We start from the raw sequence: 56,790 nt of genomic DNA, 5'->3' as shown, positions 1-56,790 counted from the left end.
AGTACGGGCACCACTTCCACGCCCAGGTCCAGGGCGGTGTAGCAATTGGCCACGGTCTGCGCTTCCACGCCTTGCGAGGCATCGACCACCAGCAGTGCACCTTCGCAAGCCGACAGCGAACGCGAGACTTCATAGCTGAAGTCAACGTGGCCCGGGGTATCGATGAGGTTCAGATTGTAGATCTGGCCATCCTTGGCCTTGTAGGACAGGGCTGCGGTCTGGGCCTTGATGGTGATGCCGCGCTCGCGCTCGATATCCATCGAATCCAGCACCTGCGCTTCCATCTCGCGGTTGGAGAGGCCCCCGCACAACTGGATGATGCGGTCGGCGAGCGTGGACTTGCCGTGATCGATGTGGGCGATGATCGAGAAATTACGGATATTGTTCATTAACAGACTGGAAACGATGAAAAAAGGCGCTCCGAAGCGGGCAGTGCCCAGCCGAGCGCCTTTGCAACAGCTTATTCGACCCGGCATTTTACCGGATTTCAGAGTGACCAGCCCGACTTTCCGGTGTCGGGCCGCGTTTGCGGAGGCGAAAAAACCTCGGAAAAGCGCGCCACGCGGCGCTGCCGAGCATGACTACCAGGCAACTTTTGCTTGCGCGAAAATGTATCCCGGCCCTCCCTCCGTCCTGCGTTACCTGGCCGCGAGAAAATCCTGCAAGCGCAGCGGATCAAGATGGTAATGACACAACTGCAACCACTGTCCATCCGTCGCCCGCCCCATCAGGACCGGCACCAGTTCGTCATAGAGTGCCACCAGCTCCGGATCGGCATCCACGTCGATCATCTCGATCTGCGCCGGCTGCGACCCGAGCGCGGTGCACAAGGCGTCACGCAAGTCATCGCACAGGTGACAATAACTGCGCGAATAGATGATGAACTGCAATTCTGCGGGCTGGGCTGGCTGACCTTCAGTAGCGGATGCAGGGGACGTATGGGACATGTGACGGATGGGCGATCAATCCCGGGCGATGGATGGAAAAAGGCTGCGACTCCCGGGAATCGCAGCCTTGAGGATCAATGCCCGCAGGCATTGCTTAGCGGATGCCGACTTCCTCAGTTGCCGCCGTTCGGGCGCAGCGGCACGAATTGCGAGGAGTCGCCACGGCGTACCAGTACCGCGGCGCGCTTCTTGCCATCCAGCTTGGCCACCAACTGCCCGAATTGCTTGGCGTCCTTGACATCGACTTCGTTCAGGCGCTGGATCACGTCGCCCGGGCGGATGCCGGCGGCTGCGGCGGCACCGCTGACGGCCTCCACCAGCACGCCGTTATCGACCTTCAATTCCTTCTTCTGGGCGTCAGACAGGTCGCTCACCACCAGGCCCAGGGCATTGGGGGTGTTATCCGGCTTGGCTTTCTTTTCCTCGGCCTGCTTGGGCTTGTCGGCTTCCAGTTCGACCACCGTCACCGTCAGATCACGCGCACTGCCCTTGCGCCAGATGTTGACGGTCGCCTTGGCCCCCGGCTTGGTGGCACCCACCATGCGCGGCAGATCGCTGGGGCGTTCGATGGCGGCGCCGTTGTACTTCAGGATGATGTCGCCCGCCTCCAGGCCAGCCTTCTCGGCCGGGCCGCCGGCTTCCACACGCTGCACCAGGGCCCCCTGGGCACGCGCCAGGCCCAGCGACTCGGCCACATCCTTGGTCACTTCGCCGATCTGCACGCCGATGCGGCCACGGGTCACGCGGCCGCTGGCCTTCAACTGGTCGGCCACGCGCAGCGCCTCATCGATGGGCACCGCGAAGGAAATCCCCATGAAGCCGCCAGAACGGCTGTAGATCTGCGAGTTGATGCCGACCACTTCGCCCTTGAGATTGATCAGGGGGCCACCGGAGTTGCCCGGATTGACGGCAACATCGGTCTGGATCAGCGGCAGGTAGTCGCCGGTATCGCGCGCCTTGGCCGAGACGATGCCGGCAGTGACCGTGTTTTCCAGCCCGAACGGCGAGCCGATGGCCAGCACCCACTCGCCGACGCGGATCTTGTCGGAGTCACCCATGTTCAGGCGCGGCAGGTTGCTGCCGTCGATCTTGAGCACAGCCACATCGGTGCGGGTATCGGAGCCGACGATCTTGGCCTTGAATTCACGCTTGTCGGTCAGGGTCACATAGACCTCGCTGGCACCTTCCACCACGTGGGCATTGGTCAGGATGAAGCCGTCGGCGGAGATGATGAAGCCGGAACCAACGCCACGCGGCACCTCCTCCTGCTGCCCCTGCCCACCCTGCTTGCCATTGCCACGAGGCGTTCCGGGCTGCTGCTGGCGCGGGATGGGGATACCGAAGAAGCGCCGGAAGAATTCCTGCATTTCCGGATCATCCATTCCGCCCTGCCCCTGGGCATTCTGGCGTACCCGCTCGGTAGTACGGATATTGACCACACCGGGACCGGTGCGCTCGACGATGTCGGCGAAATCAGGCAGCGCAGCCACGCTCGGCGACGCCACGGGCGGCGCAGCCAGCACGCCCGGAGCGGCGGCCACAACGGAGGCGGCCAGCAAGGCGCTGGCAAAGGTCTTCTTCAACGGAGTCATTGCAACAGTCTCTCTTCTATTTGGATGTCAGTTCAATGGAATCGGCGACTTGCCGGATCGCGGCGGCGGGCACCTCGCCAACCACGGTCAACCAGTAGTCTCCCTGGCGACGACCGAGGATATTCAGGGCCCCTTGCTGGATCGCACCTTCTTCCCCGCCCTGGCTACCGGGCTCGATGAACACCGAGATGGCGGCCAGACCGTCGGAAAACACGATCTGCGACACTTCACGTCCGGCTGGCTGGTTCTGGGCAGGCACCGGTCCGTCCGGCGTCACACCGGGGATCATGCGTCTTACCTGCTGGATCTTGCGAAATCCCGACGGTGGCGTAATCCGCCATGCGGAAAGATCGACCGGGCTCATGGCAGTCTTTTCCACCTGCCAGCCGCGCGTATCCCTGTAGGTGGGGTTGACGCGGCTGCGATCAATCCCGCCGATCTCTATTTGTGTGAAGGCGATCTGCTCGATCACCTCCCCCTTCGCTCCCAGTGTCTGGGCGCGTAACAACAGACCCGTGGCCTTGTCGCCGCAGAACCGGTAACCGTAACGCAGCTTGTCCAGTGGCTCCAGCACCACGGCATCGCACACCCGTCCGGCCACGCGCTCGGGGGCACCAGCCTTGAAGCGATAGTGGACAGCCAGTTCATCTGGGCGGGCATCCAAGATCGCCGGGAACACATCCCGGCTCACACGTTTTTCCATGCGCATGATGCGTACGTCAGGCAGATAGCCGACGACATCATCATTGTTGCGAATGAATTCGCTGGGCTTGCCATCGAGAAGCTCCAGCTTTTCGTGCTCGGTCTTGCCGGCGACCACGTGCGTGACACGCGAACTGCGGATCAAAGAGCCCTGCTGATAGACGAAACTACCCGAATAATTCAATCGCTGCGCGGCAGATTGCATTTTCTGCAACTGCGCCGGCAATGGGGAAGGAGTGGAAGCTTCACTGGCAGGAGATGCTGAAACGCCATCCGCCGCATGAGCGGATGGCGAGAACAACATGGGCAGGAACCAGAGTACGCCGTACAGACGCCCCGTTTGACGCATCTTATTTATCGGCGTCAGAGGAGAAGGCAGCAGAACGGGCGTATTGCGCCGAACTATAGGAAGGCGAGAAACGCTGGTGGGCAGACAGGTACTGGTCAATGCGCGGGTCGCGCTTGACTTCACCCTGCTGGGCCAGCGAACTGAACTGGTTCACATTTTGCGGATTGCCGCTGGTGTCGGCCACCGTGGCAATCGCCGACGGTACCGAAGGGGCAGCCAAGGGAGCCGAAGCCACCTGAGCGACCGGGGCCACCATTCTGGCATCGGCATTGACTACCGCCTGCTGCGGCATGGCCACGAACACTGCGGCCACGGCAGCAGCAGCCGCTGCCGCGCTGGGCATCAACAGACGCACCAGACGGCCGGGACGAGCCGCGCGATGATCACCATTGGCCGCAGTCTTGGCCGCAGCCGGCTGAACCTCAGCAGCGGCAGGCGCTGCAGCGGTCACTGCGGCAGCCTGCGGCGCCACGATGGCCGGCTCGGCGTCCAGCAAGGCCGCCATGCGGGCCGAGAAGCCGGCGCTCAGGGCGACATCCATCTCTTCCGAACGCAGCACCTCGCCGATGCGGTGGTAATCTTCCCACGCGTCCTGGGCGTTCTCGGAAGAACGCAGGGCCGCGAAGGCAAGGGTCATTTCGTCAGAGCTCAACTCGCCATCGGCAAGGGCTGAGATCTGTTCTCTGGTCGTTACTTTGGTATCCATAAGCAGTCACCCGGCAAAAATCTTAGTTCCATACCCGCTTTATTATTTTCTTTCTTACAACAGGCTTGTGGCCTCATTACCAGCGCTTGTCCGCCGCCGTATCCAGCAAGGGACGCAACTTCTCGGCAATTGCTTCCCGGGCGCGGAAAATACGACTGCGCACGGTGCCGATCGGACAATTCATCGCATCTGCAATCTCGTCGTAGCTCAACCCCTCGATCTCGCGCAACGTGATGGCAGTACGTAATTCTTCCGGCAATGCCTCCATCGCCACGTTGACCGTTTGAGCAATTTGCTTGGTGGCCAACATCGACTCTGGAGTGTTGATGTCCCTCAGATGGTCCGCATCGTCAAAAGTTTCAGCTTCTTCTGCATCGGCTTCTGTCGAAGTTGGCGCCCGACGGCCCATGGTGACCAAATAGTTCTTGGCAGTGTTGATACCGATGCGGTACAGCCAGGTATAGAAGGCCGAATCGCCGCGGAATTGCGGCAATGCCCGATAGGCCTTGATGAAGGCTTCCTGTACCACGTCTTCGGCTTCGGCCTGGTCGCGCACAAGGCGCGAGACCAGCCGCATGAGCTTGCGTTGATACTTGACTACCAATAGCTCGAACGCCTTCTTGTCGCCGCGCTGGACGCGCTCAACAAGCTGCTGATCTATTTCGCGTTCTGTCGTCAAACCGGGTTCCTTGTTTTTTATGGCCGTGTTGTTTTATCGTCATTGCCCGTGGCAGATGCTTCCAGCCCGGCAATTTTCAAGTCTGCCGACCTTATTTTTCGAGCATCTTCGCCTTGGCCGTATTGTGACTGATCAGCCAGCGACATGCCACGGAAAGTGAACGGAAGGTATCTTCAGAAACCGAATCCGGAAGAATGGGAATGGTACGGGTCTTGCCGTTTTCCAGGCGCAGGCGCAGAAACAGCATGCCTGGCCAGATGGTGCTGCCGGCCAGCAATTGGGCCAGCCCGGCCTTCATGACCTGCGGCTTGGCGCGCGCCGACTGCACCAGGTGTTCCACCACGCGGATCTGCCCGGTGCCGGAAATATGCAGCCAGATGACCTTGCGATCGCGCAACACCATGGCCAGGGCGACTGCGGCTGCCAGGATGCAGCCTCCGGCGAGGCCCAATCGCGCCGGCAAGGACAGCGTGCCCGGCATCAGCAACGACATCAATATGCCGGCCAGCGCCACGCACAGGCAGGCAAAGCCAGTGACCAGCAGGAGTAGCCGGGACGGTTTGATATCCGCAGAAACTGCTATCGACATGAGATGCCCGGGAGCGATGGCGCCGTTAAAACGACAAACCCGGCTTCCTGGGAAGCCGGGTCTTGCATTTTACATCTTGCCGATGACCAGGGTACCGTTGGTGCCACCGAACCCGAAGGAGTTCTTGACGGCAATATCGATCTTCATGTCCCGCGCCTGGTTGGCGCAGTAATCCAGATCGCACTCCGGATCCTGATTGAAGATGTTCATGGTCGGCGGCGACACCTGATTGTGCACGGCCAGTACGGTCAGCACGGTCTCCAGACCGCCAGCGCCACCCAGCAGGTGACCGGTCATGGATTTGGTCGAATTGACAACCATCTTGTAAGCATGGTCGCCGAATGCGGCCTTGATCGCGTCCGACTCGTTCTTGTCGCCCAAGGGGGTCGACGTACCGTGCGCGTTCAGGTACTGCACCTCATCGCCATTGACGCCTGCATCGCGCAGTGCATTGAGCACGCAGCGACGCGGACCGTCGAGGTTGGGGGCAGTCATGTGGTAAGCGTCGCCGCTCATGCCGAAGCCGAGCAGTTCCGCATAGATCTTGGCGCCACGAGCCTTGGCGTGTTCGTACTCTTCGAGCACCATCACGCCGGCACCCTCGCCCAGCACGAAGCCGTCGCGATCCTTGTCCCACGGACGGGACGCGGTCGCGGGATCATCGTTGCGGGTCGACAGCGCGCGCGCCGAAGCGAAACCACCGATGCCCAGCGGCGAGACGCTGGACTCAGCGCCGCCAGCAACCATCACATCCGCATCACCGTACATGATCATGCGCGCGGCGGAGCCGATGCAGTGCAGACCGGTGGTGCAGGCGGTGACAATCGCCAGGTTAGGGCCCTTCAGACCGAACTTGATGGACAAGTTGCCAGAGATCATGTTGATGATCGAGGCCGGGATGAAGAAGGGACTGATGCGGCGCGGACCACGGTTGGTCAGTTCGGCGTGGGTATCTTCGATCAGCGGCAAGCCGCCGATGCCCGAACCGATCATGACGCCGATGCGCTCGGCATTCTCGTCGGTCACCGTCAAGCCACTGTCCTGGATGGCCTGGATACCGGCGGCCATGCCATAGTGGATGAAGGTGTCCATATGACGCGCTTCCTTGGCGGGGATGTAATCCTCGATATTGAAGCCCTTGACTTCACCGGCGAAGTGCGTGGTGAAGGGGGTAGCGTCGAATTTGGTGACGGTAGCGATGCCGGACTTGCCTTCCTTGATGGCACTCCACGTATCGGCGACGTTGTTGCCGACAGGCGAGATGCATCCCAGGCCGGTAATGACTACACGACGTTCACGAGTGCGGCTCAAGCAATTCTCCTGAAACTTTGACCAAAGCCCTTATCAGGCCTTGACTTGCGACTTGGCGTAGTCGATCGCCTGTTGCACGGTGGTGATCTTTTCGGCTTGTTCGTCGGGGATTTCCATTTCGAACTCATCTTCCAGTGCCATGACCAGCTCGACGGTGTCCAGCGAGTCGGCGCCCAGGTCGTCCACGAACGACGATTCGTTCTTGATGTCGGCTTCGGCGACGCCCAGTTGCTCAGCGACGATCTTCTTCACGCGTTGTTCGATATCGGACATAGTGTTCCTCCAGAGGGATGATAGGTTACAAAAGTGCGCGCATTTTAGCAGGTTTGCGCGGGGAAAATTTACTTTTAACTATTCCTGGCAAGATTGCGCCAAGTGCAGCTTAACTTCAAACAAAAGTCGGCAAAAGGACTTGAATCAAGCCCTCAGGACTGACTCAACCCATGTACATGCCACCGTTCACATTGAGGGTGGTACCGGTGATGTAGGCGGCTTGCGGCGAGGCCAGGAAGGCCACCGCATAGGCGATCTCCTCGGCCGCACCCAGGCGACCCAGCGGAATCTGCTGCAAGATCGCGGCGGACTGCTGCTCGTTCAAGGCCTTGGTCATGTCGGTATCGATGAAGCCGGGCGCCACGCAATTGACGGTGATGTTGCGGCTGCCGATCTCGCGCGCCAGCGCGCGGCTCATGCCGGCCACGCCGGCCTTGGCGGCGGCGTAGTTCATCTGGCCGGGGTTGCCGGCCTCGCCCACCACCGAAGTGATGTTGATGATGCGGCCGGTGCGGGCCTTCATCATGCCGCGCAGTACCGCGCGGGAGAGTCGGCCCACGGCCGTGAGGTTGGTGGCGATGACGCTGTCCCACTCCTCGTCCTTCATGCGCATGGCCAGTTGATCCTGGGTGATACCGGCATTGTTGACCAGGATGGACAGCGAACCGAATTCCTTCTGCACCTGCTCCACCACGGCCACGCTGGCCTCGGCATCGTTGACGTTCAACACCACGCCGCGACCGGCTTCCGGCCCCAGCGCCGCCAGGTATTCACTGATGGCGGCCGCGCCGGCCTCGGAGGTGGCGGTACCGACCACCTTAGCACCCTGGCGCGCCAGTTCGGTGGCGATGGCGCGACCGATACCGCGCGACGCGCCGGTCACCAGGGCGACCTGGCCCTGCAGATTCTGTGCACTCATTTCAGCAACTCCAATACTTTGTTCAGGGATTCCTGGTCGACGATGGCCTCACCCACCAGTTCGCCATTGATACGCTTGGTCAGGCCGGTCAGCACCTTGCCGGGACCACATTCGATCAGGTGGGTCACGCCACCGGCGGCCATCTTCTGCACGGTCTCGACCCAGCGCACGGGCGCTGCAGCCTGGCGCACCAGCGCATCCTTGATGGCAGCCGGATCGCTGACCACCGCCACATCGACGTTATTGATCAAGGCAATCTGCGGGGCCGCAAATGCCACGCTGGCCAGATAGGCTTGCAGGCGATCCGAAGCAGGCTTGAGCAGCGAGGAATGGAACGGTGCCGACACCGGCAACGGCAGTGCGCGCTTGGCACCCTTGGCCTTGGCGATGTCGCAGGCGCGGCCGACCGCAGCCTTGTGACCGGCGATCACCACTTGCGCCGGCGCATTGAAGTTGACCGCCTCGACCACTTCACCTTGCGCGGCTTCGGTACAGGCGGCGCGCACGTCGTCGTCGGACAGACCGAGAATGGCGGCCATGCCACCCTGCCCGACCGGCACCGCTTCCTGCATGGCCTGGGCGCGGAAGCGCACCAGCGGCACGGCATCCTTGAACTGGATCACACCGGCGGCGACCAGCGCCGAGTATTCACCCAGGCTGTGGCCGGCAACCAGCGACGGCACCTTGCCACCGGCGGCCAGCCAGGCGCGATAGAACGCCACGGCAGCCGTCAGCATGACGGGCTGGGTATTGGTGGTCAGGTCCAGGTCTTCCTTGGGGCCTTCGGCAATGAGCTTGCCCAGGTCGAACTGCAGCGCGTCGGAGGCTTCGGCGACGGTCTGGCGAACGATCTCGTTGTCGGCAAAACCGTTGAGCATCCCGATCGCCTGAGAACCCTGGCCCGGGAAAACAAAAGCAAATGTTGTCATGCTTGGATGTGATTGAGTTTGGATAAAAATGCGGGGCCGGCGCCAGAGAACCCGGCGCCACGCTCCCTGCCCTGCTTACATGCGCGCCAGCACGGCGCCCCAGGTGAAGCCGCCGCCCACGCCTTCCATCATGACGGTATGGCCTGGCCGGATACGACCATCGCGCACCGCCTGGTCCAGCGCCAGCGGGATCGAGGCAGCCGAGGTGTTGCCGTGTTCGGCAACGGTGACCACCATCTTTTCCAGTGGCAGCCCCATCTTCTTGGCCGTCCCCTGCATGATGCGGATATTGGCCTGGTGCGGCACCAGCCAGTCCACGTCGCTGGACTGCATGTTGGCTGCTTCCAACGCTTCACGCGCCACCTTGTCCAGCACCGAGACAGCCAGCTTGAACACGGCCGGACCATCCATGTACAGATAGGCGGAACCGGCCACTGCACCATTGTTCACACTGCCCGGCACACAGAGGATGTGGCCGTGGCTGCCGTCGGCGTGCAGCTTGGTCGCCAGCACGCCCGGCTCCTGCGAAGCACTCATGACGATGGCGCCGGCGCCGTCACCGAAGAGCACGCAGGTGGTGCGATCTTTGAAGTCGAGGATGCGCGAGAAGACTTCCGCGCCGATCACCAGCACATTCTTGTGCGCGCCCGACTTGATGAAGCTGTCAGCCACCGACATGGCATAGACGAAGCCGCTGCACACTGCCTGTACGTCCATGGCCGGCGCGCCGTTGGTGATGCCCAGCTTGCGCTGGACCACACAGGCGGTGCTAGGGAAGCCCCCCAGGTGATCCGGAGTGGACGTCGCCAGGATGATCAGGTCGATGTCATTGGGCTGCATGTTGGCCGCCTCCAGCGCGCGCTGCGCCGCGGCCAGGGCCAGGTCGCTGGAGAGCTGGGTCGGCTCGGCGTAGTGACGCGCGGAGATACCGCTGCGCGTGACGATCCATTCATCCGAGGTCTCGATACCCTGCTCTGCCAGTTGTGCAGCCAGTTCGTGATTGGTCACGCGCTTGGTCGGCAGGTAGCTGCCAGTGCCGACGATTTTGCTGTAAGTGGTCATGCCGTCTTCTTGCTCTGTTAATTCGGTTGATCCAGCGAGACCGGTGCCGCAGGCTCCATCGCCACGACAGCCGTCTCGGCCGCGCGCCCCTGTCCCTGGGGCATCAGCTCCGCCATGGTGGCGGCAATACGGGCGAGCACATCATACTTGGCCGCATCATACGCGCGGCGGATGGCCCATTCGAACGCATACACATCGGCGCCGCCATGGCTCTTGAACACCAGGCCCTTCAGGCCCAGCAGGCTGGCGCCATTGTAACGGGAAGGATTGAGCCGGCGCGACAGCGCCTTGATGGCGCCGTAGGCGATCAGGGCGCCCAGCTTGTTGATGAAGCCCTTCTTGAATTCACTGGTGAGCACGCTCTTGACGAAGCGCCCCAGCCCCTCGGAGGCCTTCAGGGTGACGTTGCCGACGAAACCGTCGCACACCACCAGGTCGGTCGTGCCTTCGAAGATATCGTTGCCTTCCACGTTGCCGTAGAAGTTGAGGATACCCTTCTCGTGGTCGGCACGCAGCAGCCCGGCGGTCGCCTTGACCAGCTCGTTGCCCTTCATGTCTTCCTCACCCACGTTCAAGAGGCCCACGGTCGGCTTGGGCTTGCCTTCCATGACCGCCACCAGGGCCGAGCCCATCAGTGCAAATTGATGTAAATGCTGAGGCTCACAGTCGACATTGGCGCCGAGGTCGAGCATGTAGGTAGGGCCATCCTTCTGGTTGGGCAGGATGGTGCAGATGGCCGGGCGATCCACGCCGGGCAGGGTCTTGAGCACATAGCGCGACACTGCCATCAGGGCCCCGGTATTGCCGGCCGACACGGCCGCCTGGACCACGCCATCCTTGACCAGGTTCACGGCCACGCGCATGGACGAATCCTTCTTGCGGCGCAGTGCGACCTCGATCGGGTCTTCCATGGTCACCACCTCGGTGGCGTTCTGGATCCGCACACGCGGCTCGCCGGCCAGCCGGTATTTCTTCAGCAGCGGCAGCAGCACGCTTTCCTGCCCTACCAGGATCAGCTCGGCATCGGATTCACGCTTCAGGAAGGAGGCAGCGGCCGGGAGAGTGACTGACGGGCCATGATCGCCACCCATGCAGTCGATTGAAATTTTGATGGTCATCGATTTGATTCAGAGCCTTGCCAGCCCACATTATGAGGCAGATTGGGAACCCTTCAAAATAGCACGCTCGTACAGCGCAAAAAGTGAAGGTTCACGCAAGCAGGCAGGCACGTCCGCACACGGATTACACGGATGCAACGGACATAAAAAAGCGGCGCAAAATGAACCTCCTGAATCAGAAGCTCATTGCGCCGCTTTTCTCCAAAAACAGCAAGCTCAATGAATGAGATTACTCGTCGTTCTTGATCTTCAGCACCTTGCGACCACGGTAGAAACCGTTCGGGCTGATGTGGTGACGCAGGTGGGTTTCACCAGTCGTCGGCTCCACAGCCAGCGGGGGTGCAGTCAGAAAGTCGTGTGCACGATGCATACCGCGCTTGGACGGGGTCTTTTTGTTCTGTTGAACGGCCATGATTACTCCTAAACCTTACTTAAGATTGAAAATTTTAACACACCGGATTGCGTTTTTCCGCAAACCCACTGTGCCGCTGCCCGGCAACGCCAGACATTCCCCAACAATACTTGTTACTGCTTCAACTTCTTCAGTACCTCAAACGGGGAAGCCCGTTCAGCACCTTTGGCCTCGGCCGCCACACCACCCTCAGGACAGACATCATGCTTGGGTGCCACCGGCAGGGCCAGCAGCGCATCGTCTTCGATCAGGTAGTTCACATCGAAGGCTGCCGATCCGACGATGACATCGATCTCGTCATCATCCAGCAGTTCTTCGATGGTGTCGGCTTGCGCCTCATCTTTTGCCAATACCAGCAGCGACTTCGAATCAATCTCGAAATTCAATGCCGTCAGGCAACGCTGACAGATCAGATTAACTGCACCCGACACTGCCAGACTGAGTTGAGCATGTCCCAGCTTGTCGATGTCGCCGGACAGAGCCCAACGAATCGTGCCGGAACGGTCAACCGTCTCTTGCGCCAGACGACCTAATTCAGCAACCGGAATCTCACCCTGCGCCTGCTGTTTCAGCCTGCAGAATTCGAACGCGTCGATAACAAATGCATTCATAGCCAAAGCAGAATCCGGAAAACCTGCGATCATAACAGAAAATTTCCTTACCAGTCAAAGCCTTAGCACACCATTTGCGGCAGACAGGCGAAAAAATCGCCAGACCTGTCGCGGCAAACCCTCTTTTACGTCGATTTTCCGCCAGAATCCCGGTTTTACTTGCCCACGTCGCCTGTCGACATCAGCCACCACACCACCACACACCATGTTGCAACAGCATCCCGAAACCTCCCCTACCCGCCTGATCCTGGGCTCCAGCTCGATCTATCGCAAGCAATTGCTGAGCCGGCTCGGCCTGCCTTTCGAGACCATGATCCCGGACATCGACGAAACCCCGCATGCCACAGAGACGCCGGAGGCCACCGCCCTGCGACTGGCGCGCGAAAAGGCCGCTGCCATCGGCGAGCGCAGCGGGCCAGCCCTGGTGATCGGCTCGGACCAGGTAGCAACCCTGGATGGCCTGCAGATCGGCAAACCCGGCAACCATGCCAATGCACTACGGCAATTGCAACTGATGCGCGGGCGGGAAGTCGTCTTCCATACCGCCCTGTGCCTGTGGGATGGTCGAAATGGGCAGGCTGGCGCGACCGCGCAAGTCTGCAATGTGCAGACACTGGTCCGCTTTCGGGATCTGGAGGATGCAGAGCTGGACGCCTACCTGCGCATCGAACAGCCCTACGACTGCGCCGGCAGCGCAAAGAATGAAGGCCTGGGCATTGCCATCCTGGAAAGCATACGCAGTGACGACCCCACCGCACTGACCGGCCTGCCGCTGATCGCCCTGACCGGCATGCTGCGCCAGGCAGGAATCCGCTTCTTCAGGACGGAGAACGCCGGCAATCAGTAATTGCGGCGCGGATAACCCTCGGCCAGGATGCGCTGCCACACCACCTCGCGCTGCTCCACATCCATGAAGACCCATTGCGCGACCTCGTCGACGGTGCGACCGCAACCGCGGCAGACATCATCGAACGTGGTCGAGCAGACCGCCACGCATGGCGTATCGGGCCGCTCGGGCGCGGGAGACAAGGACGAGGGAGACAGGGATGTGGAAGACATTGACAGAATCTGAACAGAAAACGTGAAGCGGCATGATCGGTCGTAGCGACCAGCCTCATGCGCGCCGTGTCCGCCATCTTACCAAGAACCGGTGCACTACCACCCCTGACACCAGAAGGGATAATCAGTCCTCACCGGCAAAACCCGAACGGAAATGCGGAAACGACAGACAAAAAAAAGCCCGCGACCAAGAGGTGCGGGCTTCAATCCAATTTCTTAAGGAGGAGATTGGAGGAGACAGGTGCAACTATAGCGACGGCCCACTGCGGAGTCTGCTTTATTGTGGCAATAGCAGATATTCACCACCCGCATAACTGTTGCAGCATCACCTCATCCACCTCAAGCCACCTGAGCAACACCGTGCAGGGCCGACGTCACCGGCCGTGGCGGAGTACCACCCTTGCGCTCACATGCTTGCACCAGCAAGAGCGCGCATAGCGCCAGAACCGTGCCGCTCATTCTCATGATCAGCTCCCGATGTGAAGTGTCATGCAAGCACGATCCTCCCTGGCGAGCGGCCTGTCAAGCCACGCTGCGCAAACCCGGCTCCATACGGGCGCTGGCCAGGTTCTTTTCGTAGAGCGCAGCGATCATGTCCGATTGCGTCATCATCCCGGCCAGCTTGCCGTCGGCCTGCACAATGGGGATCTGGTGCAGACCATCGGCCATGCGCGGTACCAGCTCCAGCACCGGCGTATCCACCTGCGCCGTGATCACGGGGCGGCTCATGATCTGCCCCACCACCTCCGGCTTGTCCGAATGACTGAACGGCACCCGGCGCAAGAGCTGCCGCAATTGCGCCACCAGCCCGGTATGCACCTCCACCCCGGCATGCTCCAGGAAATCGCTGCGACTGACGATGCCGATCACATGCCGCCCCCGATCCAGTACGGGCATGGCGCGCAAGCGGTGCTGCTGCAACAGCCGCCAGGCCTCATCCAGCCCGGTGGCAAACTCCACCGCCACCACATCACGGGACATCACCGCCGCACACAGGGTCTGGCCGAAGCGGCGGTGGTAGGCGCGCATCTCGGTCTGCAGGAAGATTTCCTCCAGGTCGTCGCGACCGATGTCGAGCACCTGGTTGAAATCCTTCAGCACCTCATCCAGATCTTCATGCGAAAAGCCCAGCCGCGTGATCGGCAGTTCATCGCGCGTCTGGTGCGGATGCAGTGCCGCGCTGTGCTGCGCATGGGGATAGCGGCGCCCGGTGGCGTTGTTGAAAAACAGTGCCGTCAGCAACAGCAGCGCCGAATTGAGCAACACCGGCGACAACACGAAGGCATAGCCCATCTCATGCACCACCGGCCCACCCAGTACGGCGGTCAGCGCCACCGCGCCGCTGGGCGGATGAATACAGCGCAGCAGGAACATCGCGCCGATGGCCAGCGAGATTGCCAATGCCGCCGCCAGCGCCGGCTCCTGGACCAGCCTGGCACAGCTCACACCGATAAGCGCCGCGCACAGGTTGCCACCGATGATGGACCAGGGCTGCGCCAGCGGACTGGATGGCACCGCGAACAACAGCACCGCCGAGGCCCCCATGGGCGCGATCAGCCAGATGGTGTGGACTTCATGCGGAAGGACTGCATAACTGATCAGGCCAACCAGCAGAATCCCGAACAGACTGCCGGCGCAGGAGCGCATGCGCTCGAAGCGATCGACATTGGTCTTGGCAGGAATAAAACTTTTGAACCACAGCAAGATAGAATCGGGCATATCCGTTCCCTGACAACTTGGGCGACGACAACCTGGGACGCAGGCACGCACCAGACCAAACCGCAATTACATCACAAGATGATATATATGTCCCGCTTACCCCGTATTGCGCGGTTCCGCGCACCGGCAAACTCCCTCCACGATGAAGGCCAGCCCTCATGAAAAGCGCCAGCCGCCTGCAAAAGGAGGATTTCGAAGCCCTGTCGGATTTTCGCTACCAGTTGCGCCGCTTCCTGCGCTTTTCGGAAGACGCCGCGCAAAGTGAGGGCCTCACCCCCTTGCAATACCTGTTGCTATTGCACATCAAGGGCTTTCCCGGGCGCGAGTGGGCCAGCATCAGCGAACTGGCCGAACGCTTGCAGGCCCAGCACCACGGCGTGGTGGCGCTGGTTACGCGCTGCGTGAAGGCGGGACTGGTCACCCGTGCCCCGGATGATCGCGACAAGCGACTGGTGCAAGTCCGGCTGACCGAGCTGGGCGAGCAGTACCTGCACCGCCTGGCGCAATTGCACCGCGACGAACTGCAATCCCTGTCGGGCGTGTTTCAGGTCTCGCACATCTCGGCCTTCAACGACCGCGACTGAGCTTGCATATCGCCGCCCGACTGGCAGCCTGTGGATGTCCGCAGGCCCTGCCGCGGCAAGCTGCTGTTATGCTTGCGACAACTTGCCACCACCCATCCCCATGAATCGCAAACCCGCCACCGCCGCTGCGCCCTCCCGCGCCATCACCAAGGAAGACGTGGCGCGCGCTGCCGGTGTTTCGCACATCACGGTATCGCGGGTCATCAATACGCCGGAGAAAGTGGCCCCCGCCACCCGTGAGCGGGTCGAGGCCTTCATCAGCAGCATGGGGTACATCCCCAACATGCTGGCCGGTGGACTGGCTTCGCGGCGCACACGCATCGTGGCCGCCATCGTGCCCACCATCAGCCATTCGATCTTCGCCGAAACCGTGCGTGGGCTGTCCGAACAACTCAGCCTGCAGGGCTACCAGTTGTTGCTGGGACAGACCAATTATTCGGAAGAAGCGGAAACAGGGCTGGTGGAAGCCTTCATCGGCCGTCGGGTCGACGGCCTGGTGCTGACCGGCGTGCAGCATTCGGTACGTACCCGCCAGCGCCTCAAGGCGGCCGGCATCCCGGTGGTGGAAACCTGGGACCTCACTGCGCAACCGATCGACATGCTGGTCGGTTTCGACAACCATGCCGCAGGCCATGCCATGGGGCAGTACCTGCACCGCAAGGGTTATCGCCGCATGGCCTTCGTGGGCGGCGAAGACCCGCGTGGCCTGGCACGCTATGCGGGCATGCGCGCGGCACTGCTGGCACAGTCGGCAGCGGAGCCGGTGCACCTGGTCATGCCCATGGGCTCCTTCCTGCAGGCCGGACGCGAAGCCATCTGCCGGCTCCTGGCATTACAACCCGGCATCGACGCCGCCTTCTTCAGCAATGACGTCCTCGCCGCAGGCGCCGCCCTGGAATGCGCCCGACGCGGCATCGCCGTGCCGCAGCGCATCGCGCTGGCCGGTTTCGCCAATCTGGACATCGCGCCGGAAGTCTTGCCCGCCCTCACCACCGTCCAGATCAGCGCCCACCAGATCGGACTGACGGCCGCCGAGATGCTGCTGACCCGCTTCGATGGCGATGCGGTCACACAAACGGTATGCGACCTCGGCTACGCCATCCTCGAACGCGACAGCGCCTAAGGCTCAGGAGGCTCAGGAAGCCCAGCAAGCCCAGGGACCTCAGGACATAAGGTCGTCGGCGGTCGCCTGTTCGACCCGATTGCGTCCGATCCGCTTGGCCCGGTACAGGGCCAGATCGGCGCGCCTGATCAGTTCTTCGAGCCCCGCCCCATCGCATAACGCGGCCACCCCGAAGCTGGCGCTGACCTTGATCCGGCGCCCGTCCTCGATCTCAAAATCGGCATGCTCCAGGGCCGCACGCAACTTCTCGGCAACGCTGCCTGCCTGCACCAGGTCGGCTTCCGGCAGCAGGATGACGAACTCCTCGCCGCCATAGCGTGCCAGCACATCCACCTTGCGCAGCAAGCCGGCCACGAGCTGGGCCACGCCGCGCAGGATGACGTCGCCAGCCTGGTGGCCGTAGGTATCGTTGATGCGCTTGAAATGGTCGATATCGAACAACACCACCGCCATGCCCCGCCCATAGCGCTGCGACAGGCCCATCTGCTGGCCGGCCTGGGTGAAGAAGGCGCGCCGGTTCAGCACGCCCGTGAGGAAATCGGTATTGGAGGAGGTCTGCAGCTGTGTGATCAATGCTTCGCGCTCGCTGGCCAGGCTATTGCGCTCTCGCATGCGCTGCTTGAGCACACGCAGGGCGCGCATCATGGCAGCGATCTCGTCGCGATACCGCGCCTCCGGGATTTCCTGCTCCAGCTTGCCCTCCACCAGACCGGCCACCAGATCGGTGGCCCGCACCAGCGGCTGCACCACACGCCGCCGAATGAGCACCATCAGCAACTGGAAGAACAGGCAGGCCGTCAGCGTCAGCCCCACGACCAGCACCAGCAGGTTGCGCGCCCGGGCATTGTTCTGTTCGGCCTGCCGCATCAATTCCGCCAGCAACAGGTCGCGCAGATCGGTGATGGATTGCATCTGCGGCACATAGAACTTGTAGAGATCAGCGGTGCTGACGCCATAGCTGCTGGAATGCAGGCCAATCTGCAGCAGGAAGTCGAGGAACTGGAATCCGCTATCGAAATACTCCTTGTCCACCCGGTCCAGTGCCTCGGCAAACTGCGGCTGGCTCACGTAGCCAGCCATCTGCGCAGCCACCACGCCGCGCAACAGTTCGATGCGACCATACAGGCGCCCGATTTCGATGACCTCATCCTGGGCCAGCTGGCGCTGCGTGATCAAGGGCGCCACAAAGCGCGAACCGACCTGCCCGGCGTACTCGCGCAGGCTGGCGGTGGCACGCACGGCCGACAGACCATCGCGCAGGCGCGGGTCGGCCCGATCCACTTCCAGGGTCAATTCGCTGACCACGCGGATCATCAGCGGCATCAGGTCCACCATGCCGGCGACGGCGGCCAGCACCAGCACGTCGCTGCGATTGTCGGCCGACAGGCGCGCCACCCGGTCCAGATTGGCCCGGGCCGGCCCCAGTCCCTGCTCCACCGTGCGCACCTTGTCCAGCGCCCAAGACTGGCGCAAGCGGGCATCGGCTTCCAGCGCCGCATGCAAACTGGCCAGGGCGACGTCGGTCTGTTGCCGGGCGCTGGCCAATTGCTTCAGCAGTGCTTCGGATTGTTGCGCCGGGGCGCCCAGGAAAGCATTGGCCGGGCCGCGCTCGGCCGAAATCTTTTCCATGGCCAGCAGGGCCAGCCGCAGATTGCGCAAGGCAGGCACGCTGTTGGCGCCATTGCGATAGGTACTCCATTCCGTCCAGACCAACGCCACTGCAAATGCCAGAAACAGCATCAGCAAGCCGATGGAAATGAGCCGGAACAGACGATTCAAGGACATGATGAGCCCGCTACGAAGGCAAGTGCATTTGACGAATATAACAAGGCCGACCAATCGACGGCACGACTACATCGCGAGCAGGGATGAAAAAAGCGGGCGGCGCAGACACGGCGCCACGAAAGCAGGCATGCGCTCCCACGTCATGGGAGAAACCGGCGCATCACGCGCTTCCCCCTCGTGAACGCGTGACGACCGATACGATGAACAGAGCGCGGCGATGCGCTCGGTCCGGAAGCATTTTCCGCGCAGGCGGCGTGCGGCCAGATCAGGTCGCCAATGACGAAATCTCAGGCAAAGGCGACCGGCCAACACGACAACCGAAACGACAGACAAAAAAATAAGGCCCTGAAAAATTCAGAGCCTTATCTATACAACTGCTACAACTGCGAGCCAACTGGCGGAGAGGGTGGGATTCGAACCCACGGTACGGGAAACCGTACGCCTGATTTCGAGTCAGGTACATTCGACCACTCTGCCACCTCTCCGGTTAACTTCGGTCGTTTCACTGCGTGGTGCAGCAAAGACAGCGACTATAGCAGAACTATTTTCATAGTGGAATGTTTTTTTGAAAAAACTTTAAAAAAAGAGTTTCTCATCCTCTTGAACCGGAAGCAGCGTGGCGAAAGAATCCTTCTTCACCTACAAACCGCTCAGACTGCATTTCTCATCATCATCTTGTCATAAATCACTTCTAGCATCCGTAAACTATTTGTCGTTCTTTGGACTCTCAGACCCGGATTCAGCCAGATGGCGCCCCTATCCAACGCTACCTTCCCGCTCGGCGCAGAAGTCGTCGATCTCATTGCCCGCGCCTCGGGTGCCGCCCTGCGTGGCGTCGAAGATCCGGACCCGATGCTGTCCCTGCTGCACGAGATCATCGCCCAGCGCAAGCTCTCCGCCCTGTTCCAGCCCATCGTGCGCATGCGCAATGGCGAAATCCTGGGCTACGAAGGATTGATCCGAGGACCCTCCAATACGCCCCTGCACTCCCCGCTGGCGCTGTTCAAGGTGGCGCGCGCCCACAATCTGTCGGTGCAGATGGAATACCTGTGCCGGCACATCGTGCTGACCCGCTTTGCGCAACTCGGCCTGCCGGGCAACCTGTTCCTCAACGTTTCCCCCGGGGCGCTGATGCAGCCCGAAGCGATCCAGGGCGAAACCCTGCGCTACCTGGAAAAGCTGGGCGTGAATCCGCAGCGCATCATCATCGAGCTGACCGAGAACGAACCTACCTACGACTACGCCCTGCTGCGCAATGCCGCCATGCACTACCGCGACATGGGCTTCCAGATCGCCATCGACGACCTGGGTGAAGGCTTCTCCAGCCTGCGCCTGTGGTCGGAACTGCAGCCGGAATACGTGAAGATCGACATGCACTTCGTGCAGGGCATCAACCATGATCCGATGAAGCTGCAGTTCGTGCGCTCGATCCAGGAGATCGCCGAGAAGTCCGGCTCCATCGTCATCGCCGAAGGCATCGAATCGCAGGCCGAGCTGCTGACCATCCGCGACCTGGGCATCGCCTGCGGCCAGGGCTACCACATCTCGCGCCCGCTGCCGGAGCCGCCGGTCTCGATCTCGGAAGACGTCAGCAAGACCCTGCGCCGCGACAAGGTACCGCTCCATGCCAACAAGTACGGCCCTGGCAAGCGCAGCGCCACCGTCGCCAAGCTGCTGCGCGAGACGCAATACGTCAGCCCGGAAGTCACCAACGATGCGGCCTACGACATGTTCGTCAACGACCCGCAGCTGCAGGCCCTGCCGGTGGTCAGCAACGGCTTGCCGATCGGCCTCATCAACCGCTACAGCATGGTGGAGCGCTTCGCCCGCCTGTATGGGCGCGAGCTGTACGGCAAGAAGTCCTGCGCCTTCTTCATGGACCCCAATCCCCTGCTGACCGAGCAGGACACCAGCCTGCAAGATCTCTCCAACCTGCTGGTGCAGGCCGAGACGCACCACCTCTCCAACGGCTTCATCATCACCGACCGGGGCCAGTATGTAGGCCTGGGCACCGGCCACGACCTGCTGCGCGAAATCACGCAGATGCAGATCGACGCCGCCCGTCACGCCAATCCGCTCACGCAGTTGCCGGGCAACGTCCCCATCAACGACCACATCGAATACCTGCTGCAAAGCGGCGTCGAATTCTGCATCTGCTACTGCGACCTGGACCAGTTCAAGCCCTTCAACGATGTCTATGGCTATCGCAAGGGCGACGACATGATCCAGGCTACCGGCCGCGTGCTGCAGCAGGCCTGCGATCCTGCCCTGGACTTCATCGGCCACATCGGCGGCGACGATTTCCTGATCATGTTCCAGAGCGAAGACTGGGAAAAGCGCTGCCGCGTCATCCTCGACAACTTCGAAGCCGAGGCCCGCGCCTTCTACTACGACGAAGACGTGGCACGTGGCGGCTACTACACCGAAGATCGCCAGGGCAACCGGGTGTTCCACCCGCTGGTTTCGGTATCGCTGGGCGCGGTGAAGATCGAGCCTTCGCAATACTCGTCACCACACCAGATCGCCTCGGCCGCCACCCGTGCCAAGAAACAGGCCAAGAAGATCCTGGGCAACAGTCTCTTCATCGAGCGCCGCATCCCGGCTACCTTCTCCTGGGCCATGAAGGACGCCTAGCCGGCGCAGTCAGGAAAACGTTTTCTCGCCCCCGCACCGATAAAAAAACGGCCGCCTCATCAACGAGGCGGCCGTTCGTGCGTCCTGCAGTGGTACAGCGGATCAGGCGCCCGGCACCAGCTTGCTCACGCCGCCCATGTAAGGCTGCAAGACCTCCGGGATATCCACGCTGCCATCGCCCTGCTGGTAGTTTTCCAGCACGGCGACCAGGGTACGGCCCACGGCCAGGCCGGAACCGTTCAAGGTATGCAGTAGTTCCGGCTTGCCCTGGGCATTGCGGAAGCGCGCCTGCATGCGACGCGCCTGGAAGGCTTCGCAGTTGGAGACCGACGAGATTTCGCGATAGGTGTTCTGCGCCGGCAGCCAGACCTCGATGTCATAGGTCTTGGCCGCGCCAAAGCCCATATCACCGGTACACAGGGTGATGACGCGGTACGGCAGGCCGAGCTTCTTGAGGATGGTCTCGGCGTGGCCCAGCATCTCGTCCAGGGCTTCGTAGGACTTCTCGGGGTGGACGATCTGCACCATTTCCACCTTGTCGAACTGGTGCTGGCGGATCATGCCGCGGGTATCGCGACCATAGGAGCCGGCTTCCGAACGGAAGCAAGGCGAGTGCGCCGTGAACTTCATCGGCAGCGCATCACCGGCCACGATCTCGTCGCGCACAAAGTTGGTCAGCGGCACTTCAGCCGTGGGGATCAGGTACAGCGCGGCATTCTCGGCCTCGCCTTCCTGGCCACCCTTCTTGGCGGCGAACAGGTCGGCCTCGAACTTGGGCAACTGACCGGTACCGCGCAGGCTGTCGGCATTGACGATGTAGGGGGTATAGCACTCGGTATAGCCATGCTCCATGGTATGGGTGTTGAGCATGAACTGCGCCAGCGCGCGGTGCAGGCGGGCGATGCCGCCCTTGAGCACGGCAAAGCGCGAACCGGTGAGCTTGGTGGCGGTATCGAAATCCAGGCCCAGCGGGGCGCCGACATCGACGTGATCCTTGATCTCGAAGTCGAACTGGCGCGGCGTGCCGACCTTGCGCAATTCCACATTGCCGCTTTCGTCATTGCCGGCCGGCACCGACTCGTGCGGCAGGTTGGGAACCGCCTGCAGGAACAGGTTCATCTGGTGCTGCACTTCTTCCAGGCGCGCCGCCGACGACTTGAGCTCGTCGCCGATGCCATTGACCTCGGCCATCACCGCGGAGGCATCCTCGCCACGGCCCTTGAGCATGCCGATCTGCTTGGACAGGGTGTTGCGCTTGCCCTGCAGTTCTTCGGTGCGGGTCTGGATCTGCTTGCGTTCAGCTTCCAGCGCGTTGAAGCCGGCCACGTCCAGGACGAACTTGCGGGCTGCCAGGCGGGCCGCAACGTTCTCGATGTCTTTACGGAGGAGTTGGATGTCGATCATGGGGAGAAAATACGATAGGTTTGAAGCAGGAAACCGCGATTGTACCAAGTCGCGCGCCCGTCACGGGGTTCCAGCCCCCTTCCCCCGCAAGAAAATGCTGCGGCCCTGGTAGCGGCCACCGGCCTCGCGGGTTACCATTCGGCCCATTCCCGTCATCCAGAGAGCCTCCCCACCCATGTCCGACCAGCCCGACCCGCGCCCGCAGCGCGATGTTCCCGTCCTGTTTTCCCTGCTGGGCCTGGTGGCCGCCTTCGCCGTGGGACTGTGGGCCGGCATCCACTACATGTCCAACGACGCCAGCCTGTTCTACGGACTGATCGCCGGCCTCTCCTTCGGCGCCGCCTTCGCCTTCGGGCAGCAGATCAAGAACCGCTTCATCCCGCCCAAGGTGCGCAAGACCGACTGGAAGGTGCAGGCCCCGGGCGCGGCCGAATTGTCCAGCGGCCGCCTGGCGGCACAGCAGGCGCGCAAGATCAGCGTGGAATTCGACGATCAGGAAATCCGAACCATGGTGCGTGGCGCCAAGCGCGAAGGCATCGCCTGGAGCGCGATCGACGACGTCACCATCCGCATCAGCGACGACAGCCTGCCCCAGCCGCAATGGATCATCGCCGGCCAGACGGCCGAGGGTATCAAGGGCGTACTGGTCCCCAACGACGCCGATGGCCTGGAAGAGCTGATGGAAGCGATGAAGCAGCGCCTGCCCGGCTATGACAACGACAAGAACTATGAGACCGTGATCGCCGCCATGTCGGCCATGGAGGGCAGCTTTCACGTCTGGCACCGGGCCGCCGCCTGATCTCAAGCCTGATCGCTGAAGCCTGAGATATCAGGCATGGCCGGCACGGATCAGCCAGGTCCGCCGGTATCGGTCATGGTTGGCTCCCGGGCCAGCCTTTCTGCCAGGAAGTTGACGAAAGCCCCCAGCCGGGGCGGCAGATGGCGGGTCGCCGGATAGAGCGCCCACAGATCGCCGCAATAGTGCGTCCTGAAACTCCATTGCGGCAGGACCTGGACGATACGCCCCTGCGCCAGCGCCTCCCGGGCGACGAAATACGGCAGGCTGCCGATACCGAGATGGCGCAGCACTGCATCCAGTCGCACCCCGGTATGGTTGGCCGCATAGCGCCCCCGCACCTCGACCGTGACCCGTTCGCCCTGCCGGCGGAAGCGCCAGCACGCGTCCCCGGGCGCCTCGCCGAGATAGATGCAGGAATGTGTCTTGAGTCCCTGTGGATGCTGAGGCGTGCCGTGCTGCGCCAGGTACTCCGGCGTGGCGCACAGCAGGTGCTCGATGCGCGTCAACCTGCGCCCCATCAGGCCCGGCGGCGGCTGGTCGGTGATACGGATGGCCAGGTCCACCTCCTCGTCGATCAGATCCATGTAGCGGTCTTCCAGCCTCAACAGGACGTCCACCCTGGGATGGGCGGCAAGGAAATCCGGCACATGCGGATGTACCAGGTAATGCCCGACCGCCTTGGGCACGCTCACCCTGACCTGCCCCTGCGGCGCGGCATCAAAGCCACCGGAGACGGCCAGCACCGATTGCGCGGCGTCCAGCATTTCCCGGCAACGCTGGTGGATATCACGCCCGCTTTCGCTCAGCCGCAGCTTGCGGGTGGTTCGTTGCAGCAACTGCGTGCCGAGTGCCTTTTCCAGGCGTGCAATGGCCCGGCTGACAGCCGAGGGCGTCGCGCCCAGCTGGCGTGCCGCTTCCGAGAAACTGCCGGTCTCCACCACCTTGGCAAAGACGGCCATTTCGTTGAGCAGGGCGATGCTTTGATTTGTGCTCATGGGGCAAAGATTATTTGCAATAGCAATGGATTATCGCAACTTCGTCCGAGCGATACAATTCCTGTCCCTCCCTGATCTATCGAAAGGCCAGCCGTGACCGACCGCCTCTACCTGACCCAGCCGGCACTGGAAGCCGATACCGAAGTATTGCGCTGCACTCCCCTGGAAGATGGTCAATACGCCGTCCACCTGGCGGCCACGCCGTTTCATCCGCAAGGCGGCGGCCAGCCCAGCGATGTCGGCTGGCTCGGCGAAGTCGAGGTAACGAAGGTCGTGAGTGAGGGCGACGAGATCATCCACTACACCAGCGCGGCCGTTGCAGCCGGCCCGATCCGCGCCAGAGTGGACGCACAGCCACGCCAGTTGCATGCGCGCCTGCATTCCGGTGGGCATGTCATTGGCTATGTGATGGCGCAACTGGGTTGGCGCGCCACCAAGGCTCATCACTGGCCCGGGGAAGGTCGTGTCGTCGGCGTCGGCGCCCCCGACGCCGGCGTGCAGGAACTGGAAGCGGCAGACATCGAACGCCGCTGCAATGCCCTCATTGCCGACGACCTGGCCTGCGCGCTCTCCAGCGAAGGTGGCCGCCGCCAGGTCGGCTTTGGCGCCCTGCCTGCCTATCCCTGCGGCGGCACGCATGTGGCGTCACTGGGCGAGATCGGCAGGATCGCCATCCAGTCGGTACGAGTGAAAAAGGGGGAGGCCTCGATCCGCTACGATGTGGTGATCTAAGGCCGTCTTCTACGGCCGCACTCAGTCGTTACCGGCTTCCTCATCCCACTTGCGCAGGGTCGCCAGCTTCTCGCCGATCTTGATCTCCAGCCCACGCGGCACCGGCTGATACCAGCCCGGCTCATCGATGCCATCCGGCAGATAGGTCTCCCCGGCCGCATAGGCATTGGGTTCGTCATGGGCATAACGGTATTCATGTCCGTAGCCCAGTTCCTTCATCAGCTTGGTCGGCGCATTGCGCAGGTGCACCGGCACCTCGCGGCTCTTGTCCTGCTTCACGAAGGCGCGGGCGGCGTTGTAGGCGTTGTAGCCGGCGTTGCTCTTGGCCGCCACGGCCAGGTAGATCACCGCCTGGCCCAGCGCCAGTTCGCCCTCGGGACTCCCCAGACGTTCGAAGGTCAGCGCGGCGTCGTTGGCGATCTGCATGGCACGGGGGTCGGCCAGGCCGATGTCCTCCCAGGCCATGCGCACGATGCGGCGCGACAGGTAGCGCGGATCGGCGCCGCCGTCCAGCATGCGGGTCAGCCAGTAGAGCGCCGCGTCCGGGTGGGAACCGCGCACCGACTTGTGCAGGGCTGAAATCTGGTCATAGAAATTGTCACCGCCCTTGTCGAAACGGCGGCTGTTCAGGGTCAGCGCATTCTGCAGGAAATCGGCCGTCACCAGCACCGTGCCAGTGGTGCGGGCAGCGGTTTCGGTCTGCTCCAGCAGGTTCAGGAAGCGACGTGCATCGCCGTCGGCGTAGCCGATGATGGTATCGGTGGCCTGCTCGTCGAAGTGCAGCTCGCCCAGCGCCTTTTCCTGGGCGCGCTTGAGCAGGAGCCGCAGTTCGTCGTCACTCAGGGACTTGAGCACATACACCTGCGCCCGCGACAGCAGCGCCGAGTTGACCTCGAAGGAGGGATTCTCGGTGGTGGCACCGATGAAGGTCACCAGGCCGCTCTCGGCGTAGGGTAGCAGCGCATCCTGCTGCGACTTGTTGAAGCGATGGATTTCATCCACAAACAGGATGGTGTGCTTGCCCATGGCCAGGTTCTGCTCGGCCTGCTCCATCGCCGCGCGAATATCCTTGACCCCCGAGAACACCGCCGACAAGGCGATGAATTCGCACTGGAAGGCCGTTGCCGTCAGGCGCGCCAGCGTGGTCTTGCCCACCCCCGGCGGCCCCCAGAAGATCATGGAATGCGGCTTGCCCGACTGGAACGCCAGGCGCAAGGGCTTGCCTTCGCCCAGCAGGTGCGACTGGCCGATGACCTCGTCCAGCGTCTTGGGACGCAGGGCTTCGGCCAGCGGCGCGGCGGGTTCTTGTGCAAACAGGTCAGCCATGCGGGTGCTCCCCGGCCAGACTGCTTGCGTGGTCCGGCGATGGCGAGCGCATCGGGGCGGTCTCGAAAATCGGTTTCATGTTCTTTCAGGATGCGGGCGCGGCGCCGGATTGCAAGGCGCATTCGCCAAAGGCCGTAGTCTAACGCAGCAGCGGGACGATGAGGGCAGATGGCGGGCAGAGGGCCGGCAGAGGGCAGCAGGCATCGGGCGCAAGCGTTACAATGCCGCCTGCCCTTTTGACTGCCCACCCCGAGTTGCCATGCCCTTCGTCGTCACCGATTCCTGTATCCAGTGCAAGTACACCGATTGCGTCAGCGTCTGCCCCATGGACTGTTTCATGGAAGGGCCAAACTTCCTGGTCATCGATCCGGACGGCTGCATCGATTGTTCCATGTGCGTACCGGAATGCCCGGTCGGGGCCATCTACAACGCCACTGACCTGCCGGCGGCGCTGGCGCACTTTGAGGACCTCAACGCCAAGCTGGCCAGGCAAGCCGGCTGGAAGCCCATCACCCAGGCCAAGGCGCCCCTGCCGGAACATGCGCAATGGAAGGACCGGACCGACAAGCTGCCGCTGCTGCAGATGCCGCCGGCCTGATCTGCCCTCTTCACATCAAACAGCCCCGCAGGCTCGCGCTTGCGGGGCTGTTGCTTTGGAGCGCGGCGGGGTCAGTTGTCGAACACGTCCGCGCCCTTGGGGACCACGAAATTGAAGCTGTTGCCCTTCAGCGAAGGGTTCTTCTCGAAGCTGTCGAAAGTCAGCACCGACACTTGGCCGAAGGAATCATGCAATTCCATCGCCACCGGCGTGCCATTCCTCAGGCCGATACCGATGTTGTCGAAGGTGGTGTCACGGCTCTTGGGGGTGGCTTGCAGCCATTCCAGGCCATCCTTGTTGCCGGCTTCCTTCAAGGTGAAGTTCTTTTCCAGGTCATTGCTGCCGAACAGGATCGCGGCCGGGGAAGAACCCAGCGCATTGCCCAGCTTCTTGGTGGTGACCTGGTTCAGGTCCTTGTCGTAGATGAAGAGTTTTTCTCCATCGGCCTGGATCACCTGCTCATAGGGTTTCTGGTAGGTCCAGATGAACTTGCCCGGGCGCGAAAACACGAAGCTGCCGCTGGAGGTATTGACCACCTTGGATGTGCCGTTTTCGTTGCGCACCATGCGCTGGGTGAAGCTGCCCTTGGCCGATTGCGTGCTGCTGACGAATTGCTTGAACTGGTCCAGCGCGGCGGCCGAAGCACGACCCGGCGTGAGCGCGGTGATGGCGATGGCGCCGGCCACGGCCAGTGCCGAGAGGCCGGCAGCCATGACCATGCGGCGCAGCTTGAGGTTGATGTTGAGGGTGCGGGCTTGCGCGGTACGCGAGCGCAAAGCGGTTCTGGAATTGTCCATGTTGTTCGATTCCTTCTTGATTGATCCACCCGGAGGTGGCGGCCGGCGCGAAAGTGGCCGGCCTTCAGGGCGTGGTGGAAGACGTCCGCGAGGATGACGATGCGGGCTTCCTATTCGGCTGCATCCGCGGCACCCGCCGGCACCAGGATTTCACGGTTGCCGTTGGATTGCATGGTGGATACCAGTCCGCTCTGCTCCATCTGTTCCAGCAGGCGCGCAGCGCGGTTGTAACCGATGCGCAGATGACGCTGCACCAGCGAGATCGAGGCCCGGCGATGCTTGAGGACCACGGCCACGGCCTGGTCGTACATCTCGTCGCCTTCGCCGCCACCGGCGCCGGCTGCGGCACCACTGCCACCGCCGTCGGCGTCTTCCAGCACGCCTCCCTCTAGGATGCCCTCGATGTAATTCGGTTCCCCCTGGGATTTCAGGTGTTCCACCACCCGGTGCACTTCATCGTCGGAGACAAAGGCGCCGTGTACCCGCACCGGCAGGCCGGTGCCAGGCGGGTTGTAGAGCATGTCGCCCATGCCCAGCAGGGTCTCGGCACCCATCTGGTCGAGGATGGTGCGGGAATCGATCTTGGACGACACCTGGAAGGCGATGCGGGTCGGCACGTTGGCCTTGATCAGGCCGGTGATCACGTCCACCGAGGGCCGCTGGGTCGCCAGGATCAGGTGGATGCCTGCGGCGCGCGCCTTCTGGGCGATGCGGGCGATCAGTTCCTCGACCTTCTTGCCCACCACCATCATCAGGTCGGCCAGTTCGTCGATGATGATGACGATGGTTTCCAGCTGCTCCAGCGGTTCCGGTGCATCCGGGGTGAGGCTGAAGGGGTTGGGGATCTTCTCGCCGCGCTTGTCGGCGTCCGCGATCTTCTGGTTGTAGCCAGCCAGGTTGCGCACGCCCAGCTTGGACATCTTCTTGTAGCGGCGCTCCATCTCTTCCACCGCCCAGTTCAGGGCGTGGCCGGCCTGGCGCATGTCGGTCACCACCGGCGCCAGCAGGTGCGGGATGCCTTCGTAGATCGACAATTCCAGCATCTTGGGGTCGATCAGGATCAGGCGCACCTGGCGTGGCGAGGACTTGTACAGCAGCGACAGGATGGTGGCGTTGATGCCGACCGACTTGCCCGAACCGGTGGTACCGGCCACCAGCAGGTGGGGCATCTTGGCCAGGTCGGCCACCACGGGGTTGCCGGCGATGTCCTTGCCCAGCGCCACGGTGAGGCTGGAATGGCTGTCGTTGTAGACCTTGGAGCCGAGGATTTCGGTCAGGCGCACGATCTGGCGCTTGGGGTTGGGCAACTCCAGGCCCATGTAATTCTTGCCCTGGATGACTTCCACCACGCGGATCGAGGTCAGCGACAGCGAGCGCGCCAGGTCGCGCGCCAGGTTGACGATCTGGCTGCCCTTGACGCCGGTGGCCGGTTCGATCTCGTAGCGGGTGATCACCGGGCCGGGATAGGCGGCCACCACCTTGACCTCGACGCCGAAGTCGGAAAGCTTTTTCTCGATCAGCCGGCTGGTGAATTCCAGGGTCTCCACCGACACCGTCTGCTGCGATGGCGGCGCTTCATCCAGCAGCGACAGCGGCGGCAGTTCGCTGTTGAGGTCGTCGAACAGGCTAGTCTGCTTTTCCTTCTGCACGCGGTCCGACTTCTGCACTTCCACGATCTGCGGTTCGATGCGGATCGGGGGTGCCTCGACGATCTTGGCGCGCTCCTGAACCACGGTTTCCTCGCGCTTGACGGCGGCTTCCTGGCCGGCGCGACGGTCGGCGCGGGCGGCGAAGAAATCGCGCACCCAGAACAGGCCGTCCTCGATCAGGCCGCCGATGCGCTCCACCGCTGCCAGCCAGGACACCTGGAACAGCAGCGAGAACCCCAGCCCGAACAGCAGCAACAGCAGCAACGTCGAACCGGTAAAGCCGAAGGTCGGCTGCATGCCGGCACCGATCATCTCGCCCAGCACGCCGCCGGAGGAATGCGGCAGCTTGGGAGTAAAACGGTGCATGCGGGTGAATTCGATACCCATGCTGCCGGTGAGCATGAAGACGAAGCCGACGGCGCGGATCAGCGGTTCCTGCTGGTGCTCCGGCTCGACCGGCTGCTCCACCAGGAAACGGTTGGACAGGCGGCGATAGCCGGTCCACACCGAACGCGCCACCAGCACGCACCACCACCAGGCCGACAGGCCAAAGATATAGAGCATCAGGTCGGCCATCCAGGCGCCCACCCGGCCGCCCCAGTTACCCACGCGCGGCACCGAACTGGCCACCGACCAGCCGGGGTCGGTCTTGGAATAGGTCAGCAGGATCAGTACCAGGTAGAGCAGCAAGGCCGCCAGCGCCAGCCAGCGTGCCTCCGATAGCAACCGCACCAGGCGACTGGGCATGGGAGGCGCCGGCGCCTTGGTATTGCGGATGTGGGCTTGACTCGTCTTCGACATAACTTCCGTGCAAAAAAAACCAGCCGTCATTGTAACGGCATTGAATTGGCGCTTCGCGGATTTGCGCCAGGCAGCACCGCCAACGGCTCACTGACCGGCTTTTGCCGCTATCGTTCTGCTTTCCTGATGCTCAATTGCTCGCTCGGGTGCTTTCCATGCTGTCCGGCGTTCTTTCCTGATCCCGATACTGCACTTCTGTTGCCCTGCCCGTGAAGGAGCGAGACAGGCTGGGTGGACGCTGATGCGGCGCCCGTCTGCATCCGACCCACTGCCGCCCTATCGCCGGGATAGCGTAATTCCATGAGCGTGGATGAGGGCTTGGACTATAATCTTACCCGTTTTGCAGCGCGGCAATCCGCAAACTTCGGTGCCCGCCAGCTGATCCGCTTGCCCTGCCCGCCCCGTTGTCAGCGACGGTCGGGAATTGAAATCCCGGGAGTCGCCTCAAGTTGCAGAGGCGATCCCACAACATTTGATGAGTAGCTTATGAGCACGCCCAAACATGCCAAGGTCCTGATTCTCGGCTCCGGCCCCGCCGGTTACAGCGCCGCCGTCTATGCCGCGCGCGCCAACCTGAACCCGGTGCTGATCACCGGCGTGGAACAGGGCGGCCAGTTGATGACCACCACCGATGTCGAGAACTGGCCCGGTGATCCGCTGGGCGTGCAAGGTCCGGAACTGATGCAGCGCCTGCTGCAGCACGCCGAGCGCTTCAATACCGAGATCATTTTCGATCACATCCACACCACCAAGCTGTCCGAACGCCCTTTCCGCCTGATCGGCGACAACGGTGAATACACCGCCGACGCCCTGATCATCGCCACCGGCGCCTCGGCCCAGTACCTCGGCCTGCCCTCGGAACAAGCCTTCATGGGCCGTGGTGTGTCGGCCTGTGCCACCTGCGACGGCTTCTTCTACCGTGGCCGTGAAGTGGCCGTGGTCGGCGGCGGCAATACGGCCGTGGAAGAGGCGCTGTACCTCTCCAACATCGCCAGCAAGGTCACCATCATCCACCGTCGCGACAAGTTCCGCGCCGAGCCCATCCTGATCGACCGCCTGCTGCACAAGGTCACCGAGGGCAAGATCGCCATCCAGTGGCATTCCACCCTTGACGAAGTAGTTGGCGACGACAGCGGCGTGACCGGTATCAAGATCAAGTCCACCCAGGACGGTGCCATCACCGAGATCCCGGTCCACGGCCTGTTCATCGCCATCGGCCACAAGCCCAATACCGGCATCTTCGACGGCCAGCTCGACATGCAGAACGGCTACCTCAAGACCCGCACCGGGACCGAGGGTTTCGCCACGGCAACCAGCATCGAAGGCGTGTTCGCCGCCGGCGACGTGCAGGACCACATCTACCGCCAGGCCATCACCAGCGCAGGAACGGGTTGCATGGCGGCACTGGATGCCCAGCGCTATCTGGAAGGGCTGGAATAAAAAATGCTGCGCTGCGAGAACTCGTAGCGCAACAAAGCATCAAAACGCCGGTGACGAGTATTCGTCCCGGCGTTTTTTGTTTACATTAAGCTTATTCTAAAGACAACAAAAGCGCCCTTCCCCTCATTTCAACAAGGAAAGCACCGTGCCACGCTCCTCTGCTGCCGTCACTACCGTGTTTGCCTCGCTGACCCTGGGCGCCGTACTGGCTGCTTGCAGTGCCTCGCGCGAAAGCGCCGACGCCGCTGCCGGCCCCGGCCAGTGCGATGCCTCCCGTGCCGATCACCTGATCGGCGAGAACCTGAGCGGCTACCTGGAACGCCAGGCCCAGGCCGAATCGGGCGCTGCCGAGGTCCGCGTGCTCAAGCCTGACGACGTGGTCACGATGGAATTCAATCCGCGCCGCCTCAACCTCTACATCGATCCCGGCAAGGTCATCATCAAGGTCGCCTGCGGCTGAGGCCTGCGATCGCGCTGTCGAGCGACTGCACTTCTGCTAAAGTTGCCAGCTCAGGCAAACGTAGGCTACAGGGTTGGGTGCTGTCATGGCGACAATGAAGGACTTCTCGGCGCTCAAGGGATTGCGCCGCGATCTGCAGGAACAGGAAAAAGCGCGCGCGCTGGCCTTGGCCGAGCGCCAGCGTCAGGAAGCGGCCGCCCGCGAGGAGGCCAATCTGTTCCGCCACAGCATCGGCCAGGTGGCGCCGCTGCATCAGCGGGTGGTCGACAAGACCCTTCACCTGCCCGATCCCCCCTTGCCCATTCCACGCCAGCACATCGCCGATGAACAGGCGGCGCTGCTGGAGTCGCTCTCCGACGAATTCACCATCGAAACCCTGATGGACAGCGACGAGAACCTCAGTTTCGCCCGCCCTGGCGTGGGTGCCGATGTGCTCGGCAAGCTGCGGCGCGGCAACTGGGTGATCCAGGCCCAGCTCGACCTGCACGGTTATCGCCGCGACCAGGCGCGTGAAGCACTGGGCGAATTCCTGCGCCAGTCACGCCGGCGCGGCCTGCGCTGCGTGCGTATCATCCACGGCAAGGGACTGGGCTCGGTCAACAAGGAGCCCGTGCTCAAGCACAAGGTACGCAACTGGCTCGCGCAAAAAGATGAAGTGATGGCCTTCTGCCAGGCCCGCGCGGCCGATGGCGGGGCCGGTGCGCTGGTGGTGCTGCTCAAGTCCAGCGAGCGCAGCTAGGCAAGTTCGTCGAGCATGGCCACGATGGCCTCGAAATGCGGGCGCGACGCCGCATCCGCCGACAGGCAGGCCTGCCGCAATCCGGCCAGCACCGCCCGTCCCTTTTCATCGGCCGGCTGGCTGTGTGCCAGCAACTCTTCCAGCAGACAACCGTAAGCCCGCACCTCCATGGCCTGCACGCCCCAGGCGTGGGGCTGGGCGGTATCGTAGAACCAGGCCGCACCGAAGTCGCCCAGCAATGCCGCACCGGAACGATGCAGGATATTGTGGGCATACAGGTCGCCATGGACGATGCCCTGGGCATGCAGGTGCGCCGCCGCCGAAGCGATATCGCGCGCAATCGCCAGCGCCTGGGACCACGGCAGCGCCATCGCTTCGGGATACACGTCGCGGGTGCAGGACTGCAGGCTGGGCGGCCCGGCCAGGTTGGCATAGTCCGGATCGATCAGCGGCATCACCAATCCCGCCACGCCCTGCGGTTGCCCCTGCAGGCGGCCCAGCACCGGGATCAGCCCGCGATGCCGGCCTGCCATGATGCAGGCGGCCATTTCGCGTTCCGGCAAGCCATCGCTGGTGACGGCGCCCTTGAAGAGCTTGACCGCCACCGGCTGTGCCGTACCGGCCACCTGCCAGCGGGCGGCGTGGATCACCCCGGAGGCACCCTCGCCCAGCTTGTCCTGCAGCTGCAGATCGTCCCAGGCAATGTCCGCCACCTGCGCCAGGCCATCGGCCCGTTCTTCCACCGGCGCGCACCAGGGGTTGCCGGCCATGGCCAGCCAGCTCAGTCGCGGCAAGGTCAGCAGCCAGTGCGGGAATTCTTCCAGCACATTGGCGGCCAGGCGCAGCAGTTCCAGATTGCGGCAGGCTGCCAGTTCCGGCGGCAAGGCACGCAGGCGGTTACCGGCCAGCATCAGCTTTTGCAGGGGCCGGCAACGGCCGATGCTGGCCGGCAGTGCTTCGATGCGATTGTCGGTCAGTACCAGCCAGCGTAACGAGGGCGGCAGGGAGTCGGCCGACACCGTTGCGATCTGGTTGGCCTTGAAACCGATCATCTCCAACGACGGGCAACGGCCGAGGACAGCCGGCAATTCGGTGAACAGATTGTCGGAACAGAAGACGATGCGCAGCCGCGTCAGGCGTGGCAGCTCGTCCGGCAAGGCGCTGAGCTGGTTGCCGCTCAGATCGAGGATTTCCAGCGTATCGGCCAGGGTGAAAATCTCCGGCGGGAATTCACGCAGGCCGCAAGACAGCGAAAGCCGCGTCACGCCGGCCAACTCGCCACTGCGCAATTGTTCCAGGGTATGCATGCAAAAAAGCCTGATTCGATCAAAGCGCGCAGTGTACCAGCCAAGCCCCTTCAGAAGGCTTCAGTTCAGAACAGATCAAGCTGATCATTCTTGGTCCGCTTGCCCTGCCCGCCCCGGGCCGGCGGCACCAGCAGCGGCCGCCGGAAACGGCTGGCATCCAGCGTGGCGAAGGCGCGGTTGCGATGGTCGATGCCCAGCCGGCGGCTGGCCTTGTCGAAGCGCTGCTGCAGGAGCTCGGCCCAGACACCGGTGCCGCGCATGCGGGTGGCGAAATCGGCGTCGTAATCCTTGCCGCCCCGCATGTCCTGGATGCGGTTCATCACCCGTGCCGCCCGGTCCGGGAAGTGCGCCTGCAGCCACTGCCTGAACAAGGGGCTGACTTCCCATGGCAGGCGCAGCACGATATAGCCGGCCTGGCCAGCACCGGCTTCCACGGCCGCTTCCATGACCCGCTCCAGGTCCGGCTCGGTGACGAAGGGAATCACCGGCGCAATCGATACGCTCACCGGAATACCCGCCTCGGCGAGCGTACGGATCACCCGCAGGCGCCGCGCCGGACTGGCCGCCCGGGGTTCCAGGGTGCGGGCGATGACCGGGTCCAGCGTGGTGATGGTGACAGCGGCAATGGCCTGGCGCTTGGCTGCCATCGCCGCCAGCAGGTCGATGTCACGCTCGATCAGGGACGACTTGGTAATCAGGGCCACCGGGTTTTCGCAATCGTGCAGGATCTGCAGGATGCGGCGGGTCAACTGGCGCTCGCGCTCGATGGGCTGGTAGGCGTCGGTATTGATGCCCACCGTGATGGTGTCAGGCTGGTAGGACGGCCGGGCCAGCTCGCGCAGCAATAGCTCCGGGGCATTGGTCTTGGCCACCAGCCGGCTTTCGAAGTCCAGCCCCGGCGAGAGGCCCAGGTAGCTGTGCGAGGGTCGGGCAAAACAGTAGATGCAGCCGTGCTCGCAGCCCCGATAAGGATTCAGGGACAGCGAGAACGGCAGGTCGGGCGAGGCATTGCGGCTGATGATGGACTTGGCCGTCTCTTCCGTGACGATGGTCTTCAGGCGCGGCGGTTCGGCGTCCTGATCGCCAGGATCGGTGGTATGGGCCTGTTCTGTGCCAACGACCTCTTCACCGGTCGTTGGACCGTCACCGGCAAATTGCAGAGGCTGCCAGCCATCATCGAACTCCTCGCGGTTCACCGATTCGTAGCGCCCGCGCAGGTTGGTGACCGCACCCCGGCCCTTTTGGGCCACCTGCTGGCGATGGATGAAGGCAGCCGGTGTGATGGTCGCATCGTCGTCATCCGAGGACGATGGCGCCGGCTGGTCAGGAAACGGCCGGGCAATGCCCTGCGGGAATTTGGGGAAGGAAGCCATAACTAGCTGATTTAGCTGAACAATACTGTATATATGAACAGTATTTTGCCCACACTTCCGGCCGCCTGCAAACCCTGTTTCAATTTAGCCCGCTGCCGTATTAATCGGGTATGCTTGTTCACCCCAGGCTTCCCGAAACATAAGAAATAGAACACCGGGCAGCCACGAAGACAGGGCATAAGGACCGCAAAGGTCCAAGGAGACAAGGATGCAATACCAGGCAAACCGGCCCGGCGCCGGTGCATTGCTGGGCGCGGCGCCCCTGGTGCAGACCACGGCCGACGGCGAGCCGGACCTGCAGACCATCGCACGCTCGCACCAGCGCAGTTCTTCCTATGGCATCACCCGCAGCCAGCGTCCCGATCTGGAACAGCTCTCGCGTGCCGACCTGGCGCAGACGCTGGAGGCCAGCCAATCCCTGTCCGGCCATGCCCGGCCGGTGATGGAAACGCTCTACGACCAGATTCGCAATACCCACAGCATGGTGATCCTCTCGGACGCCGAAGGCACCATCATCCATACCCTCGGCGACCGCGATTTCCTGGCCAAGGCCGACCGCGTGGCGCTCGGTCCCGGCGGGCGCTGGTCGGAGCAGTTGCGCGGCACCAATGCCATCGGCACGGCGTTGTTCGAACAGAAACCGACCACGGTCCACGCCCAGCAGCACTACCTGGACGCCAACCGCTTCCTGACCTGCTCGGCGGCCCCCATCTTCGACCATCGCGGCAAGGTGCTGGGGGTGCTGGACGTGTCGGGCGAGTGCGGCAGCTTCCACAAGCACACCATGGCCCTGGTGCGCATGTCGGCGCAGATGATAGAAAACCACCTGCTGGCGGGCAGCTTTCCCGATTGCATCACCCTGCACTTCCACAGCCGCGCCGAATTCGTGGGCACGCTGGTGGAGGGCATCGTCAGCTTCACGCCGGGCGGACGTTTCCTGGCGGCCAACCGCAGTGCGCAGTTCCAGCTCGGCCTGACGCTGGCGGTGCTGCAGTCGCACACCTTTGCCTCGCTGTTCGGGGTACCACTGTCGCTGCTGTTCGAGCAGCACCGCAAGGCCGCGCCCAGCCTGCTGGAACTGTGCCTGCACAATGGCATCCGCATCCACGGTCGCGCCGAGTTGCGGCTACGCGACCAGCATTTCCAGAACGCCCGTGAAGCGGTCATCGAGGCGCCCGAACTCGAAGTGGCGGCAATCGCATCGGCAGCTGCGTCATCACCCGCCTCTGCCCCGCACCACCAGCCACCGGCCGCGCGCGGACTGGCGAACCTGCCCGACCTGCAGGCGCTGGAGTCCGGCGACGCCCGCATGAGCGACATCATCGGCAAGCTGCGCCGGGTGATCGACCGCGCCATCCCGGTCTTGATCACCGGTGAGACCGGCACCGGCAAGGAGTGGCTGGCGCAGGCCATCCACCGCGCCAGCGCCTGTTCGCGTAGGGCCCAAAGCCGGGGGATGACGGCGCCCTTCGTGGCGGTCAACTGCTCGGCCATTCCGGAAAACCTGATCGAAGCCGAACTGTTCGGCTATGAAGACGGCGCCTTCACCGGCGCCCGCCGCAAGGGTGCCATCGGCAAGATCGCGCAAGCCCAGGGGGGCACGCTGTTCCTCGATGAAATCGGCGACATGCCATTGGCCCTACAGGGTCGTTTGTTGCGGGTACTGCAGGAGCGCACCGTCACGCCGCTGGGCAGCCAGCGTGTGATCCCGGTGGAGTTCGCACTGGTGTGCGCCACCAACCAGCCGCTGCGCGAGATGGCGGCACGTCATGCCTTCCGCGAAGACCTGTACTACCGCATCAATGGCTTGCAGGTCAGGCTGCCGGCCCTGCGCGAACGCAGCGATCTGGATTGCCTGATCGAACGCATCCTGCAGGAAGAAGGCGGCCCGCAGGCGCCGCGCTTCGATGCCCAGGCCCTGGCGCTGCTGCAGGCCAGCCGCTGGCCGGGCAACCTGCGGCAATTGTCCAACCTGGTCCGCACCGCGCTGGCCATGGCCGAGGGCGAAGCGGCCATCGGCCTGCAGCACCTGCCGGACGACTTCCTCGAAGACGCGGCGGCCAGCTCCCCGCTGGCCAGCGTTGACGACGAACCACCCTCTCCGCCACTTTCCATGCAGGACACGGAATGGGCCGCCATCGAACGCGCACTGCGCACGCATGACGGCAATGTCAGCGCCGCCGCCAAGGCGCTCGGTGTGTCGCGCAATACGCTGTATCGTCGCTTCAAGTCACGCGGGCACTGAGCGGTTCCAGAGCGTCATATTCTTCATCGGAAAACAGCCGCGAGCGCGTCAGGAAGCGCTTGCCGCTGCCGTTCTCCAGCGAGAACATGCCACCGTTACCATTGACCACGTCAATGATCAACTGCGTGTGCTTCCAGTACTCGAACTGGTCGGCGCCGATGTAGAACGGCACGCCGTCGATCTCCCCCAGGTACACATCGGTGTCGCCCAAGGTGAAGTCTCCTTCGGGGTAGCACATTGGCGCGCTGCCATCGCAGCAGCCGCCGGACTGGAAAAAGATCAAGGCGCCATGGCGTGTCTTCAACTGGCGCAGCAGTGCCACCGTGGCGTCGGTGGCAGTAACCCGGGGTAAGGCGCTCATCGGCATGCTCCTGGAAAGTCCACATAAAAAAGGCGCCGGCCGTGGGAGAACGGACCGGCGCCCAAGCTGCCTTGCTGCAAGGAGCCAAGGAGACAAACGAAGGATCGGAACCCGATCAGAAGAAGCCCAGCGCCTTGGGGCTGTAGCTGACCAGCAGGTTCTTGGTCTGCTGGTAGTGGTCCAGCATCATCTTGTGGTTTTCACGACCGATGCCGGATTGCTTGTAGCCACCGAAGGCCGCATGCGCCGGATACAGGTGATAGCAGTTGGTCCACACGCGCCCGGCCTGGATCTCGCGACCCATGCGGAAGGCACGGGTGCCATCACGGGTCCACAGGCCGGCACCCAGGCCGTAGAGGGTGTCGTTGGCGATGGCCAGGGCTTCTTCCTCATCCTTGAAGGTGGTCACCGAGACCACCGGGCCGAAGATTTCTTCCTGGAAGATGCGCATCTTGTTGTTGCCCTCGAACACCGTCGGCTTGACGTAGTAACCCGAGGCCAGGTCACCGCCCAGTGCTTCACGACCGCCGCCGGCCAGCACCTTGGCGCCTTCCTGCTTGCCGATGTCGATGTAGGACAGGATCTTTTCCAGCTGCTCCTGCGAGGCTTGCGCACCGATCATGGTGCTCTTGTCCAGCGGGTTGCCCTGCTTGATGGCAGCCACGCGCTTCAAGGCGCGCTCGATGAAGCGCTCATAGATCGATTCCTGCACCAGCACGCGCGAGGGGCAGGTGCAGACCTCACCCTGGTTCAGCGCGAACATGGCGAAGCCTTCCAGGGCCTTGTCGAAGAAGTCGTCATCCTTGTCCAGCACGTCGGCGAAGAAGATGTTGGGCGACTTGCCGCCCAGCTCCAGGGTCACCGGGATCAGGTTCTGCGAGGCGTATTGCATGATCAGGCGACCGGTGGTGGTCTCGCCGGTGAAGGCGATCTTGGCGATGCGCTTGTTGGAGGCCAGCGGCTTGCCGGCTTCCACGCCGAAGCCCTGCACGATGTTGACCACGCCCGGCGGGATCAGGTCGGCGATCAGTTCGATCAGCACCATGATGGAGGCCGGGGTCTGTTCGGCCGGCTTCAACACCACGCAATTGCCGGCAGCCAGGGCCGGGGCCAGCTTCCACACGGCCATCAGGATGGGGAAGTTCCAGGGAATGATCTGACCGACCACGCCCAGCGGCTCATGGAAGTGATAGGCGTAGGTGTCGTTGTCGATGGTGCCGATACTGCCTTCCTGGGTGCGCACGGCAGCGGCGAAGTAGCGGAAGTGATCGATCGCCAGCGGGATGTCGGCGGCCATGGTTTCACGGATGGGCTTGCCGTTGTCCAGGGTCTCGGCGGTGGCCAGCAGCTCCAGATTGGCTTCCATGCGGTCGGCGATCTTCAACAGCAGGTTGGCACGATCGGTGGGCGAGGTCTTGCCCCAGCTCTTCTTGGCGGCATGGGCGGCGTCCAGCGCCAGCTCCACGTCCTCGGCGCTGGAACGAGCCACTTCACAGAAGGCGCGTCCGATCACCGGGCTGATGTTCTCGAAGTATTCCCCTTTGACCGGCGGGACGAATTTGCCACCGATGAAATTGTCGTAACGTTGCTTGAAAGGGTCACGTACGCCGAGTTTGCTGATGTCTGCCAGGTTCATGTCGTCTCCGTTATGGTGATGGTTGAAATCCCGCACGCATCGATGGCCGCGGCGGGCGTTCGACCTCCTGAGGCGCAAATCGCATGCCAGCCGCCAGAGGCCGGTCCCAGGCGGCCCAGCGGCCTGTACCACCGGTGGGGCGCTGTCACGCTGTGTCAGACTGACGCAATCCGTCACGCCACGTCGCAACAGACTGCAACAGCTTTCCGGCTGCAATGGACGTAAAAAAACCGGCCAGCGGCCGGTTTCGGGGAGAGCGGAACCTGCTCAGACGGCATCGGGACCGGTCTCGCCGGTACGGATACGGATCACCTGTTCCACTTCCTGCACGAAGATCTTGCCATCGCCGATCTTGCCGGTGCGGGCAGCCTTGATGATGGCATCCACCGCCTGCTCCACCACCTTGTCATCGACCACCACCTCGATCTTGACCTTGGGCAGGAAATCGACCACGTATTCGGCACCGCGATACAGCTCGGTATGCCCCTTCTGACGACCGAAGCCCTTCACTTCGGTGACCGTCAGGCCCGTGACGCCGACTTCGGCGAGGGATTCACGCACCTCGTCCAGCTTGAACGGTTTGATGATGGCGGTCACTTGTTTCATGGCAATTCCTCTCTTGGTATGTCGTAAAGAAACGATCAGTTGCGATCTGTTGAATAGCGGGTGCTGCGATGTTGTTCTTTTAGGAACAGGGACGTGGCCCCCTGCCCACTTGTACATTGTCAATCAGGCTCGCGCAGCTTTCAACCACCCTGCGCAAGTCGGCCCCCAAAAAGCCGGTTTCAGCCCTCCAGATCCGGAATCCGCTCCAGGTCCTGCAGCCATACCGTGGCCTCGCCATCGCTGGGGGCGCGCCAGTCGCCGCGCGGCGAGAGCGAGCCGCCAGTGCCGACCTTGGGCGCATTGGGTACGCAGGAACGCTTGAACTGGCTGGTCTTGAAGAAGCGATAGACGAAGATGCCCAGGTTTTTCTTGATCTGCGGCAAGCTGTACTGGTTGTGGGCGCCATGCAGGCCGTCCGGCCAATGACCGGCATCGCGGTCATGCCAGGCGCTGTGCGCCAGGAAGGCCACCTTGGCCGGCGTGAAGCCGTAGCGCAGGATGTAGTAGAGGTTGAAGTCCTGCAATTCGTAGGGACCGATGAAGTCCTGGGTGCGCTGACCGGGTTCGCCATCGGAGGCGCCCGGCACCAGTTCCGGGCTGATCTCGGTTTCCAGGATGTGGATCAGCACTTCCGGCTGCTTCAGTTCCAGCGAGCCGGACTCGGCCACCCAGCGCACCAGATGGGTGATGAGGGTCTTGGGGACGCTGGCGTTGACGTTGTAGTGCGACATGTGGTCACCCACGCCGTAGGTGCACCAGCCCAGCGCCAGTTCCGACAGGTCGCCGGTGCCGATGACGATGGCGCCATGGTGGTTGGCCAGGCGGAACAGGTGATTGGTACGCTCCCCGGCCTGCACGTTCTCGAAGGTGATGTCGTAGACCGGCTCGCCTCGCGAATAGGGATGGCCGAGATCCTTCAACATCTGTTCGCAGCTGGGGCGGATATCGATTTCCTGCGCCGAGCAACCGACTTGCGTCATCAACTGATGCGCCTGCACCAGGGTACGACTGCTGGTGGCGAAACCGGGCATGGTATAGGCCAGGATGTTGGTACGCGGCAGACCCAGCTTGTCCATGGCCTTGGCGCAGACCAGCAGGGCATGGGTGGAATCCAGGCCGCCGGAGACGCCGATGACCACCTTCTTCAGGCCCGACGAAGACAGGCGCTGCACCAGCGCCATGACCTGGATGTTGTAGACCTCGCGGCAGCGCAGTTCGCGCTGCTCGGCGTTGGCCGGCACATAGGGGAAACGCGCCACCCGGCGTTGCAGCGGCAGCGGGCGGTCCTGCGGCAGCTGGACATCGAACGACACCACCTCGAAGCGGCGCACTTCGTCCGCATGGCGGCGCACCGACTGGCCGAAGGTGGTCTGGTGGAAACGCTCGCGCGAGAGACGCTCCAGATCCACATCGGCATAGATGACGTGGCCACCCTGGGTGAAGCGCTCGGACTCGGCCAGCAGTTCGCCGTTCTCGCAGATCAGCGCCTGGCCGTCCCAGGCCAGGTCGGTGGTCGATTCACCATCGCCGGCCGAGGAATACAGGTAGGCCGCCAGGCAGCGCGCCGATTGCTGCGACACCAGCTGGTGACGGTAACCCGACTTGCCGACCACGATATTGGACGCCGACAGGTTCACCAGCACGGTGGCGCCAGCCAGGGCCGCAAAGGAGGACGGCGGGATCGGCACCCAGACGTCTTCGCAGATTTCGACATGGAAGCGCAGGTCGGGGATATTGCTGATCTCGAACAGCAGGTGACTGCCGAAATCCACGTCCTGGCCCAGCAGACGGGTGCGGCGGGTGACGGCGCAATCGGCGCTGCTGAACTGGCGCGCTTCGTAGAATTCGCTGTAGTTGGGCAGGTAGCTCTTGGGGACCACACCCATGATGTGGCCGGCGCTGACCACCACCGCGCAGTTATAGAGTTGGTGTTCGACCTTCAGCGGCATACCCACGATCAGGGCAGCAGGGATGCGCAAGGAGGCTTCCAGCACGCGCTGCAGGGCATCCTGCGCGGCGTCCAGCAAGGCACGCTGCTGGAACAGGTCTTCGCAGCTATAGGCCGACAATCCCAGTTCGGGGAAGGCCACCAGCACCGCGCCACCGGCGGCGGCCTGCTCGGCCAGGGCGATGGTGCGCCGGGCATTGTAGACCGGATCGGCCACCTTGCAGTCCGGCACCGCCACAGCGACGCGGGCGAAACCGTGGCTATAGAGATTGAAGAATGGGCTAGTCATATCGTGCGGACTTTCTTGCTCTGTGCGGGTCGCCGCGATGGCGACGCGTTCTGTCGGTTTTGCGTAGAATGCCTGTTCGAGCGGGGCCGTGGGCCGCGCCTTCTTATGCAGGTCACTCGCAGTCCATGGATTATCGCACGCGAATCGTTTCTTCTCTGGCCGAGATCGGCCCCGGCCGCTGGGACGCACTGGTGGCCGCCCAGGCCGAAGGCAACCCCTTCCTCAGCTACGCTTTCCTGCATGCGCTGCACGAGAGCGGCGCGGCCAGTGCCGACACCGGCTGGGAGCCGCATTACCTGACGCTGTGGCAGGACCAAGCCCTGGTGGCGGCCTTGCCCCTGTATCGCAAGTTCCACTCCTATGGCGAATACGTCTTCGATTGGGCCTGGGCCGAGGCCTACCAGCGCCACGGGGTGGAATACTATCCCAAGCTGCTGGCCGCCATCCCCTTCACGCCGGTGCGCGGGGCGCGGCTGATGGCAGTCGACGAGACGGCCCGCGCCGCACTGCTGGCGGCCTTGCAGGCGCTGCAGCAGGAGGGCGAACACTCGTCCACACACATCCTCTACCCGCCCCCGGAGCAGGCGGAACAGCTCGCCGATGCCGGTTTCCTGCTACGCAGCGGCGTGCAGTTCCACTGGCACAACGAAGGCTATGGCAGCTTTGCCGAGTTCGTCGATACCCTGGATCGCAAGAAGCGCAAGAACATCCTGGCCGAGCGGCGCAAGGTGGCCGAACAGGGCGTGCAATTCACCTGGCTGCGGGGCAGCGAGATCACCGAGGCCCACTGGCGATTCTTCAACCGCTGCTATCGCCACACCTATGCGGCGCATTATTCGACGCCCTACCTGAACCTGGATTTCTTCCGCCGCATTGGCGCCACCATGCCAGAGCACCTGCTGCTGACCCTGGCCCTGCGCGATGGCCAGCCCATCGCCTCCTCGCTCACCGTGCATGACGGTGACACCCTCTACGGTCGCTACTGGGGCGCGCTGGAACACGTCCCCTGCCTGCACTTCGAGACCGCCTACTACCAGCCGCTGGAATTCTGCATCGCCGAAAAGATCCGCTGGTTCGAAGGCGGCGCCCAGGGCGAGCACAAGATGGCGCGCGGCTTCCTGCCGCAGAAGACCTGGTCGGCACACTGGCTGGCGCATCCGGGGTTCTACGATGCGGTGGAGCACTTCCTGGCCCGCGAAGTCGGCGGCATCGATGGGTATATCAACGAGCTCAACGAGCGCAATCCCTTCCGCGATCCGCCCCGCTGAGGCAGCGTAAAAAAACCGGCCCGCAGCAATGCTGCGGGCCGGCCTCTTGCCATCCGGATTACTTGTAACCGACGCGATCCAGCATCTGCAACACCTTCTGCTGGTTGGCACCGACGGCACCAATGTTGATCACTTCAGCCTTGAACGGACCCATCTTGACCAACGCCGGGTTCTCGGTCTTCACGCTCTTGACGGCCGGCCATTCGTTATTGCCTTCAGCGAAGTAGCGCTGGGCCGCATCGCTGGCCAGGTATTCCAGGAACTGCACGGCTTCGGCCTTGTGCGGGGCATGCTTGGCCACGCCACCACCGGCGATGTTGACGTGCGCGCCATAGCTCTTCTGGTTGGGCCAGACGATGCCGACCTTTTCCATCAGGGCCACGTCTTCCGGCTTGGTGGAACGCAGCAGGCGGGCCACGTAGTAGGAGTTGGAAATGGCCACGCCACATTCGCCCGAACCCACGGCCTTGATCTGGTCGGTATCGCCACCCACCGGCTGGCGCGCCTGGTTGGCGACCATGCCCTTCAAGATGGCCTCGGTCTTGGCGGCGCCATCATGCTCCAGCAGCGCGCCGAACAACGAGACGTTGTAGGGGTGCGAGCCGCTGCGGGTGCAGAGCTTGCCCTTGTTCTTCGGGTCGCCCAGGGCTTCGTAGGTGTCCACGTCTTCCGGCTTGACGCTGGTCTTGTTGTACACGATCACGCGGGCGCGGGTGGAAAAACCGAACCACTGGGTGCCGTCGCTGCCTTCCTTGCTGTGCAGGTTGGCGGGGATGCGTTCGTCCAGCAGCCTGGACTTGACCGGCTGGAACAGGCCATCACTCTGGGCCTTCCACAGGCGCGCCGCATCCACCAGCAGGATCACGTCGGCGGGACTGGAAGCACCCTCGCTCTTGAGGCGTGCCAGGATGCCGGCATCATCGCCATCGACGCGGTTGATCTTGATGCCGGTGGCCTTGGTGAAGTCGGCGTAGAGCGCTTCGTCGGTCTGGTAGTGGCGTGCCGAGTACAGGTTCAGGACCTTTTCCTGCGCGAAGCTGGAGGCGGCAATGGCAGCCAGTACGGCGCCGACGGCGAATTGACGGGAGAACATGGACCATCCTTTTCAAAAAGAGTGAACGACCGCCGTGGCAAAACGGCGTTTTCTTTTGGCGCGGAAGGCGGTCCGGGGAGCGGGCTCCAGGATGGACTTGGCTGTCGCAGCGGGCGGCCTGATGGCTGCCTCGTTATGGGTATGCGTGTGCATCTGCGTGTACATACGCGAGAGGTAAAGCGCAGGCGAATATATCACAAATAAGAAGCATTATCATCTTCTAGAAGACATATCGAAAAGCCACGCAGTGAACGTAAAAACGCCCTTGCCGACTGATGTGGCAAGGGCGTGATGACGTGCTGTGAATGCAGCGAAAGCAGAGAAAGCGACAAAGACAGCGAAGACGGACGAAGCGCGCTCAGATCACCTTGACGGCGAAATCAACGCCGATGCCGGCCCACCATTCCTGCTCCTTCTGGAACCAGAAGGAAATGCTGGGATGTTCCTTGATGTAGTCGCGGCGGATCTCCAGGTCGATGCGGCTCTTGAGCTTGACCCTTACCTTGTCCAGGTCCAGCGTGATGTGCGCATGACGGAACATCACCGCCAGCCGCAGCGCCAGCACCGCCTTGGCGAAATCGACGTCGGCCAGCATCTCGCTGATCTTCTTCAGGTTGCCCTTCTGGCCGAGGATCAGCGTACTCATCAAGCGCTGCTCGCGGGTGGTGAAACCCGGCAGGTCGGCATTGGCGATCATGTAGGCCGAGTGCTTGTGATAACCGGTGGGCGACACCACCAGCCCGGTCTCATGCAGCAAGGCGCTCCAGTAGAGATAGCGGGCGTAGGAGTCGGTGGCCGGCTTCAACAGATCGAAGAAACCTCGCGCGGTATCGGCCACGCCATGGGCGCGGGCGGCATCGACGTGGAAGCGGCGGGCGAACTCCTCGACCGAACGGTCGCGGCGGTCGGCCTTGGTGGCGCGCAGTTGCAGGTCCCACATCACGCCCATGCGCAGGCCGGCTTCCACCGGGGTGATGACCTCGATGCGGAATTCCTGCATGAAGCCGATCAACACCGCCAGGCCGCCCATGATGACGCCGGCACGGTCGGGTTTCATGCCGTCCAGCGCGATCTGGCTGACATGGCCGAAGTCGATCAGGCGCTGCATCAGGTCGGCCAGGCTGGGCAGGCTCACGCGGCCATCGCCCATGCCGTTGCGACGGATGGTGTCGGCAATGGCGCGCATGGTGCCGGAAGAGCCATAGACATTCACCTCGGCCGGGTCGAAGCTGAACAGGTGTACTGCATCTTCGACATGCGAGCGGGCCGAGATGATGGCGCGTTCGAAGGCCGCCGTGGTGATGGCGCCATCGGGGAAGAAGGCCAGGCTTTGATTGACGGTGCCGATGCCGAAGGATTCGACGTGACGGATATGCTCGCCCAGACCACGGATGACCTCGGTGGAACCGCCGCCGATGTCGATGACCATGCGCTCTTCACCGGCATCGGCCAGCACGCCGGCCACGCCCATGTAGATCAGGCGGCCCTCTTCCTCACCGGAAATGATCTCCACCGGATAACCGATGGCCCGCTCCAGTTCCGGCAGCAGGTCGGCGGCGTTCTTGGCCACGCGCAAGGTATTGGTGGCCACCACCCGCACCGCGGTCAGCGGATAGTCGCGCAGGATGGCGCGAAAGCGGGTGAGCGAATCGATGGCGCTCTGACAGGCCTGCTGGGTCAGGTTGCCGCTCTTGTCGATGCCCGCCGCCAGGCGGATGGGGTCGCGCGCGCTCTTGATGACGCGTATGCCGTCGTCCTCGTACTTGCCGATATGCAAGCGAAAACTGTTGGAACCGAGATCTACCGCAGCAAACATGCATGTCCTTTCGCAATCGCACTAGAAGCCAATTGCTAAATAATTTAAACCTCACCCTGTCTCCATCCCGACAAGATAATCGGCGCGCATTACACTTTGATGACAGCCGGCACCCTGTAGAATGGCGGCTCGGCGCTGCCATGCTGCGTCGCACATATTATTTTATACAATTTATCCCATTTCCCTTCCATGCCCGGCATTCTTTACCTGGTTCCCAACACCCTGGGACCCACCGAGCCTCCCGCCGACGCCAGCGCCACACATCCGCTGGAGAGCATCATCCCGCGCCAGGTGCAGGCCATCGCGGCGCAGCTGGATTATTTCGTCGCCGAGAACGCCAAGACCACGCGCGCCTTCCTGAAGCTCCTGGGCAGCAGCCAAGCCCTGGCCAAGCCCATCCAGGAAATCCAGATCGCCGAGCTCAACGTCAACACACCGCCGGCCGCCCTGCCCTCGCTGCTGGCTCCCCTGCTGGAAGGCCGTGATGGTGGCCTGATCTCGGAAGCAGGCGTGCCGGCGGTGGCCGACCCCGGCGCCAACCTGGTCCGGCTGGCGCATCAGCATGGCATCCAGGTGCGCCCGCTGGTGGGCCCCTCTTCCTTGCTGCTGGCGGTCATGGCCAGTGGTCTCAATGGCCAGAGCTTCGCCTTCAACGGCTACCTGCCTACCGATGCCGAGGCGCGCGCCAAGCGCATCCGCCAGCTGGAAGATCGCGCCCGCAAGGAAAAGCAGACCCAGCTGCTGATCGAAACGCCCTATCGCAACACCGCCATGCTGGAGGCGCTGGTGCAATCCTGCCAGCCCGGCACGCTGATCTGCGTGGCCACCGACCTGTCGTTGGCCAGCGAGTCGGTACGCACGCAGACGGCCGCGCAGTGGAAGGCCGCCCTGGCTGCCGGCAAGGCACCGGACTTCCACAAGAAACCGACCGTCTTCCTGCTGCTGGCCGAATAGCGTCGCCCCAACGCGAGAGACGCGGCGCCCAATGACAAAGGCCGGTTGTGATACACAACCGGCCTTTTTGCTTGCTCCGTCCCGAGGCGTCAGCGCAGGGTGGAAAGCGGCGTCGACATCAGCGTCTTGGCAAAACCCGCACCGAAGGCCACGCCGAATTTCTTGAGCACGCGTTCGGAGAGGTTTTCGGTCTGGGTGTAATCCACCACGTCCTCGGCCTTGAGCACGTCGCGGGCCACGCTATCGACCGTGCCATAGCCATCGGCAAGACCCAGCTCGATCGCCTTGGAACCGGTCCATACCAGCCCGGAGAAGGTATCCGGCGTTTCCTTCAGGCGCGCGCCACGACCCTGGCGCACCACCTCGATGAACTGCTGGTGGATCTCCTGCAGCATCGATTGGGCGTATTCACGCTGCTTCGGGCTTTGCGGACTGAAGGGGTCGAGGAAGCTCTTGTTCTCGCCCGCGGTCAGCAGGCGGCGTTCCACGCCCAGCTTGTCCATCAGGCCGGTGAAGCCGAAGCCGTCCATGAGCACGCCCACCGAGCCGATCAGGCTGGCCTTGTTGACGTAGATCTTGTCGGCCGCCGCGGCGATGTAATAGCCGCCGGAGGCGCACACTTCCTCCACCACCACGTAGATCGGCTTCTTGGGATAGGCCTTGCGCAGGCGGGTGATCTCGTCGTTGATCATGCCGGCCTGCACCGGGCTGCCGCCGGGGCTGTTGATCTTGAGGATCACGCCGACCGAGTCGGAGGCGGCAAAGGCCTTGTCCAGCGCCGGGATCACCACCCCGGCCGAGCCCTGCCCTTCGGAATCGATGGCGCCCTTGATCTCGACCAGGGCGGTATGAGTGCCCAGCGGCTCGCTCTCGGTCTTGTTATAGGTGAAGGCCATCCAGGCCCCCAGCACGATCACCACCAGGATGGCAATGCGGAAGAAGATGCCCCAGCGGCGCCGGGCGCGCTGTTCCTTGACGGCGAACAGGGCCAGTTTTTCCAGTACGTCGCGCTCCCAGCCGCTCTTCTTGTCCTCGCGCACGCTGGCGGGGATGGAGGGCGATGGTGGCGATGGCGGCGTTTGTGGAGGGACTGGCGACTTGTCTTGCTGGTTTTCAGATTCGTTGTTGCTCATAGGCTCACTCTAAGCAGCGCAGCAGCCTGCGCCGGTTTCCCCGAAGCTCATGCCTCGACGGGCTTGACGATGTCGTCCGGACGCCAATAGACCTGGCCGTCGCGTTCCACCGCCATGATCTTACGCAAGTGGGCGCCGGTACAAGGACCGCCCTCGCATTTTCCGGTATCGGGCGCGTAAACGGCGCCATGTGTTGCACACATGAGATACAGACCGCTGGATTCGAAGAACTCGCCCTCGGCCCAGTCCAGTTCGATGGGGACATGGGCGCAGCGGTTCAGGTAGCCATAGACCACCCCGCCGTAGCGCACCACGAAACCGGTGGTCTCGTCGCCATGCACCTGCACCGGGAAGCGCTTGCCCAGGCCGCCTTCGGCCAGATCGCCGGAGGCGCAGATGAGGATGTCGCAGGAAGCGTTCACGTAGCCGTCCTCAGGCCTGCTCATTGAGCCACTGGTGCAGCTCGCGGATGGAGCGCGCCGAATACAGCGGCGAGAGCGTCTGCAACTGCTGCGGCGGATGCGCGCCGAACTCCACCGCCACGCCCGCGGCGCCGGCGTTGATGGCCATCTGCAGGTCGTGGGTGGTGTCGCCGATCATCAGGGTGCGGTGCATGTCCTGGCCCAGCTCGCGGGTCAGCTCCTGCAACATGGCCGGATGCGGCTTGGAGAAGGTCTCGTCGGCGCAGCGGGTGGCGTCGAACATGGACAGCAGGCCGGTGCTGTTCATGGCCCGGTTCAGCCCGACCCGGCTCTTGCCGGTGGCCACCGCCAGGAAATAGCCCTGCTGCGACAGGTCGGTCAGCATTTCGGGCACGCCCTCGAAGAGCGTGAGGTCCTTGTCCTGGCCCAGGTAATGGTGGCGGTAACGCTCCACGATGCGCGGGTAGTACTTGGGATCGACATCGGGAATGGCGGCCTGCATCGCGTCCTGCAGGCCCAGGCCGATGACATAGGAGGCTGCGCTCTTGTCGGGAATCGGCAGGCCCAGGTCACGCGCCGCGGCCTGGATGCAGCGCACGATGGTGGACGTGCTGTCCATCAGGGTGCCATCCCAGTCGAAGACGATCAGGTCGAATTGCTTTCTTGCCATGTCTGATGCTCTTTCTGCGGGCACGTCCGCCGCCGGCTTGCCAGCGCGACAAGGCAGCAGCGAAACATGCGATTTTGTTAATGCCGGGCAGAAAGTATCATATCCCGGCCGACTACGTGCACTGTCCTTCAGTCCTCCGCGCCAGCCAGCATGTTGTAGGGCAGGAGATCGCCCTCGGCCCCACCTTCCAGGCTGCGCAGGAATTTTGCGCATTCATCGGGCAGGCCGGCCTTCAGGGTGACGGTCTGGCCGGTTTCCGGATGCAGGAAGCTGATGCGCCAGGCATGCAGGAACATGCGCTTGAAAGCAATACGCTTGCCATCGGCCTTCTGCAGCGCCTTGTTCAAGGGGAAGTCGCCATACTTGTCGTCGCCGACGATGGGAAAGCCGCTGGAAGACAGGTGCACCCGGATCTGATGGGTGCGACCGGTCTTCAGTTCAGCTTCCAGCAGGGCAAATTCACCGAAGCGACGCAAGAGCGAAAACACCGTATGGGACGGCTGGCCATCGGCCTGCACCCGCACCCGGCGCTCGCCGTCGGGCGTGCTGTACTTGAACAGCGGCAACTTCACGTGCTGGCGGGCATTCTTCCAGTCGCCCTGGACCAGGGTCAGGTAGCGCTTGTCGGTCTGGCCCTCGCGCATCTGTTCATGCAGGTTGGTCAGCGCCGAACGCTTCTTGGCGATCAGCAGCACGCCCGAGGTGTCGCGGTCCAGCCGGTGCACCAGCTCCAGGAACTTGGCCTGGGGCCGTGCCGCCCGCAACTGCTCGATGACCCCGTAGCTCACGCCGGACCCGCCATGCACGGCCACACCGGCCGGCTTGTCGATGACCAGCATGTGGCTGTCTTCCAGCAGGATGCGGAATTCCGCTCCCGGGACTACAGTTTCTTGCTTCTCTGCAACTCGTATTGGCGGCACACGCACGACATCGCCCTCGACCAGACGATAGGTCTGGTCGATGCGGCCCTTGTTGACGCGCACCTCGCCCGAACGCAGGACACGATAGATATGGCTCTTGGGAACGCCTTTGCAAACCCGCAGCAGGAAATTGTCAATCCGCTGGCCCGCCTCTTCGTCGGAAATGGTCAGCAACTGCACCTGAGGGACGCTCTGCGAGGCTGTTGCGTTCCGGGAGGCCGGCGCCGCGTCGGCGCTTTCAGAAGCCCCCCTAGAAAATCTCGCTAAGTCCTTCATTTTGAATATATAATCGATTGACGCCGATCAAAAAACGGCGTTAGTAGAATAAAAAAGGAACATTCTACACAAGAGGAGTCTTCGTCAGCCTCGCTCATTTGCAAAATTGACGAAGGGGGCCCCGAAAACCACGACGCGCGGCATCGCAGACGCAATAAAAGCGCTGCAACGGTTGACAATACAGCCGATCATGTCGCTTGCCTGGTCCACGTAAAGGCCTCGAAACGAGTACGCACCTTCCCTTTGCGAGTCCAGTTTGCACCGCAGTTGCAATCGGACAGCGCACTTGGAAGTGGAACAGATTTGTTTGGATCATCAGGATAAAAGTCTGGCAAGACTCGCATCCGGTGACCCGACCCAGGACAGCAGTGCACAGCCCCCCGGCGACCAGCAGCGCAAGCATGGCAGGCTCATCAGCCCGCCCCCTTGCAGCGCATCGCTCGGGCCATGCCGCAATTCGGGCCGGGCCATCGCGAAGCTTGCCGGTTGATGCAGTAGAACCCGATCGCCGTCGCCAACCTCACTATGTTACGTTTGGCTCCACAGACCAGCTTACCGTCCGCAGTTGCCTGCGCGACCGCCTATGGCGGAGCGCGCGGCGCGGATACGGTGCTGCCCGGCGTCCCGGTCCACTGCATCCGCGCCCCCTTGTGCTGGAGCGCCCGCTAAGGCGCACTCACACAATCAAGGCAATTCCCTCCCCAATCACTTCGTTCTCGCGTACATCCCCTGTACTTTTGGCCCGCTACCACATACGGACGGGCCATTTGAAGGATCTTCGGATCCCGGAGTGAAAACATGAAACGTATGTTGTTCAACGCAACGCAGCAGGAAGAACTGCGCGTAGCGATCGTTGACGGTCAGAAGCTGATCGACATCGACATCGAAACCACCGGACGCGAGCAGCGCAAGTCCAACATCTACAAGGGCGTGATCACCCGCATCGAGCCCTCGCTGGAAGCCTGCTTCGTCAACTACGGCGAGGAACGCCACGGCTTCCTGCCCTTCAAGGAAGTGGCCCGTTCCTACTTCAAGGAAGGCATCGACGTCCGCAACGCCAGCATCAAGGAAGCGCTGCGCGAAGGCCAGGAAATCATCGTCCAGGTCGAAAAGGAAGAGCGCGGCAACAAGGGCGCGGCCCTGACCTCCTTCATCTCGCTGGCCGGCCGCTACCTGGTCCTGATGCCCAACAACCCGCGTGGTGGTGGCGTCTCCCGCCGCGTCGAAGGCGAAGACCGCCAGGAACTGCGCGAGACCATGGACAAGCTGGACCTGCCCAACGGCATGTCCGTCATCGCCCGCACCGCCGGCATCGGCCGCAACGTCGATGAACTGCAGTGGGACCTGAACTACCTGATGCAACTGTGGCGCGCCATCGAAGGCGCCGGCCAGTCGGCCTCGGGCGCCTTCCTGATCTACCAGGAATCGTCACTGGTCATCCGCGCCATCCGCGACTACTTCCAGCCCGACATCGGCGAAATCCTGATCGACACCGACGACATCCACGACCAGGCCCAGCAGTTCATGGCCCACGTGATGCCGGACATGGTCCACCGCGTCAAGCGCTACCGCGACGACGTGCCGCTGTTCTCCCGCTTCCAGATCGAACACCAGATCGAGACCGCCTACTCGCGTACGGTCCCGCTGCCGTCCGGCGGCGCCATCGTGATCGACCACACCGAAGCCCTGGTGTCGGTGGACGTGAACTCGGCGCGTGCCACCCGTGGCAGCGACATCGAGACCACCGCCTTCAACACCAACCTCGAAGCGGCTGATGAAGTGGCCCGCCAGTTGCGCCTGCGCGACCTGGGTGGCCTGATCGTGATCGACTTCATCGACATGGAGAATTCCAAGAACCAGCGCGAAGTCGAAGGTCGCCTGAAAGACGCCCTGCACCACGACCGTGCCCGCGTCCAGATGGGCAAGATCTCCCGCTTCGGCCTCATGGAACTGTCGCGCCAGCGCCTGCGTCCGTCGCTGTCCGAAGGCAGCCACGTGACCTGCCCGCGCTGCAACGGCACCGGCCACATCCGCGATACCGAATCCTCCGCCCTGCAGGTGCTGCGCATCATCCAGGAAGAGGCGATGAAGGAAAACTCGGCCGCCATCCATGTGCAGGCGCCGGTGGACGTCGCCGCCTTCCTGTTGAACGAGAAGCGCGGCGAAATCCTGAAGATCGAGACGCGCCATCGCGTCACGGTCATCATGATCCCCAACAAGCACCTGGAAACCCCGCACTACAAGATGGAACGGATCAAGCACGACGATCCGCGCCTGGACGACGCCCAAGCCAGCTACAACATGGCCGAGCAGGCCGATACCGACATCGGCTACAGCAAGCGCCAGAAGGAAGAAGTGCGTCCGCGCCAGGAAGCCGTGGTCAAGGGCATCACCCCCGACCAGCCGGCCCCCATCGTCGAGCGCAAGGCCCCGGAACCGGTGGCTGCCCCCGTACCGCCGCCGACCCTGGCACCGGAATCGGGCCTGCTGGGCAAGATCTTCGCCTTCTTCCGCAAGAAGCCCGTGGCCCCGGTGGAAGCACCGGCCCCGGTCGAAGCCAAGACCCCTGCCAAGCGTGAAGGCGACCGCAATGGCCGTGGCGGCGACCGCAACGGTCGTGGCCGTAATCGCAATGACCGCAGCGACCGTGGTGATCGTGCCGAACGTGGCGAGCGCAACGCCAATGGCGAACAGCGCAATGCCCGTGGCGCCGCTGCCGTCGAGGTAAAGGCGGGAGAACTGGCCGATGCCAAGCAGGCGCGTCCGCCGCGTGGCCCGCGCGAGCCCAAGGAAGCGCGTGAACCACGCGAAGGCCGTGAGCCGCGTGAAGGTCGCGAGGGCCGTGAAGTCCAGGTCCGCGAAGGCCAGGAACCCAAGGAAGCCCGTCGCAACGAACCCCGCGAAGCCCGTGAGCCACGCGAACCGCGTGAAGGTCGCGAAGTTCGTGAACCCCGCGAACCGCGTCAACCGCGTGAACCTCGCGCCCCCCGTGGCGACCGCAAGGAAGCCCGCAGCGAGGAAGGTCTGCCGCTGGAAGCCGCTCTGGCAGCCGGCGCTGCAACCGCCGGCGTGGCCGTGGCCGCTGGTGCCGTGGCCCTGTCCAATGACGAGCAGGCTGCGCAACTGGATCTGGCGCAAGTTGAACGTGGCGAAGGTGGCGAAGGCGTCGAAGCCTCGGAAAATGCCGAAGGCGGCACCGAACCGCGCCGTCGTCGTCGTCGTGGTGGTCGCAACCGTCATCGTCGCGAACGTGACGAGAACGGCAACCTGATCGAAAACGCCGATGCCGATGCGGCTGAAGCTGGCGAAGCCGGTGAACGCAGCGAAAACGGCGAAGCCGTGACCGCAGCAGCCCCTGCAGCACCGGCAGCACCGGTGGAAGTCGCCCAGGCCGCCGTGGCCCAGGCTTCCTTCGCAGCCTCGCCGGTTCCGGCGCAAGCTGCTGAAGCAGCCGACGTGTCCGCGCCTGCCGCCCTCCATACCGAAGCCGTCGCCGTGGAAAGCGGCGTGAACTCGGTGGAAGCCGTGGCTGCCGCCGCTGCCGAAGCGACCGAAGCCGTGTTCTCGCAACAGCAGGCCATCGAACCGCCGGCGCCGTCCATCGACGCCAGCTTCGCCCCGGCACCGAGCTTTGAACCTGCCCCGGCGCCAGTGCAAGCCCCTGTGGCCACCCCGGCGGCATCGGAAGCACCGGTCCAGGTCGAGGTCGTGCAGCAAGCCGCGCCGGCAGCCAGCCTGCCGCAGCAGATCAGCCTGCTGGATGCGGTCGAAGCCAATCCGGCCCCGGCTCCTGTGGAAGTGGCTGCCCCTGTTGCTGCTGCACCGGTAGCACCTGCCGCACCTGCCGCACCTGCAGCACCTGCAGCACATGCCGGCAATGGCGCCCAGCCGGAGTCGCTGCAGCAGATGCTGTCGCAAGCCGGCCTGACGCTGGCCACGACCGATCCGGTCAAGCTGCGTGCAGCACAGGAAGCGGCCGCCGCCTTCGTGCCGGCACCGCGGGTACCGCGCGAGCGCAAGCCGCTGCCGCCGCAGTCCAGCGAACCGCTGGTCCAGGTGGAAACGCGTCGCTGATCGCCAGGGTGCAAGCGCACCGGTGATCACCAGGAAAAAGGGAGCTTCGGCTCCCTTTTTTCTTGTCCGCGCTCTTGCCTGCTCGCCTGCCTGCACGCCCGCCTGCTGCTTTCGCCAATTTTCCAGGCCAGTCTGTCGCGCCAGCCCGGCCACTATCGCTCTCGCGCCCTCTTGTCATCCGCCGCTTGTCCCCTATCTGGTGACAGTTGGCCCGCCCCGGCAGCGATACAGTGCCGGCCGCACAGCACGACGGTCCAGCTGCGGATATCCCAAGTCCAGATCCGGCGCGGCATTGCGCGCAATACCTGCACTTGCGGCATACTGAATATGCATGAACCGACCGCAACGCCGCAGCGCCAGCCGTGCTATCTTTACACACCCATTTTTGCCAGCCCGTATGAACAAGCGCGTCATTCCCATCCTCGATCACCGGCAAGCGCCGTCGGCCAGTACGGCAGGCGTGATTGCGCCCGTGGCGATGGCGCCGACCGGCTGGCTGACCGATTCCCTGGGCCGCCCCCTGCACGACCTGCGCATCTCGGTCACCGACCGCTGCAATTTCCGCTGTGTCTATTGCATGCCCAAGGATGTCTTCGACAAGCAATACCAGTTCCTGCCGCACTCCGACCTGCTGACCTTCGAAGAGCTGACCCGCGTGGCCGCCCAGTTCGTGGCGCATGGCGTGCGCAAGATCCGCCTCACCGGCGGCGAACCCCTGCTGCGCAAGAACATCGAGACCCTGATCGCCATGCTGGCCGCCTTGCGCACGCCCGATGGCGAGCCGGTGGATCTCACCCTGACCACCAATGGCACCCTGCTCAAGCAGAAGGCGCAGGCGCTCAAGGCTGCCGGCCTGCGGCGCGTGACGGTCTCGCTGGATTCGCTGGATGACGAGAGCTTCCGCCGCATGAACGATGTCGACTTCCCGGTGGCACGCGTGCTGGAAGGCATCGATGCCGCCCACGCCGCCGGCCTGGGGCCGGTCAAGATCAACATGGTGGTCAAGAAGGGCGTCAACGACGACCAGATCCTGCCGATGGCGCGCCACTTCAAGGGGACCCCGGCCATCCTGCGCTTCATCGAATACATGGACGTGGGCAGCTCCAACGGCTGGCGCATGGACGAGGTACTGCCCTCCAGCGAAGTGGTGCGGCGCATCTCGGCCGAGATGCCGCTGCAGGTGGCCGACCCCAACTACACCGGCGAGACCGCCGAGCGCTGGCGCTATGTCGATGGCGGCGGCGAGATCGGTGTCATCTCCAGCGTGACCCAGGCCTTCTGCCAGGATTGCTCGCGCGCCCGGCTCTCTACCGAGGGCAAGGTCTACACCTGCCTGTTCGCCAGCGAAGGCCACGATCTGCGCAGCCTCCTGCGCAATGGAGCCAGCGACGCCGAGATGGCCGGCGCCATCGCCGCATTGTGGGGCCAACGGGGCGACCGCTATTCCGAATTGCGCAGCGCCATGCAAGCCGCCCCGGCACGCAAGGTCGAGATGTCCTATATCGGCGGCTAGCTATTCAGTTCCGCTTCCCGCCGCCCTGCCCCCAGTCCTCACC

General features: G+C 63.2%; 51 protein-coding genes and 1 tRNA gene (1 of these 52 only partly in view). 16 read left to right on the top strand and 36 right to left on the bottom strand.

The genetic code is table 11. The annotated features are described in order from the left end of the window. The 13 genes from lepA to plsX form a co-directional block, all read right to left on the bottom strand. Positions 1-389 carry the 5' end (the start) of a translation elongation factor 4 gene (gene lepA / locus HBH1_RS18885; RefSeq protein ID WP_102663967.1) on the bottom strand. Its footprint begins 1,405 nt before the window's first position, so 389 of the gene's 1,794 nt are visible here — the first part of the coding sequence; the start codon lies at positions 387-389; the stop codon falls past the left edge of the window. A gap of 249 nt (positions 390-638) precedes the next feature. Further along, positions 639-947, bottom strand: coding sequence for a glutaredoxin family protein (locus HBH1_RS18880; RefSeq protein WP_102663966.1), 309 nt, complete (start codon positions 945-947; stop codon positions 639-641). 113 nt (positions 948-1,060) lie between these two features. Next, the gene (locus HBH1_RS18875) at positions 1,061-2,539 is read right to left on the bottom strand and encodes a DegQ family serine endoprotease (RefSeq protein ID WP_102663965.1); all 1,479 of its coding nucleotides are present in this window, start codon (positions 2,537-2,539) and stop codon (positions 1,061-1,063) included. Positions 2,540-2,555: 16 nt separating this feature from the next. After that, complete coding sequence (locus HBH1_RS18870) at positions 2,556-3,590, bottom strand: MucB/RseB C-terminal domain-containing protein (protein WP_102663964.1); 1,035 nt, start codon at positions 3,588-3,590, stop codon at positions 2,556-2,558. A gap of 1 nt (position 3,591) precedes the next feature. After that, positions 3,592-4,296 (bottom strand): sigma-E factor negative regulatory protein, encoded by a 705-nt coding sequence (locus HBH1_RS18865; protein ID WP_102663963.1) that lies wholly within the window; start codon positions 4,294-4,296, stop codon positions 3,592-3,594. Between the two features lie 76 nt (positions 4,297-4,372). Then, positions 4,373-4,975: an RNA polymerase sigma factor RpoE gene (gene rpoE / locus HBH1_RS18860; protein ID WP_006463502.1), complete on the bottom strand. Its 603-nt coding sequence runs from the start codon at positions 4,973-4,975 to the stop codon at positions 4,373-4,375. Between the two features lie 91 nt (positions 4,976-5,066). After that, positions 5,067-5,564, bottom strand: coding sequence for a protein YgfX (locus HBH1_RS18855; RefSeq protein ID WP_102663962.1), 498 nt, complete (start codon positions 5,562-5,564; stop codon positions 5,067-5,069). Positions 5,565-5,633: 69 nt separating this feature from the next. Next, positions 5,634-6,875, bottom strand: a complete 1,242-nt coding sequence (gene fabF / locus HBH1_RS18850) for a beta-ketoacyl-ACP synthase II (protein ID WP_006463504.1) — start codon at positions 6,873-6,875, stop codon at positions 5,634-5,636. Positions 6,876-6,908: 33 nt separating this feature from the next. Further along, complete coding sequence (gene acpP / locus HBH1_RS18845; protein ID WP_006463505.1) at positions 6,909-7,148, bottom strand: acyl carrier protein; 240 nt, start codon at positions 7,146-7,148, stop codon at positions 6,909-6,911. A 163-nt stretch (positions 7,149-7,311) separates the two neighbouring features. Then, positions 7,312-8,067: a 3-oxoacyl-ACP reductase FabG gene (gene fabG / locus HBH1_RS18840; RefSeq protein ID WP_077236980.1), complete on the bottom strand. Its 756-nt coding sequence runs from the start codon at positions 8,065-8,067 to the stop codon at positions 7,312-7,314. Further along, positions 8,064-8,996 (bottom strand): ACP S-malonyltransferase, encoded by a 933-nt coding sequence (gene fabD / locus HBH1_RS18835; RefSeq protein WP_102663961.1) that lies wholly within the window; start codon positions 8,994-8,996, stop codon positions 8,064-8,066. The genes fabG and fabD overlap by 4 nt, the downstream gene beginning before the upstream one ends. Positions 8,997-9,071: 75 nt before the next feature. Further along, the gene (locus tag HBH1_RS18830) at positions 9,072-10,058 is read right to left on the bottom strand and encodes a beta-ketoacyl-ACP synthase III (RefSeq protein WP_102663960.1); all 987 of its coding nucleotides are present in this window, start codon (positions 10,056-10,058) and stop codon (positions 9,072-9,074) included. Between the two features lie 17 nt (positions 10,059-10,075). Then, complete coding sequence (gene plsX, locus HBH1_RS18825; protein ID WP_102663959.1) at positions 10,076-11,176, bottom strand: phosphate acyltransferase PlsX; 1,101 nt, start codon at positions 11,174-11,176, stop codon at positions 10,076-10,078. Between plsX and HBH1_RS25140 the strand changes: the two genes are divergently transcribed. Continuing rightward, a complete protein-coding gene (locus HBH1_RS25140; RefSeq protein ID WP_158243310.1) occupies positions 11,148-11,399 on the top strand; it encodes a hypothetical protein in 252 nt (83 codons plus the stop codon). The genes plsX and HBH1_RS25140 overlap by 29 nt on opposite strands. Before the next feature lie 6 nt (positions 11,400-11,405). Here HBH1_RS25140 and rpmF read toward each other — a convergent pair whose 3' ends face one another. Then, positions 11,406-11,588 carry a 50S ribosomal protein L32 gene (rpmF, locus tag HBH1_RS18820; RefSeq protein ID WP_102663958.1) on the bottom strand — a complete coding sequence of 61 codons (183 nt, stop codon included), beginning with the start codon at positions 11,586-11,588 and terminating at the stop codon, positions 11,406-11,408. 113 nt (positions 11,589-11,701) lie between these two features. Beyond that, entirely contained in the window at positions 11,702-12,232 is a 531-nt protein-coding gene (locus HBH1_RS18815) for a YceD family protein (protein WP_006463511.1), read from the bottom strand. A 172-nt stretch (positions 12,233-12,404) separates the two neighbouring features. On the opposite strand from HBH1_RS18815, the gene HBH1_RS18810 reads away from it, so the two are divergent. Continuing rightward, the gene (locus HBH1_RS18810) at positions 12,405-13,046 is read left to right on the top strand and encodes a Maf-like protein (protein WP_006463512.1); all 642 of its coding nucleotides are present in this window, start codon (positions 12,405-12,407) and stop codon (positions 13,044-13,046) included. On the opposite strand, the gene HBH1_RS18805 is transcribed toward HBH1_RS18810, so the two are convergent. Next, entirely contained in the window at positions 13,040-13,258 is a 219-nt protein-coding gene (locus HBH1_RS18805; protein ID WP_039875400.1) for a DUF1289 domain-containing protein, read from the bottom strand. The two genes, HBH1_RS18810 and HBH1_RS18805, sit on opposite strands and share 7 nt — an antisense overlap. 522 nt (positions 13,259-13,780) lie before the next feature. Next, positions 13,781-14,977: an HPP family protein gene (locus HBH1_RS18800; protein ID WP_102663957.1), complete on the bottom strand. Its 1,197-nt coding sequence runs from the start codon at positions 14,975-14,977 to the stop codon at positions 13,781-13,783. 158 nt (positions 14,978-15,135) lie between these two features. Between HBH1_RS18800 and HBH1_RS18795 the strand changes: the two genes are divergently transcribed. Both HBH1_RS18795 and HBH1_RS18790 read left to right on the top strand, forming a co-directional pair. Further along, positions 15,136-15,561 (top strand): MarR family winged helix-turn-helix transcriptional regulator, encoded by a 426-nt coding sequence (locus HBH1_RS18795; RefSeq protein WP_006463515.1) that lies wholly within the window; start codon positions 15,136-15,138, stop codon positions 15,559-15,561. 100 nt (positions 15,562-15,661) lie between these two features. Further along, positions 15,662-16,684: a LacI family DNA-binding transcriptional regulator gene (locus HBH1_RS18790; protein ID WP_102663956.1), complete on the top strand. Its 1,023-nt coding sequence runs from the start codon at positions 15,662-15,664 to the stop codon at positions 16,682-16,684. Between the two features lie 39 nt (positions 16,685-16,723). On the opposite strand, the gene HBH1_RS18785 is transcribed toward HBH1_RS18790, so the two are convergent. Continuing rightward, positions 16,724-18,469 carry a diguanylate cyclase gene (locus tag HBH1_RS18785; protein ID WP_102663955.1) on the bottom strand — a complete coding sequence of 582 codons (1,746 nt, stop codon included), beginning with the start codon at positions 18,467-18,469 and terminating at the stop codon, positions 16,724-16,726. A 395-nt stretch (positions 18,470-18,864) separates the two neighbouring features. Beyond that, positions 18,865-18,954: transfer RNA gene (locus HBH1_RS18780), tRNA-Ser, on the bottom strand. 262 nt (positions 18,955-19,216) lie between these two features. Between HBH1_RS18780 and HBH1_RS18775 the strand changes: the two genes are divergently transcribed. After that, complete coding sequence (locus HBH1_RS18775; protein WP_102663954.1) at positions 19,217-21,103, top strand: GGDEF domain-containing protein; 1,887 nt, start codon at positions 19,217-19,219, stop codon at positions 21,101-21,103. 102 nt (positions 21,104-21,205) lie between these two features. Here HBH1_RS18775 and serS read toward each other — a convergent pair whose 3' ends face one another. Then, complete coding sequence (serS, locus tag HBH1_RS18770) at positions 21,206-22,507, bottom strand: serine--tRNA ligase (protein WP_102663953.1); 1,302 nt, start codon at positions 22,505-22,507, stop codon at positions 21,206-21,208. Between the two features lie 175 nt (positions 22,508-22,682). Here serS and HBH1_RS18765 point away from each other — a divergent pair, with 175 nt between their 5' ends. Continuing rightward, positions 22,683-23,306 carry a hypothetical protein gene (locus HBH1_RS18765; protein ID WP_006463520.1) on the top strand — a complete coding sequence of 208 codons (624 nt, stop codon included), beginning with the start codon at positions 22,683-22,685 and terminating at the stop codon, positions 23,304-23,306. Between the two features lie 50 nt (positions 23,307-23,356). Here HBH1_RS18765 and HBH1_RS18760 read toward each other — a convergent pair whose 3' ends face one another. Beyond that, on the bottom strand, positions 23,357-24,301 hold the full coding sequence (locus HBH1_RS18760; protein ID WP_102663952.1) for a LysR family transcriptional regulator: 945 nt from the start codon (positions 24,299-24,301) through the stop codon (positions 23,357-23,359). Between the two features lie 93 nt (positions 24,302-24,394). On the opposite strand from HBH1_RS18760, the gene HBH1_RS18755 reads away from it, so the two are divergent. Then, positions 24,395-25,033 (top strand): alanyl-tRNA editing protein, encoded by a 639-nt coding sequence (locus tag HBH1_RS18755; RefSeq protein ID WP_102663951.1) that lies wholly within the window; start codon positions 24,395-24,397, stop codon positions 25,031-25,033. A gap of 21 nt (positions 25,034-25,054) precedes the next feature. On the opposite strand, the gene HBH1_RS18750 is transcribed toward HBH1_RS18755, so the two are convergent. Beyond that, positions 25,055-26,359: a replication-associated recombination protein A gene (locus tag HBH1_RS18750; protein ID WP_006463523.1), complete on the bottom strand. Its 1,305-nt coding sequence runs from the start codon at positions 26,357-26,359 to the stop codon at positions 25,055-25,057. Between the two features lie 259 nt (positions 26,360-26,618). On the opposite strand from HBH1_RS18750, the gene fdxA reads away from it, so the two are divergent. After that, a complete protein-coding gene (fdxA, locus tag HBH1_RS18745; RefSeq protein WP_077238545.1) occupies positions 26,619-26,957 on the top strand; it encodes a ferredoxin FdxA in 339 nt (112 codons plus the stop codon). A 71-nt stretch (positions 26,958-27,028) separates the two neighbouring features. Here fdxA and lolA read toward each other — a convergent pair whose 3' ends face one another. Together lolA and HBH1_RS18735 are read right to left on the bottom strand one after the other, a co-directional pair. Continuing rightward, complete coding sequence (gene lolA / locus HBH1_RS18740; protein WP_102663950.1) at positions 27,029-27,754, bottom strand: outer membrane lipoprotein chaperone LolA; 726 nt, start codon at positions 27,752-27,754, stop codon at positions 27,029-27,031. Positions 27,755-27,864: 110 nt separating this feature from the next. Beyond that, positions 27,865-30,204, bottom strand: a complete 2,340-nt coding sequence (locus HBH1_RS18735; protein ID WP_039875405.1) for a DNA translocase FtsK — start codon at positions 30,202-30,204, stop codon at positions 27,865-27,867. A gap of 486 nt (positions 30,205-30,690) precedes the next feature. Between HBH1_RS18735 and trxB the strand changes: the two genes are divergently transcribed. The 3 genes from trxB to HBH1_RS18720 all read left to right on the top strand — a co-directional run bounded on the left by trxB (position 30,691) and on the right by HBH1_RS18720 (position 32,843). After that, positions 30,691-31,644 carry a thioredoxin-disulfide reductase gene (gene trxB / locus HBH1_RS18730; protein ID WP_006463527.1) on the top strand — a complete coding sequence of 318 codons (954 nt, stop codon included), beginning with the start codon at positions 30,691-30,693 and terminating at the stop codon, positions 31,642-31,644. A 145-nt stretch (positions 31,645-31,789) separates the two neighbouring features. Next, entirely contained in the window at positions 31,790-32,104 is a 315-nt protein-coding gene (locus HBH1_RS18725) for an I78 family peptidase inhibitor (RefSeq protein ID WP_006463528.1), read from the top strand. An 85-nt stretch (positions 32,105-32,189) separates the two neighbouring features. Beyond that, positions 32,190-32,843, top strand: a complete 654-nt coding sequence (locus tag HBH1_RS18720) for a Smr/MutS family protein (RefSeq protein WP_039875406.1) — start codon at positions 32,190-32,192, stop codon at positions 32,841-32,843. On the opposite strand, the gene HBH1_RS18715 is transcribed toward HBH1_RS18720, so the two are convergent. After that, positions 32,840-34,150, bottom strand: coding sequence for a leucine-rich repeat-containing protein kinase family protein (locus tag HBH1_RS18715; protein WP_102663949.1), 1,311 nt, complete (start codon positions 34,148-34,150; stop codon positions 32,840-32,842). The genes HBH1_RS18720 and HBH1_RS18715 overlap by 4 nt on opposite strands. Positions 34,151-34,215: 65 nt before the next feature. After that, positions 34,216-35,523: a PA0069 family radical SAM protein gene (locus HBH1_RS18710; RefSeq protein ID WP_102663948.1), complete on the bottom strand. Its 1,308-nt coding sequence runs from the start codon at positions 35,521-35,523 to the stop codon at positions 34,216-34,218. A gap of 208 nt (positions 35,524-35,731) precedes the next feature. Between HBH1_RS18710 and HBH1_RS18705 the strand changes: the two genes are divergently transcribed. Beyond that, positions 35,732-37,768 (top strand): sigma-54-dependent Fis family transcriptional regulator, encoded by a 2,037-nt coding sequence (locus tag HBH1_RS18705; RefSeq protein ID WP_102663947.1) that lies wholly within the window; start codon positions 35,732-35,734, stop codon positions 37,766-37,768. Here HBH1_RS18705 and HBH1_RS18700 read toward each other — a convergent pair. The 4 genes from HBH1_RS18700 to HBH1_RS18685 all read right to left on the bottom strand — a co-directional run bounded on the left by HBH1_RS18700 (position 37,749) and on the right by HBH1_RS18685 (position 42,608). Then, positions 37,749-38,129, bottom strand: a complete 381-nt coding sequence (locus HBH1_RS18700) for a DUF779 domain-containing protein (protein ID WP_006463533.1) — start codon at positions 38,127-38,129, stop codon at positions 37,749-37,751. The two genes, HBH1_RS18705 and HBH1_RS18700, sit on opposite strands and share 20 nt — an antisense overlap. Positions 38,130-38,244: 115 nt before the next feature. Then, complete coding sequence (gene adh / locus HBH1_RS18695) at positions 38,245-39,765, bottom strand: aldehyde dehydrogenase (protein ID WP_102663945.1); 1,521 nt, start codon at positions 39,763-39,765, stop codon at positions 38,245-38,247. Positions 39,766-40,032: 267 nt separating this feature from the next. Beyond that, entirely contained in the window at positions 40,033-40,371 is a 339-nt protein-coding gene (locus tag HBH1_RS18690; RefSeq protein ID WP_006463535.1) for a P-II family nitrogen regulator, read from the bottom strand. A 179-nt stretch (positions 40,372-40,550) separates the two neighbouring features. Then, positions 40,551-42,608, bottom strand: coding sequence for an NAD(+) synthase (locus HBH1_RS18685; protein ID WP_102663944.1), 2,058 nt, complete (start codon positions 42,606-42,608; stop codon positions 40,551-40,553). Positions 42,609-42,733: 125 nt separating this feature from the next. Between HBH1_RS18685 and HBH1_RS18680 the strand changes: the two genes are divergently transcribed. Then, complete coding sequence (locus HBH1_RS18680; protein WP_199181624.1) at positions 42,734-43,876, top strand: GNAT family N-acetyltransferase; 1,143 nt, start codon at positions 42,734-42,736, stop codon at positions 43,874-43,876. Positions 43,877-43,934: 58 nt separating this feature from the next. On the opposite strand, the gene HBH1_RS18675 is transcribed toward HBH1_RS18680, so the two are convergent. Further along, positions 43,935-44,969 carry an extracellular solute-binding protein gene (locus HBH1_RS18675; RefSeq protein ID WP_077238536.1) on the bottom strand — a complete coding sequence of 345 codons (1,035 nt, stop codon included), beginning with the start codon at positions 44,967-44,969 and terminating at the stop codon, positions 43,935-43,937. Positions 44,970-45,327: 358 nt separating this feature from the next. Next, entirely contained in the window at positions 45,328-46,785 is a 1,458-nt protein-coding gene (locus HBH1_RS18670) for a Ppx/GppA phosphatase family protein (RefSeq protein ID WP_006463539.1), read from the bottom strand. A 189-nt stretch (positions 46,786-46,974) separates the two neighbouring features. On the opposite strand from HBH1_RS18670, the gene HBH1_RS18665 reads away from it, so the two are divergent. Then, the gene (locus HBH1_RS18665) at positions 46,975-47,739 is read left to right on the top strand and encodes an SAM-dependent methyltransferase (RefSeq protein WP_102663942.1); all 765 of its coding nucleotides are present in this window, start codon (positions 46,975-46,977) and stop codon (positions 47,737-47,739) included. Between the two features lie 89 nt (positions 47,740-47,828). Here HBH1_RS18665 and HBH1_RS18660 read toward each other — a convergent pair whose 3' ends face one another. The 4 genes from HBH1_RS18660 to HBH1_RS18645 form a co-directional block, all read right to left on the bottom strand. Further along, positions 47,829-48,872: a S49 family peptidase gene (locus tag HBH1_RS18660; RefSeq protein ID WP_077238533.1), complete on the bottom strand. Its 1,044-nt coding sequence runs from the start codon at positions 48,870-48,872 to the stop codon at positions 47,829-47,831. Positions 48,873-48,919: 47 nt separating this feature from the next. Next, the gene (locus HBH1_RS18655; RefSeq protein WP_102663941.1) at positions 48,920-49,318 is read right to left on the bottom strand and encodes a Rieske (2Fe-2S) protein; all 399 of its coding nucleotides are present in this window, start codon (positions 49,316-49,318) and stop codon (positions 48,920-48,922) included. After that, on the bottom strand, positions 49,305-49,964 hold the full coding sequence (locus HBH1_RS18650) for an HAD-IIIA family hydrolase (protein ID WP_102663940.1): 660 nt from the start codon (positions 49,962-49,964) through the stop codon (positions 49,305-49,307). The genes HBH1_RS18655 and HBH1_RS18650 overlap by 14 nt, the downstream gene beginning before the upstream one ends. 128 nt (positions 49,965-50,092) lie before the next feature. Then, positions 50,093-51,160: an RluA family pseudouridine synthase gene (locus tag HBH1_RS18645; protein ID WP_039875417.1), complete on the bottom strand. Its 1,068-nt coding sequence runs from the start codon at positions 51,158-51,160 to the stop codon at positions 50,093-50,095. Positions 51,161-51,958: 798 nt separating this feature from the next. Between HBH1_RS18645 and HBH1_RS18640 the strand changes: the two genes are divergently transcribed. Then, positions 51,959-55,234, top strand: a complete 3,276-nt coding sequence (locus HBH1_RS18640; protein WP_102663939.1) for an Rne/Rng family ribonuclease — start codon at positions 51,959-51,961, stop codon at positions 55,232-55,234. A gap of 397 nt (positions 55,235-55,631) precedes the next feature. After that, positions 55,632-56,747, top strand: coding sequence for a GTP 3',8-cyclase MoaA (moaA, locus tag HBH1_RS18635; protein ID WP_102663938.1), 1,116 nt, complete (start codon positions 55,632-55,634; stop codon positions 56,745-56,747). The last annotated feature ends 43 nt before the right edge of the window (positions 56,748-56,790 follow it).

It is taken from the genome of Herbaspirillum sp. BH-1, from assembly GCF_002870055.1.
In the GTDB taxonomy this organism is placed as follows: Bacteria; Pseudomonadota; Gammaproteobacteria; order Burkholderiales; family Burkholderiaceae_D; genus Herbaspirillum; species Herbaspirillum frisingense.
The sequence above is the reverse complement of the archived record's forward strand: the minus strand, read 5'-3'. Positions and strand labels throughout refer to the sequence as shown.

Excerpts from the sequence above, each read along its gene's own strand:
- HBH1_RS18880 (WP_102663966.1), bottom strand. The coding sequence starts at position 947 with ATGTCCCATACGTCCCCTGCATCCGCTACTGAAGGTCAGCCAGCCCAG.
- HBH1_RS18875 (WP_102663965.1), bottom strand. The coding sequence starts at position 2,539 with ATGACTCCGTTGAAGAAGACCTTTGCCAGCGCCTTGCTGGCCGCCTCC.
- HBH1_RS18870 (WP_102663964.1), bottom strand. The coding sequence starts at position 3,590 with ATGCGTCAAACGGGGCGTCTGTACGGCGTACTCTGGTTCCTGCCCATG.
- HBH1_RS18865 (WP_102663963.1), bottom strand. The coding sequence starts at position 4,296 with ATGGATACCAAAGTAACGACCAGAGAACAGATCTCAGCCCTTGCCGAT.
- HBH1_RS18855 (WP_102663962.1), bottom strand. The coding sequence starts at position 5,564 with ATGTCGATAGCAGTTTCTGCGGATATCAAACCGTCCCGGCTACTCCTG.
- acpP (WP_006463505.1), bottom strand. The coding sequence starts at position 7,148 with ATGTCCGATATCGAACAACGCGTGAAGAAGATCGTCGCTGAGCAACTG.
- fabG (WP_077236980.1), bottom strand. The coding sequence starts at position 8,067 with ATGAGTGCACAGAATCTGCAGGGCCAGGTCGCCCTGGTGACCGGCGCG.
- fabD (WP_102663961.1), bottom strand. The coding sequence starts at position 8,996 with ATGACAACATTTGCTTTTGTTTTCCCGGGCCAGGGTTCTCAGGCGATC.
- HBH1_RS18830 (WP_102663960.1), bottom strand. The coding sequence starts at position 10,058 with ATGACCACTTACAGCAAAATCGTCGGCACTGGCAGCTACCTGCCGACC.
- HBH1_RS25140 (WP_158243310.1), top strand. The coding sequence starts at position 11,148 with ATGCAGTCGATTGAAATTTTGATGGTCATCGATTTGATTCAGAGCCTT.
- plsX (WP_102663959.1), bottom strand. The coding sequence starts at position 11,176 with ATGACCATCAAAATTTCAATCGACTGCATGGGTGGCGATCATGGCCCG.
- rpmF (WP_102663958.1), bottom strand. The coding sequence starts at position 11,588 with ATGGCCGTTCAACAGAACAAAAAGACCCCGTCCAAGCGCGGTATGCAT.
- HBH1_RS18815 (WP_006463511.1), bottom strand. The coding sequence starts at position 12,232 with ATGATCGCAGGTTTTCCGGATTCTGCTTTGGCTATGAATGCATTTGTT.
- HBH1_RS18810 (WP_006463512.1), top strand. The coding sequence starts at position 12,405 with ATGTTGCAACAGCATCCCGAAACCTCCCCTACCCGCCTGATCCTGGGC.
- HBH1_RS18805 (WP_039875400.1), bottom strand. The coding sequence starts at position 13,258 with ATGTCTTCCACATCCCTGTCTCCCTCGTCCTTGTCTCCCGCGCCCGAG.
- HBH1_RS18800 (WP_102663957.1), bottom strand. The coding sequence starts at position 14,977 with ATGCCCGATTCTATCTTGCTGTGGTTCAAAAGTTTTATTCCTGCCAAG.
- HBH1_RS18795 (WP_006463515.1), top strand. The coding sequence starts at position 15,136 with ATGAAAAGCGCCAGCCGCCTGCAAAAGGAGGATTTCGAAGCCCTGTCG.
- HBH1_RS18790 (WP_102663956.1), top strand. The coding sequence starts at position 15,662 with ATGAATCGCAAACCCGCCACCGCCGCTGCGCCCTCCCGCGCCATCACC.
- HBH1_RS18785 (WP_102663955.1), bottom strand. The coding sequence starts at position 18,469 with ATGTCCTTGAATCGTCTGTTCCGGCTCATTTCCATCGGCTTGCTGATG.
- HBH1_RS18775 (WP_102663954.1), top strand. The coding sequence starts at position 19,217 with ATGGCGCCCCTATCCAACGCTACCTTCCCGCTCGGCGCAGAAGTCGTC.
- serS (WP_102663953.1), bottom strand. The coding sequence starts at position 22,507 with ATGATCGACATCCAACTCCTCCGTAAAGACATCGAGAACGTTGCGGCC.
- HBH1_RS18765 (WP_006463520.1), top strand. The coding sequence starts at position 22,683 with ATGTCCGACCAGCCCGACCCGCGCCCGCAGCGCGATGTTCCCGTCCTG.
- HBH1_RS18760 (WP_102663952.1), bottom strand. The coding sequence starts at position 24,301 with ATGAGCACAAATCAAAGCATCGCCCTGCTCAACGAAATGGCCGTCTTT.
- HBH1_RS18750 (WP_006463523.1), bottom strand. The coding sequence starts at position 26,359 with ATGGCTGACCTGTTTGCACAAGAACCCGCCGCGCCGCTGGCCGAAGCC.
- fdxA (WP_077238545.1), top strand. The coding sequence starts at position 26,619 with ATGCCCTTCGTCGTCACCGATTCCTGTATCCAGTGCAAGTACACCGAT.
- lolA (WP_102663950.1), bottom strand. The coding sequence starts at position 27,754 with ATGGACAATTCCAGAACCGCTTTGCGCTCGCGTACCGCGCAAGCCCGC.
- HBH1_RS18735 (WP_039875405.1), bottom strand. The coding sequence starts at position 30,204 with ATGTCGAAGACGAGTCAAGCCCACATCCGCAATACCAAGGCGCCGGCG.
- trxB (WP_006463527.1), top strand. The coding sequence starts at position 30,691 with ATGAGCACGCCCAAACATGCCAAGGTCCTGATTCTCGGCTCCGGCCCC.
- HBH1_RS18720 (WP_039875406.1), top strand. The coding sequence starts at position 32,190 with ATGGCGACAATGAAGGACTTCTCGGCGCTCAAGGGATTGCGCCGCGAT.
- HBH1_RS18715 (WP_102663949.1), bottom strand. The coding sequence starts at position 34,150 with ATGCATACCCTGGAACAATTGCGCAGTGGCGAGTTGGCCGGCGTGACG.
- HBH1_RS18710 (WP_102663948.1), bottom strand. The coding sequence starts at position 35,523 with ATGGCTTCCTTCCCCAAATTCCCGCAGGGCATTGCCCGGCCGTTTCCT.
- HBH1_RS18705 (WP_102663947.1), top strand. The coding sequence starts at position 35,732 with ATGCAATACCAGGCAAACCGGCCCGGCGCCGGTGCATTGCTGGGCGCG.
- HBH1_RS18700 (WP_006463533.1), bottom strand. The coding sequence starts at position 38,129 with ATGAGCGCCTTACCCCGGGTTACTGCCACCGACGCCACGGTGGCACTG.
- adh (WP_102663945.1), bottom strand. The coding sequence starts at position 39,765 with ATGAACCTGGCAGACATCAGCAAACTCGGCGTACGTGACCCTTTCAAG.
- HBH1_RS18690 (WP_006463535.1), bottom strand. The coding sequence starts at position 40,371 with ATGAAACAAGTGACCGCCATCATCAAACCGTTCAAGCTGGACGAGGTG.
- HBH1_RS18685 (WP_102663944.1), bottom strand. The coding sequence starts at position 42,608 with ATGACTAGCCCATTCTTCAATCTCTATAGCCACGGTTTCGCCCGCGTC.
- HBH1_RS18680 (WP_199181624.1), top strand. The coding sequence starts at position 42,734 with ATGGATTATCGCACGCGAATCGTTTCTTCTCTGGCCGAGATCGGCCCC.
- HBH1_RS18675 (WP_077238536.1), bottom strand. The coding sequence starts at position 44,969 with ATGTTCTCCCGTCAATTCGCCGTCGGCGCCGTACTGGCTGCCATTGCC.
- HBH1_RS18670 (WP_006463539.1), bottom strand. The coding sequence starts at position 46,785 with ATGTTTGCTGCGGTAGATCTCGGTTCCAACAGTTTTCGCTTGCATATC.
- HBH1_RS18665 (WP_102663942.1), top strand. The coding sequence starts at position 46,975 with ATGCCCGGCATTCTTTACCTGGTTCCCAACACCCTGGGACCCACCGAG.
- HBH1_RS18660 (WP_077238533.1), bottom strand. The coding sequence starts at position 48,872 with ATGAGCAACAACGAATCTGAAAACCAGCAAGACAAGTCGCCAGTCCCT.
- HBH1_RS18655 (WP_102663941.1), bottom strand. The coding sequence starts at position 49,318 with ATGAGCAGGCCTGAGGACGGCTACGTGAACGCTTCCTGCGACATCCTC.
- HBH1_RS18650 (WP_102663940.1), bottom strand. The coding sequence starts at position 49,964 with ATGGCAAGAAAGCAATTCGACCTGATCGTCTTCGACTGGGATGGCACC.
- HBH1_RS18645 (WP_039875417.1), bottom strand. The coding sequence starts at position 51,160 with ATGAAGGACTTAGCGAGATTTTCTAGGGGGGCTTCTGAAAGCGCCGAC.
- HBH1_RS18640 (WP_102663939.1), top strand. The coding sequence starts at position 51,959 with ATGAAACGTATGTTGTTCAACGCAACGCAGCAGGAAGAACTGCGCGTA.
- moaA (WP_102663938.1), top strand. The coding sequence starts at position 55,632 with ATGAACAAGCGCGTCATTCCCATCCTCGATCACCGGCAAGCGCCGTCG.